56 protein-coding genes (2 of these 56 only partly in view) are annotated in these 55,288 nt (G+C 62.5%); 29 read left to right on the forward strand and 27 right to left on the reverse strand.

What is annotated here, in order from left to right:
- Positions 1–1,216 carry the 5' portion of a transglycosylase SLT domain-containing protein gene (locus KVO92_RS19435; RefSeq protein ID WP_217477145.1) on the reverse strand. Its footprint begins 713 nt before the window's first position, so only the first 1,216 of its 1,929 coding nucleotides appear in the window; it begins with the start codon at positions 1,214–1,216; the stop codon falls past the left edge of the window.
- Positions 1,217–1,476: 260 nt separating this feature from the next.
- Between KVO92_RS19435 and KVO92_RS19440 the strand changes: the two genes are divergently transcribed.
- Positions 1,477–3,387, forward strand: a complete 1,911-nt coding sequence (locus KVO92_RS19440; RefSeq protein ID WP_217477146.1) for an ATP-binding cassette domain-containing protein — start codon at positions 1,477–1,479, stop codon at positions 3,385–3,387.
- Between the two features lie 105 nt (positions 3,388–3,492).
- Positions 3,493–4,185 (forward strand): DUF6901 family protein, encoded by a 693-nt coding sequence (locus KVO92_RS19445; protein ID WP_217477147.1) that lies wholly within the window; start codon positions 3,493–3,495, stop codon positions 4,183–4,185.
- 31 nt (positions 4,186–4,216) lie between these two features.
- Here the strand turns inward: KVO92_RS19445 and KVO92_RS19450 are convergent, their stop codons facing one another.
- Entirely contained in the window at positions 4,217–4,657 is a 441-nt protein-coding gene (locus KVO92_RS19450; RefSeq protein ID WP_217477148.1) for a universal stress protein, read from the reverse strand.
- 214 nt (positions 4,658–4,871) lie between these two features.
- Between KVO92_RS19450 and KVO92_RS19455 the strand changes: the two genes are divergently transcribed.
- From KVO92_RS19455 to KVO92_RS19465, 3 genes are read left to right on the forward strand one after another with little or no spacing between them, the layout of a single operon-like run.
- The gene (locus tag KVO92_RS19455) at positions 4,872–5,339 is read left to right on the forward strand and encodes an MFS transporter (protein WP_217477149.1); all 468 of its coding nucleotides are present in this window, start codon (positions 4,872–4,874) and stop codon (positions 5,337–5,339) included.
- Positions 5,340–5,396: 57 nt separating this feature from the next.
- Complete coding sequence (locus KVO92_RS19460; protein ID WP_217477150.1) at positions 5,397–6,173, forward strand: class II glutamine amidotransferase; 777 nt, start codon at positions 5,397–5,399, stop codon at positions 6,171–6,173.
- Complete coding sequence (locus KVO92_RS19465) at positions 6,173–6,718, forward strand: DUF2937 family protein (protein ID WP_217477151.1); 546 nt, start codon at positions 6,173–6,175, stop codon at positions 6,716–6,718. Before KVO92_RS19460 ends, KVO92_RS19465 begins: the two co-directional genes overlap by 1 nt.
- A gap of 42 nt (positions 6,719–6,760) precedes the next feature.
- Here the strand turns inward: KVO92_RS19465 and KVO92_RS19470 are convergent, their stop codons facing one another.
- The 4 genes from KVO92_RS19470 to KVO92_RS19485 all read right to left on the reverse strand — a co-directional run bounded on the left by KVO92_RS19470 (position 6,761) and on the right by KVO92_RS19485 (position 10,491).
- On the reverse strand, positions 6,761–7,939 hold the full coding sequence (locus tag KVO92_RS19470) for a vWA domain-containing protein (RefSeq protein WP_217477152.1): 1,179 nt from the start codon (positions 7,937–7,939) through the stop codon (positions 6,761–6,763).
- A 47-nt stretch (positions 7,940–7,986) separates the two neighbouring features.
- The gene (locus tag KVO92_RS19475) at positions 7,987–8,385 is read right to left on the reverse strand and encodes a GFA family protein (RefSeq protein ID WP_217477153.1); all 399 of its coding nucleotides are present in this window, start codon (positions 8,383–8,385) and stop codon (positions 7,987–7,989) included.
- Between the two features lie 52 nt (positions 8,386–8,437).
- Positions 8,438–9,283, reverse strand: coding sequence for an AAA family ATPase (locus tag KVO92_RS19480; protein WP_021208613.1), 846 nt, complete (start codon positions 9,281–9,283; stop codon positions 8,438–8,440).
- Positions 9,284–9,420: 137 nt separating this feature from the next.
- The gene (locus KVO92_RS19485; RefSeq protein ID WP_217477154.1) at positions 9,421–10,491 is read right to left on the reverse strand and encodes a DUF748 domain-containing protein; all 1,071 of its coding nucleotides are present in this window, start codon (positions 10,489–10,491) and stop codon (positions 9,421–9,423) included.
- Positions 10,492–10,632: 141 nt separating this feature from the next.
- Between KVO92_RS19485 and cysK the strand changes: the two genes are divergently transcribed.
- Both cysK and KVO92_RS19495 read left to right on the forward strand, forming a co-directional pair.
- A complete protein-coding gene (gene cysK / locus KVO92_RS19490; protein WP_217477155.1) occupies positions 10,633–11,607 on the forward strand; it encodes a cysteine synthase A in 975 nt (324 codons plus the stop codon).
- Between the two features lie 326 nt (positions 11,608–11,933).
- Positions 11,934–12,809: a DMT family transporter gene (locus KVO92_RS19495; protein WP_217477156.1), complete on the forward strand. Its 876-nt coding sequence runs from the start codon at positions 11,934–11,936 to the stop codon at positions 12,807–12,809.
- Here the strand turns inward: KVO92_RS19495 and KVO92_RS19500 are convergent.
- The gene (locus tag KVO92_RS19500; RefSeq protein WP_254621483.1) at positions 12,736–13,719 is read right to left on the reverse strand and encodes a DMT family transporter; all 984 of its coding nucleotides are present in this window, start codon (positions 13,717–13,719) and stop codon (positions 12,736–12,738) included. The genes KVO92_RS19495 and KVO92_RS19500 overlap by 74 nt on opposite strands.
- Before the next feature lie 159 nt (positions 13,720–13,878).
- Between KVO92_RS19500 and aceK the strand changes: the two genes are divergently transcribed.
- Complete coding sequence (aceK, locus tag KVO92_RS19505; RefSeq protein ID WP_217477157.1) at positions 13,879–15,603, forward strand: bifunctional isocitrate dehydrogenase kinase/phosphatase; 1,725 nt, start codon at positions 13,879–13,881, stop codon at positions 15,601–15,603.
- Between the two features lie 160 nt (positions 15,604–15,763).
- Positions 15,764–15,889 (forward strand): PA1414 family protein, encoded by a 126-nt coding sequence (locus tag KVO92_RS22820; RefSeq protein WP_272876521.1) that lies wholly within the window; start codon positions 15,764–15,766, stop codon positions 15,887–15,889.
- Positions 15,890–15,901: 12 nt separating this feature from the next.
- Here KVO92_RS22820 and KVO92_RS19510 read toward each other — a convergent pair whose 3' ends face one another.
- Positions 15,902–16,552 carry a glutathione S-transferase gene (locus KVO92_RS19510; protein WP_217477158.1) on the reverse strand — a complete coding sequence of 217 codons (651 nt, stop codon included), beginning with the start codon at positions 16,550–16,552 and terminating at the stop codon, positions 15,902–15,904.
- A 96-nt stretch (positions 16,553–16,648) separates the two neighbouring features.
- On the opposite strand from KVO92_RS19510, the gene KVO92_RS19515 reads away from it, so the two are divergent.
- Positions 16,649–17,239, forward strand: coding sequence for a tRNA-uridine aminocarboxypropyltransferase (locus KVO92_RS19515; protein WP_217477159.1), 591 nt, complete (start codon positions 16,649–16,651; stop codon positions 17,237–17,239).
- 16 nt (positions 17,240–17,255) lie between these two features.
- On the opposite strand, the gene KVO92_RS19520 is transcribed toward KVO92_RS19515, so the two are convergent.
- Both KVO92_RS19520 and KVO92_RS19525 read right to left on the reverse strand, forming a co-directional pair.
- Entirely contained in the window at positions 17,256–17,657 is a 402-nt protein-coding gene (locus tag KVO92_RS19520) for a YbaN family protein (protein ID WP_217477160.1), read from the reverse strand.
- A gap of 15 nt (positions 17,658–17,672) precedes the next feature.
- A complete protein-coding gene (locus tag KVO92_RS19525) occupies positions 17,673–18,260 on the reverse strand; it encodes a YecA family protein (RefSeq protein ID WP_217477161.1) in 588 nt (195 codons plus the stop codon).
- 231 nt (positions 18,261–18,491) lie between these two features.
- Here KVO92_RS19525 and recQ point away from each other — a divergent pair, with 231 nt between their 5' ends.
- The 3 genes from recQ (at position 18,492) to KVO92_RS19540 (ending at position 23,404) form a co-directional block, all read left to right on the forward strand.
- Positions 18,492–20,615 (forward strand): DNA helicase RecQ, encoded by a 2,124-nt coding sequence (gene recQ / locus KVO92_RS19530; protein ID WP_217477162.1) that lies wholly within the window; start codon positions 18,492–18,494, stop codon positions 20,613–20,615.
- A gap of 164 nt (positions 20,616–20,779) precedes the next feature.
- Complete coding sequence (locus KVO92_RS19535; RefSeq protein WP_217477163.1) at positions 20,780–21,217, forward strand: MarR family transcriptional regulator; 438 nt, start codon at positions 20,780–20,782, stop codon at positions 21,215–21,217.
- 255 nt (positions 21,218–21,472) lie between these two features.
- Positions 21,473–23,404 carry a hypothetical protein gene (locus tag KVO92_RS19540; protein WP_217477164.1) on the forward strand — a complete coding sequence of 644 codons (1,932 nt, stop codon included), beginning with the start codon at positions 21,473–21,475 and terminating at the stop codon, positions 23,402–23,404.
- A 28-nt stretch (positions 23,405–23,432) separates the two neighbouring features.
- On the opposite strand, the gene KVO92_RS19545 is transcribed toward KVO92_RS19540, so the two are convergent.
- Positions 23,433–25,616 (reverse strand): patatin-like phospholipase family protein, encoded by a 2,184-nt coding sequence (locus KVO92_RS19545; protein WP_217477165.1) that lies wholly within the window; start codon positions 25,614–25,616, stop codon positions 23,433–23,435.
- Positions 25,617–25,687: 71 nt separating this feature from the next.
- On the opposite strand from KVO92_RS19545, the gene KVO92_RS19550 reads away from it, so the two are divergent.
- Positions 25,688–25,972 carry a SelT/SelW/SelH family protein gene (locus KVO92_RS19550; protein WP_217477166.1) on the forward strand — a complete coding sequence of 95 codons (285 nt, stop codon included), beginning with the start codon at positions 25,688–25,690 and terminating at the stop codon, positions 25,970–25,972.
- A gap of 48 nt (positions 25,973–26,020) precedes the next feature.
- Here the strand turns inward: KVO92_RS19550 and KVO92_RS19555 are convergent, their stop codons facing one another.
- Entirely contained in the window at positions 26,021–26,977 is a 957-nt protein-coding gene (locus KVO92_RS19555; RefSeq protein ID WP_217477167.1) for a LysR family transcriptional regulator, read from the reverse strand.
- Positions 26,978–27,099: 122 nt separating this feature from the next.
- Here KVO92_RS19555 and araD1 point away from each other — a divergent pair, with 122 nt between their 5' ends.
- The gene (gene araD1, locus KVO92_RS19560; RefSeq protein ID WP_217477168.1) at positions 27,100–28,095 is read left to right on the forward strand and encodes an AraD1 family protein; all 996 of its coding nucleotides are present in this window, start codon (positions 27,100–27,102) and stop codon (positions 28,093–28,095) included.
- A gap of 142 nt (positions 28,096–28,237) precedes the next feature.
- A complete protein-coding gene (locus KVO92_RS19565; RefSeq protein WP_217477169.1) occupies positions 28,238–29,818 on the forward strand; it encodes an aldehyde dehydrogenase (NADP(+)) in 1,581 nt (526 codons plus the stop codon).
- A 92-nt stretch (positions 29,819–29,910) separates the two neighbouring features.
- Here KVO92_RS19565 and KVO92_RS19570 read toward each other — a convergent pair whose 3' ends face one another.
- The gene (locus KVO92_RS19570) at positions 29,911–30,864 is read right to left on the reverse strand and encodes a LysR substrate-binding domain-containing protein (protein ID WP_217477170.1); all 954 of its coding nucleotides are present in this window, start codon (positions 30,862–30,864) and stop codon (positions 29,911–29,913) included.
- Between the two features lie 150 nt (positions 30,865–31,014).
- On the opposite strand from KVO92_RS19570, the gene KVO92_RS19575 reads away from it, so the two are divergent.
- The 4 genes from KVO92_RS19575 (at position 31,015) to KVO92_RS19590 (ending at position 35,780) form a co-directional block, all read left to right on the forward strand.
- Positions 31,015–32,034, forward strand: a complete 1,020-nt coding sequence (locus KVO92_RS19575) for a TRAP transporter substrate-binding protein (RefSeq protein ID WP_217477171.1) — start codon at positions 31,015–31,017, stop codon at positions 32,032–32,034.
- 75 nt (positions 32,035–32,109) lie between these two features.
- On the forward strand, positions 32,110–32,682 hold the full coding sequence (locus tag KVO92_RS19580; protein WP_336512653.1) for a TRAP transporter small permease subunit: 573 nt from the start codon (positions 32,110–32,112) through the stop codon (positions 32,680–32,682).
- Positions 32,679–33,980, forward strand: a complete 1,302-nt coding sequence (locus KVO92_RS19585) for a TRAP transporter large permease (protein WP_217477172.1) — start codon at positions 32,679–32,681, stop codon at positions 33,978–33,980. Before KVO92_RS19580 ends, KVO92_RS19585 begins: the two co-directional genes overlap by 4 nt.
- A gap of 63 nt (positions 33,981–34,043) precedes the next feature.
- On the forward strand, positions 34,044–35,780 hold the full coding sequence (locus KVO92_RS19590) for an IlvD/Edd family dehydratase (RefSeq protein ID WP_217477173.1): 1,737 nt from the start codon (positions 34,044–34,046) through the stop codon (positions 35,778–35,780).
- Positions 35,781–35,828: 48 nt separating this feature from the next.
- Here the strand turns inward: KVO92_RS19590 and KVO92_RS19595 are convergent, their stop codons facing one another.
- The 4 genes from KVO92_RS19595 to KVO92_RS19610 all read right to left on the reverse strand — a co-directional run bounded on the left by KVO92_RS19595 (position 35,829) and on the right by KVO92_RS19610 (position 39,559).
- Positions 35,829–36,719 (reverse strand): DMT family transporter, encoded by an 891-nt coding sequence (locus tag KVO92_RS19595; protein ID WP_217477174.1) that lies wholly within the window; start codon positions 36,717–36,719, stop codon positions 35,829–35,831.
- Between the two features lie 151 nt (positions 36,720–36,870).
- Positions 36,871–37,638 (reverse strand): AraC family transcriptional regulator, encoded by a 768-nt coding sequence (locus tag KVO92_RS19600; protein ID WP_217477175.1) that lies wholly within the window; start codon positions 37,636–37,638, stop codon positions 36,871–36,873.
- A 44-nt stretch (positions 37,639–37,682) separates the two neighbouring features.
- A complete protein-coding gene (locus tag KVO92_RS19605) occupies positions 37,683–39,071 on the reverse strand; it encodes an adenylate/guanylate cyclase domain-containing protein (RefSeq protein ID WP_217477176.1) in 1,389 nt (462 codons plus the stop codon).
- Positions 39,072–39,241: 170 nt separating this feature from the next.
- Positions 39,242–39,559, reverse strand: a complete 318-nt coding sequence (locus tag KVO92_RS19610; RefSeq protein WP_217477177.1) for an Mpo1-like protein — start codon at positions 39,557–39,559, stop codon at positions 39,242–39,244.
- 224 nt (positions 39,560–39,783) lie between these two features.
- Here KVO92_RS19610 and KVO92_RS19615 point away from each other — a divergent pair, with 224 nt between their 5' ends.
- Both KVO92_RS19615 and KVO92_RS19620 read left to right on the forward strand, forming a co-directional pair.
- On the forward strand, positions 39,784–40,704 hold the full coding sequence (locus KVO92_RS19615) for a DUF808 domain-containing protein (protein WP_217477310.1): 921 nt from the start codon (positions 39,784–39,786) through the stop codon (positions 40,702–40,704).
- 88 nt (positions 40,705–40,792) lie between these two features.
- Positions 40,793–41,233, forward strand: coding sequence for a nucleoside deaminase (locus KVO92_RS19620; RefSeq protein WP_217477178.1), 441 nt, complete (start codon positions 40,793–40,795; stop codon positions 41,231–41,233).
- A gap of 6 nt (positions 41,234–41,239) precedes the next feature.
- Here KVO92_RS19620 and KVO92_RS19625 read toward each other — a convergent pair whose 3' ends face one another.
- The gene (locus tag KVO92_RS19625) at positions 41,240–42,691 is read right to left on the reverse strand and encodes a TrkH family potassium uptake protein (protein WP_217477179.1); all 1,452 of its coding nucleotides are present in this window, start codon (positions 42,689–42,691) and stop codon (positions 41,240–41,242) included.
- Between the two features lie 189 nt (positions 42,692–42,880).
- Here KVO92_RS19625 and KVO92_RS19630 point away from each other — a divergent pair, with 189 nt between their 5' ends.
- Both KVO92_RS19630 and KVO92_RS19635 read left to right on the forward strand, forming a co-directional pair.
- Positions 42,881–43,252, forward strand: a complete 372-nt coding sequence (locus KVO92_RS19630; protein ID WP_217477180.1) for a YkgJ family cysteine cluster protein — start codon at positions 42,881–42,883, stop codon at positions 43,250–43,252.
- Positions 43,253–43,339: 87 nt separating this feature from the next.
- Positions 43,340–43,906, forward strand: coding sequence for a nitroreductase family protein (locus KVO92_RS19635; RefSeq protein WP_217477181.1), 567 nt, complete (start codon positions 43,340–43,342; stop codon positions 43,904–43,906).
- Positions 43,907–43,912: 6 nt separating this feature from the next.
- Here KVO92_RS19635 and KVO92_RS19640 read toward each other — a convergent pair whose 3' ends face one another.
- The 6 genes from KVO92_RS19640 to ispZ all read right to left on the reverse strand — a co-directional run bounded on the left by KVO92_RS19640 (position 43,913) and on the right by ispZ (position 47,914).
- Positions 43,913–45,262 (reverse strand): sensor histidine kinase, encoded by a 1,350-nt coding sequence (locus tag KVO92_RS19640; protein WP_217477182.1) that lies wholly within the window; start codon positions 45,260–45,262, stop codon positions 43,913–43,915.
- A gap of 83 nt (positions 45,263–45,345) precedes the next feature.
- A complete protein-coding gene (locus KVO92_RS19645) occupies positions 45,346–45,747 on the reverse strand; it encodes a Spy/CpxP family protein refolding chaperone (RefSeq protein ID WP_217477311.1) in 402 nt (133 codons plus the stop codon).
- Positions 45,748–45,876: 129 nt separating this feature from the next.
- Complete coding sequence (locus tag KVO92_RS19650) at positions 45,877–46,554, reverse strand: response regulator transcription factor (protein ID WP_217477183.1); 678 nt, start codon at positions 46,552–46,554, stop codon at positions 45,877–45,879.
- Between the two features lie 19 nt (positions 46,555–46,573).
- Positions 46,574–46,957, reverse strand: coding sequence for a hypothetical protein (locus tag KVO92_RS19655; RefSeq protein ID WP_217477184.1), 384 nt, complete (start codon positions 46,955–46,957; stop codon positions 46,574–46,576).
- Positions 46,958–47,024: 67 nt separating this feature from the next.
- Complete coding sequence (locus KVO92_RS19660; protein ID WP_217477185.1) at positions 47,025–47,324, reverse strand: YciI family protein; 300 nt, start codon at positions 47,322–47,324, stop codon at positions 47,025–47,027.
- A gap of 8 nt (positions 47,325–47,332) precedes the next feature.
- Positions 47,333–47,914 carry a septation protein IspZ gene (gene ispZ, locus KVO92_RS19665; RefSeq protein WP_217477186.1) on the reverse strand — a complete coding sequence of 194 codons (582 nt, stop codon included), beginning with the start codon at positions 47,912–47,914 and terminating at the stop codon, positions 47,333–47,335.
- A 178-nt stretch (positions 47,915–48,092) separates the two neighbouring features.
- On the opposite strand from ispZ, the gene KVO92_RS19670 reads away from it, so the two are divergent.
- The 5 genes from KVO92_RS19670 to scpB all read left to right on the forward strand — a co-directional run bounded on the left by KVO92_RS19670 (position 48,093) and on the right by scpB (position 52,530).
- Positions 48,093–48,959, forward strand: coding sequence for a PHP domain-containing protein (locus tag KVO92_RS19670; RefSeq protein WP_217477187.1), 867 nt, complete (start codon positions 48,093–48,095; stop codon positions 48,957–48,959).
- A gap of 13 nt (positions 48,960–48,972) precedes the next feature.
- Positions 48,973–49,596: an L-threonylcarbamoyladenylate synthase gene (locus KVO92_RS19675; protein WP_217477188.1), complete on the forward strand. Its 624-nt coding sequence runs from the start codon at positions 48,973–48,975 to the stop codon at positions 49,594–49,596.
- Positions 49,597–49,674: 78 nt separating this feature from the next.
- Positions 49,675–50,850 (forward strand): tryptophan--tRNA ligase, encoded by a 1,176-nt coding sequence (locus KVO92_RS19680; RefSeq protein WP_254621592.1) that lies wholly within the window; start codon positions 49,675–49,677, stop codon positions 50,848–50,850.
- A gap of 57 nt (positions 50,851–50,907) precedes the next feature.
- A complete protein-coding gene (locus KVO92_RS19685; protein WP_254621484.1) occupies positions 50,908–51,726 on the forward strand; it encodes a segregation and condensation protein A in 819 nt (272 codons plus the stop codon).
- 27 nt (positions 51,727–51,753) lie between these two features.
- On the forward strand, positions 51,754–52,530 hold the full coding sequence (gene scpB, locus KVO92_RS19690; protein WP_217477189.1) for an SMC-Scp complex subunit ScpB: 777 nt from the start codon (positions 51,754–51,756) through the stop codon (positions 52,528–52,530).
- 13 nt (positions 52,531–52,543) lie between these two features.
- Here the strand turns inward: scpB and KVO92_RS19695 are convergent, their stop codons facing one another.
- The 3 genes from KVO92_RS19695 to KVO92_RS19705 form a co-directional block, all read right to left on the reverse strand.
- Positions 52,544–53,644 carry a polyamine ABC transporter substrate-binding protein gene (locus KVO92_RS19695; RefSeq protein WP_217477190.1) on the reverse strand — a complete coding sequence of 367 codons (1,101 nt, stop codon included), beginning with the start codon at positions 53,642–53,644 and terminating at the stop codon, positions 52,544–52,546.
- 34 nt (positions 53,645–53,678) lie between these two features.
- Positions 53,679–54,707: a histone deacetylase family protein gene (locus KVO92_RS19700; RefSeq protein ID WP_217477191.1), complete on the reverse strand. Its 1,029-nt coding sequence runs from the start codon at positions 54,705–54,707 to the stop codon at positions 53,679–53,681.
- Between the two features lie 139 nt (positions 54,708–54,846).
- Positions 54,847–55,288: the 3' portion of an AraC family transcriptional regulator gene (locus KVO92_RS19705; protein WP_217477192.1), read on the reverse strand. The gene runs 587 nt beyond the window's last position; 442 of the gene's 1,029 nt are visible here — the last part of the coding sequence; its start codon lies beyond the right edge, outside the window; the stop codon is at positions 54,847–54,849.

The raw sequence follows: 55,288 nt of genomic DNA on the forward strand, positions 1-55,288 counted from the left end.
TGCGCACTTTCTGCACGACTTTGGGGTCGAGCGCGAGTGGCTGATGGTTGAGCTTGTAAGGCGCATGAATACGGTCGGCCGACAGGAAACCGTAGAAGTCGCGCTCGTCGGCCACCGGTTGGTAGAGCAGGGCGGCTTGCTTGTCGTTGGGCTTGGCCAGCTCCAGGCTGCGCGCATTCCAGTAACGCCAGCGACTGGTGCTGGCAAGCGCATCGGGAAACCGCTGCGTCAGCGCGTGGGCGTCATCCCAGCGCCCCAGGCGCAGCAACAGGCGCGCCCGCCATTCGCTGACGGTATCGTCACGCAGCTCGGGGTCGTAGTCGGCCATGACCGCCAACGCCCGCGCATCGAAGCGTTTGGCCAGGGTAAGGCCGATCTGGCGCGCGATGGCAACTTTCTCATCGGTCGAGAAGGACAGGCGCTTGGCGTAGCTGTCGAGCAAGCCAAGGGCTTTCTCCGGATCGGTGCGCGCCAGGCGGCGCAACCCGATCGAGACGATATCGCCCATGGCGGGGGACGCGGGTGCGAAGCGACCCGGCTGTCCGAGCATCTGTGGTTTTTGCGCCACGTCGATCATCAACTCGCCTTGCGCCCTGAGCGTCGGCAAGCTTTTGGCCAGGAAACTGGCGAGGCCATAGTTGCCGCTCTCGACGGCCAACTTGGTGCGTTGCCAACGCAGCGACTCGGTGAGCTGGCCGGCCGCTGCCCAGCGGTCGAACAGCGCATCGCAGGCGTTGTGTTGCGACTTGCCAACCAACCAGAGCCTTTCGGCGGTCTCGTAGGCTTGCTTCGTCTGACCGCTGGCGAACTGGTACTGGCCGAACAGGCAGTCGAGCTCGGTGAAGTTCATCTTGGGATCGTAGTGCGCTACGAACGGCTTCCAATCGCCACGTGCTGCCAATAGGCGTAGCCAGCGCAGCTTCATCCAGCTGGCCTGGGGCAGGTCGCCGTGCTCGGTCAGGAATTTCTCGACCTCGGCATTGCTGGCGGTTTTCAAGCGGGCTGTCAGCTCGTCGTATGCGAGATAAGGCTCAAGTGGATAGTCGCGCAGTTGCGCTGCGTAGCGCCGATAGGGGCCGCTGTCGCCCTTTTCCAGGGCCCGCTTGGCTTCGTCGTAATACTGGCGTTGCTGTTGGAGGCTGGCTGCTTGAGTGGTCTCGATGGTAAAGGCGATGGAAAAAAGACAGAAACAGAGAGTGGAGAGTCGACCGCGCATGAGACTTCCGAAGACGGGGGCATGGGATTGCTGGCCACTAGCTTATCTCGCCGTGTCGAGCAGTTAAACGAGGATTAAGCGCTTGAAACCAACAAAGTGATGGGTTCCGACGAACGCACGTGTAGACCGGTCTAGCCGAATGGCTGCGCGGTGATTCGGTCACCTCGGTGACGCCTCGGCGGCCGGCTTAAGGCGCTCGCCGACGCCCGGCTGAGAGGCGTGTTCTGCTAGACTGCGCGCCCTGTTTTCCGGAGATCGTCATGACCCTGCTCAAGTTGACCAACGTGTCCCTCGCCTATGGCAACAACCCATTGCTCGATGGTGTGTCCTGGCAGATAGCGCGGGGTGAGCGGGTCTGCATCATCGGCCGGAACGGGACCGGTAAGTCGAGCATGCTGAGCGTGGTCAAAGGTAGCCAGCTGCCGGACGACGGCGAGATATGGCGGGCACCCGGTCTGAAAATCGGGGAGTTGCCGCAGGAACTGCCTCTGGCTGACGAGCGCACGGTATTCGACGTGGTCGCCGAAGGCCTGGCCGGAGTCGGTCAGCTGTTGGCCGATTACCATCATCTCAGTCAGAACATCCAGAACGATGCCGACCTGGACAGGTTGATGCACGTCCAGCAGGAGCTTGAGGCGAAGGATGGTTGGCGCCTGCAGCAGTTGGTCGACAGCACGCTGAGTCGCTTGCAATTGCCCGCCGACAAAACCCTGGCTGAGCTCTCCGGCGGCTGGCGGCGACGTGTGCTGTTGGCTCAGGCGCTGGTGTCCGAGCCGGATCTGCTGCTGCTCGACGAGCCGACCAACCACCTGGACATCGGCGCCATCGCCTGGTTGGAAGAGGCGCTGACGGGCTTCAACGGTGCGGTCCTGTTCATCACCCACGATCGTGCATTTCTGCAGAACCTGGCAACGCGGATTCTCGAGCTGGATCGTGGCCACATGATCGACTGGAACGGCGATTACGCCAGTTTCCTGGTACACAAGGAGCAGCAGCTGGCGGCCGAAGAAACCGCCAACGCGCTGTTCGATAAGAAGCTCGCTCAGGAAGAGGTCTGGATCCGCCAAGGTATCAAGGCCCGTCGGACCCGCAACGAAGGCCGGGTGCGTGCGCTCAAGGCGTTGCGCGCCGAGCGCAGTGAGCGCCGCGAGCGTCAGGGCAAGGCCAACATTCAGATCGATGCGGCGGAAAAGTCCGGCAAGCAGGTCATCGTGGTCGAGCATGCGACCTTCGCGCACCCGGGCGGTGAGCCGCTCGTTCGCGACTTCTCGATGGTTTTGCAGCGTGGTGATCGGATCGGCCTGTTGGGTGCCAATGGCACCGGCAAGACGACACTGCTCAAGCTGCTGCTGGGCGATCTGCAGCCTACCAGCGGCACAGTCGAAGCCGGTACCCGTCTGGAAGTGGCGTATTTCGACCAGTTGCGTCACCAGCTGGAGCTGGAGAAGACGGTGATCGACAACGTCGCGGAGGGGCGCGATTTCATCGTCATCGATGGCCAGAGCCGGCACGTGCTGAGCTACCTGGGCGACTTCCTGTTCAGTCCGCAACGCGCGCGTACGCCGGTCAAAGCGCTTTCGGGAGGCGAGCGGGCACGCCTCTTGCTCGCCAAGCTGTTCAGCAAACCGGCGAACCTGCTGGTGCTCGATGAGCCGACCAACGATCTGGACGTGGAAACGCTCGAGTTGCTGGAAGAGGTGCTGCTCGGTTTCGATGGCACGGTATTGATGGTCAGCCACGATCGCGCCTTCCTCGATAACGTGGTGACCAGCACCTTGGTTTTCGAAGGCAATGGGGTGGTGCGTGAATATGTGGGCGGTTACCAGGACTGGCTCCGCCAGGGGGGATCACCCAGGTTGCTCGGCGTAACCGAGTCCAAGGAAACGAAGGAAACGAAAGCCGAGGCGCCAGCGAGCAAACCTGCGGCTGCGGTCACCGAAGCCGCGCCGGCGAAGAAGAAACTCAGCTACAAGGTCCAGCGCGAGCTGGAGGCGCTGCCTGGAAAAATAGACGCAGTCGAAAAAAACATCGCCTCGTTGCAAACCGAAATTGCGCAGCCGACGTTCTATCAGCAGACTGCGGAGCGTACTGGCGAAACGCTAGCTCGCCTCGAGGCACTGCAACAGGAGCTCGACGAATTAGTGGAGCGCTGGGCGGAGCTGGAGGACTGAGCGGAGCGGGGCGCCCGGCGTCGTCAGCTTGACGGGCCCGCTACCTCGTTGGCGGGCCAGCAATCTCATTCAATCCAACATCTGTCAGCATTGGACGGAGCATAGATGGCAATCGATTACCGCATCGTCCTGGATGACGAGCATGAGTTCAGCTACCGGATCGAGTTGGACCGTGTCTACGATGACGCCGCAGCCGCGAAGGCGCCGAAATGGACGCGGCTGGATCATCAGCAGTGCAACAATTGTCCGTTGAGTCGGGATCACTTCAGCCACTGCCCCGCTGCGGTCGACCTGCATCAGGTCATCGAGGATTTTCAGGGGCTGCCGGCGGTGAAGAAAGCGCACGTGCAAGTGCGCACGCCGGAGCGCGAGTACAACAAGCTGGTCGGGTTGGACGAGGGCCTGAGGGCGCTGCTCGGCGTGATCATGGCGACCAGCGCCTGCCCGGTTCTGGGCAAGCTCAAGCCGATGGCGCACCAGCATCTGCCGTTTGCAAGCAATCAGGAATTCGTGCTGCGCGCGGTCTCGCTGTACCTGGCCCGGCAATATTTCAACCTGCGCGAAGGGCGCCATGCAGACTGGGAACTCCGTGGGCTGGTGCGCTCGTTTCAGCAGCTGCAGCTGGTCAACCAGGCGTTCTGGCAGCGTATCCACGATACCTGTCACGGCGATTCCAACTTGAAGGCGTTCCTGACCTTCTTCTCCATGGCGTCGAGCCTGACCTACTCGCTGGAAACCCAGCTGAGGAAAATCCGGCCGCTGGTGATGAGTGCGGGCGAGGGGGCAGAGCTGGCCTGAGCCCCTTGGGCTCAGGCACTCGGCCAGAGACTTATTCGGGTTTCTTCAGCCGCACGGCGAGCACGTCGCAGGGCGCGCCGTGAAGGATGTCGTTGGCGGTGGAACCGAGCAACAACGCCAGGCCGTGACGTCCATGGCTGCCCACCACGACCAGGTCGCAGCCCTGTTCATTGGCCAGGCGATGAACCTCCTGGCGCGGTTGCCCATAGGCCAGGTGGCGTTGTTCTGCGGTCAGGCTGGGATAGCGCTCGGCAAAGCCGTTCATGCGCTCACGGGCCTGATCGAATTGCTGCTGTTGCAGCATCGACAGGTCCATCGGAACATCGCCGCCGAATGCCATGGCCATTGGCTCGATGACGTGCACTAACGCCAATTTCGCGCCAGTTGCGGTAGCCAATGCCTGGGCTCGCGCGACGACCGGGTGACACTCGTCGGTCAGGTCGACGGCGACCAGAATCTGTTGATAGGTCATGATGGCTCTCCTGCTGTATCCATGTGACAAGTATGGCTTCTTGGCACGCTGTGGGGGCTTTCCAGCCTTTTTTGTTTTGCAGCGTTATACGGCGTTACATGCACGATGACCAGCGTGTCATTGCGTCGCGAAGCAGCGGTCGGCAGGCTCGCGGCTGCTATGATGCGCACCAGCAAAGATTGGTAACCACCTGCGCGCTTTACAAGAGACCCTTATGTTCCTATTCGCCAATGATTACCTGCTCGCCTGGACTATCTATGGGATTGCGGCGGTGGGCTGCCTGCTGGTGTGCTTCCGTATGACGCGGCCATTGTGGCGCTGGCTGCGTGAGCCGTTGCGGTTGATCGTAGCCGTGCTTCTGCTGACGCCGACCATCGTCGACCCGACGCGTGAGCTGTTCGCTCCAGCGCTGGCCATCACGGCGCTCGATCTGCTGTTCAAGGTCGGCAACAACGCCTGGCGTGCGGTTGCCGATCTGGCGTTGTATGGGTTGATTGCGTTCGCGCTATACGCCGTGCTGGTGGCGGTACGCTGGCCGATCGAACGTCGACTCAAGCAGCGCCAGTCGGCGGAGCAGCGCGATGAGGATCCACGCACCTTGCGTGAGCGGCTCGAAGAGGACGAGGACGATGATTATCGTCCCGCCGGCCGCTATCAGGCGCGGACCGAACCTCGGCTCTGAGCCTGTCGGGCGACCGGCCATCCAGGCGTGAACGAGACGTAACGGGAGACCCTTCGCATGTGTGAACTGCTCGGCATGAGCGCCAACGTACCGACCGACATCCATTTCAGTTTCACAGGCCTGATGCAGCGCGGTGGCCGTACCGGTCCGCACAAGGATGGTTGGGGCATCGCCTTCTATGAAGGACGCGGTTTACGTCTGTTCCAGGACCCGGTGGCCAGTTGCGAGTCCGAAGTCGCCAAGATGGTGCAGCACTACCTGATCAAGAGCGAGGTAGTGATCGGCCATATCCGTCATGCCAATGTCGGCAAGGTCTCGCTGGTCAACACTCACCCCTTTGTCCGCGAGCTGTGGGGGCAGCATTGGTGTTTCGCCCATAACGGCCAGCTTGCCGATTTCCAGCCTGCTGCCGGCTTCTACCGGCCAGTCGGCGATACCGATAGCGAAGCGGCCTTCTGCGACCTGCTCAACCGCGTGCGCGGCGATTTCCCGGATCGCGTCGCAGCCGAGGACCTGTTGCCGCACCTGCTCGAAGCCTGTGCCGGCTATCGAGGCAAGGGTGTGTTCAATTGCTTGCTGAGCAATGGCGAGTGGTTGTTCAGCTTCTGCACGACCAAGCTGGCGCATATCACGCGCCGCGCTCCCTTCGGGCCTGCCCAATTGAAAGACGCCGAGCTGGCGGTGGACTTCACCTCCGAGACGACGCCGGACGATGTCGTGACCGTCGTGGCCACCGAGCCATTGACTGACAACGAGCAGTGGGACGTTCATCAGCCGGGCGAGTGGACACTCTGGCGGCTGGGCGAGTGCGTCGCGCGCGGACGGACCGAATAATGCTGCGTAGCTATGTGCGCCTGGCCCTGTTTGCCCTTGGCTTGTTGATCGGCGTACAGGTGCCGGGCTTCATCGAGGCGTATGCACGTCACGTCGAAGCGCGTCGGCTCGAGGCGCAACAAGGCCTGGAAGGTTTTCAGGAAACCGCTGGGCGCTTCTTCAAAGGCGATCTCAATGCGCTGGTCGAGCACTATCGGGCCAGCGAGGATCCCGTCATACAGAGCGATGCACGCAGCGTCTCGGCGCTGGTCGAGCGCGTCCGTTTGCTTGAGTGGGAATGGCGGATCATGCAGGGGCCCTGGTACGCGCAAGCCTGGCATGTGTTGCTAGGGGCAGATGGCGATCTCCGGCGCCAGGTCTGGAGCGGCTATCGCTTCCAGGTCCTGTTGGCTCCGGAAGCGATCGCCTGGGGCATAGCCTGCGCGTTGCTGCTGGCGTGGGTCGCCGAATGCCTCTACTTGATGCTGCGCAACCTGCTGTTCCCGCATCGCCGGGCGCGCAGCCGCCGCGTTTCTCGCACCGGCCGCCCGGGCGGTACGCCGTAAAGAGCACTTGAGCGGTTGCCCTTCGAGCGAGCAGTCCGGCGGTTACTTCGCCAGAAACTTCATCCCGTCTTCCAGGCCGCTCAGCGTCAGCGGATACATGCGGTCCTCCACCAGTTCGCGGATGATGCCGGTCGAGGTGGTGTAGCCCCAGGTGTCCTTGGGATAGGGATTGATCCAGATGAGCTTCTTGTATTTTTCCATGAAGCGTTGCATCCAGACGTAACCTGCTTCTTCGTTCCAGTGCTCGACACTGCCGCCGGGCTGGGTCACCTCGTAGGGCGCCATGGCCGCGTCGCCCACGAACACCACTTTGTAATCGGCCCCGTACTTGTGCAGCAGGTCGAGCGTCGAGGTGCGCTCGGAGGTGCGGCGGAAGTTGTTCTTCCAGACCGATTCGTAGATGAAGTTGTGAAAGTAGAAATATTCGAGGTGCTTGAATTCCGTCTTGCAGGCGGAAAAGAGTTCTTCGCACACCTTCACGTGGGCGTCCATCGAGCCGCCGATGTCGAACAGGATCAGCAGCTTCACCGCATTGCGCCGTTCGGGACGCATCTGGATGTTCAGCAAGCCGCCGTCGCGAGCGGTGTGATCGATGGTTCCGTCCAGGTCCAGCTCGTCCTGCGCCCCTTGGCGGGCAAACTTGCGCAGCCGCCGCAAGGCGACCTTGATGTTGCGCGTCCCCAACTCGACCTGATCGTCCAGGTTCTTGTATTCGCGCTGGTCCCAGACCTTGACCGCCTTGCCCTGGCGCTTGCCAGCGTCACCGATGCGGATTCCCTCAGGGTTGTAGCCCCCCGAGCCGAACGGGCTGGTGCCGCCGGTGCCGATCCACTTGTTGCCGCCAGCGTGCTTTTCCTTCTGCTCTTCGAGGCGCTTCTTGAATTCCTCGATCAGTTTGTCCAGCCCGCCGAGCGACTCGATCTTGGCGCGTTCTTCGTCGCTCAGCGAGCGCTCGAACTCCTTGCGCAACCACTCTTCGGGAATCAGCGCCTCGATATGCTGGTCAAGGTTCTCCAGCCCTTTGAAATAGGCGCCGAAGGCCCGATCGAACTTGTCGAAGTGGCGCTCGTCCTTCACCAGAATGGCCCGGGACAGGTAGTAGAACTCGTCCATGTCGGCGAACACGACGTTGTGTTTCAGCGCGTTGATCAGGTCGAGCAGCTCGCGCACCGACACCGGAACCTTGGCGGCGCGCATCTCATTGAACAGGCCAAGCAGCATGGCAGAACCTCGGGAGTGCCGTCGCGGCGGCACCGGTTATAGGTAGGTCAGCGGTCTTCGCTGTGCGTTGGAAGACCGTCGCGGATCTCGTACCAGTCCGCTTTGGAGTCCACGAAGATGTGCTCTTGTGGCGGAACGGGGAGGGGGGAGTCGAGCGTGCCGGCGGCGACGCCCAACTCGTGCTCGCGATTGTCGACGAATTGCAGATTGGCGCCGCAACGAATGCAGAACGTCCGCGTGACATGCTCGGAAGAATGGAAAACGCCTAGCTGGTCCTTGCCCGACAGGAAGTGAAACGCTTCCAGCGGGACGCTCGCATAGCTGGCAAATGCTGCACCGTGTGCCTTGCGACACATCTTGCAGTGGCAATGGGTCAGCTCGTTGATCGGTGCGTCGATGCGATAGCGCACGACGCCACAGAGGCAACTACCGGTATGCGTTTGCATGGCTTTCTCCAGGTCATGTCAGGCGGTCGGCTCCGTCGGGAGCCGCCGACGTTCAGCGACTGGCGCGACGACTCATGAACGCCAGACGTTCAAGCAACTGCACATCCTGCTCGTTCTTCACCAGGGCGCCGGCCAACGGCGGAATGGCGCGGGTCGGATCACGTTCACGCAGCACCGCCTCGCCAATGTTGTCGGCCATCAACAGCTTCAGCCAATCGACGAGCTCGCTGGTGGACGGCTTCTTCTTCAGGCCAGGGACCTTGCGCACGTCAAAGAACACATCGAGCGCTTCGGCGACCAGATCTTTCTTGATGTTTGGATAGTGCACGTCGACGATCTTCTGCAAGGTTTCGCGATCGGGAAACGCGATGTAGTGGAAGAAACAGCGACGCAGGAAGGCGTCGGGCAGTTCCTTCTCGTTGTTGGAGGTGATGATGATGATCGGGCGCTGCTTGGCCTTGATGGTTTCGTTGGTCTCGTAGACGTAGAACTCCATCTTGTCGAGTTCCTGCAGCAGGTCGTTGGGAAACTCGATGTCGGCCTTGTCGATTTCGTCGATCAGCAGGATGACCCGCTGTTCGGATTCGAAGGCCTCCCACAGCTTGCCCTTCTTGATGTAGTTACGTACGTCATGCACGCGGTCGGAATCGAGTTGCGAATCCCGCAGCCGGCTGACCGCGTCGTACTCGTAGAGGCCCTGATGTGCCTTGGTGGTGGACTTGATGTGCCAGGTGATCAGTTTCGCTCCGAAGGACTCGGCCAGCTGCTCGGCGAGCATGGTCTTGCCTGTGCCCGGCTCGCCTTTGACCAGCAGCGGGCGCTCCAGCGTGATGGCCGCGTTAACCGCGAGCTTCAGGTCATCGGTGGCGACGTAGGACTGGGTACCTTCGAACTTCATCGGGATTTCCTTGGATTGGGCCTGGCACGCAGGCGCGTCATGTCTGGTTAGGCGAATGACTATAAGGGATGGGACATGCACTGTGAACGCGAGCGGATCATTCAGTCACTGAATGGGCGCAAGCTCCCCTTCATGTCTCAGTCGTCCTTTTCGCCCATCGACCGTTCGAAACGGGTGGAGAACGCCTCCACGAATGCGTTGCGCAGGACAGCGATAAAGGCCTGGAACGGGCTGACCTCGGTATCCTTCGTGCTTCCGGAGAGCTCGATCCGCGTCGCGAACTGATCTTTGCGCTGGTTCTGCAAGACTTCCTCACCCGCCCCGACCACGGCTTCCCAGATTCCACGAAAGAACCCCTTGTCCTTGTTCTGGACGTCCTGCTCGTAATTGAAGACCTCGACGTTGTGCAGCAGCGGTTTGATATAGCCGGACAGTTGGCTGTCGTTGGCCTCGGCTTCCATCACCAGGTCGCCAGTCCCTCCAGCGAAGTCGAAGTTTCCGTAGGCGTTGCTGAAGTCGTTCAACTTGGTCAGGTCGACATCGGTCACGCGCAGGTTGAGCTCGAAGTCTTCCCAATTGGTATAGGGGTCGAAGCGGGCGGTCGCCTCCATCGGCGCGTGGTTGAGGAATTTCGCGGTGCCTTCGAACGTCGCGACACGACCCTGTGCATCGGCGGTGTTGGTCAGGTTATACAGGCTTGCATTGATCGCGTTGGCGTAGACATGCACCGGCGGGTCTGACTCGAAGTTGCGAAACGACAACTGCCCATCCGTAACGCGCAGTTCGTTGAGGGTGAACGGCACCAGTTCTTCCAGCCGCTCGCGCCAGTCGACGCCTTCGCCGGTCTGCGAGTCATCGGCCCCTTGGCCGTCGACGAAGTTCAGTTGCGGGTGCTCCAGCCGTACTTCACCGACCAGCGCATGGTCCTGCCACAGCGCGCGCCAGCTCAAGCCGATATCGATGGTCGGCGCGCTGAACAGCGGGGCTTTGACTCGCTCGCTCTTCTTCTCGATAAGGACGCCGTCGGCGCGATAGGCGCCTCGCCACCAGGCCAGATCCACGTCATCGACATGACCGCGGTATTCGCCCATGTCCGCCAGCTTGTCGTTCAGGTAGTTGAGAATCAGGTAGGGCAGGGTCAGGTGGGCGACCAACAGGAGCAGGGCGATCGACAGCAATATCCATAGCGGCAGGTAGCGTTTTTTCATGGCATGCCCGGTCTGGTCTGGATTATCTGGAGGGCTTACCTGTGGGTGGACCCTGGCATGCATCGATGAGTTCGGCTGGACGAGCCAGGAGACAGCGCATAGGCTGATCAGTCCAGATTTTCCATTCGCAGGGACACTGTCATGAGCCGCATCTACGCTGACAATGCGCAGGCCATCGGGAACACTCCGTTGGTGATGATCAACCGGCTGGGGCCCAAGGGCGTCAGCATCATGGCCAAGATCGAGGGCCGTAACCCGGCCCACTCAGTCAAATGCCGGATCGGGGCGGCAATGATCTGGGACGCGGAAGAAAGCGGCCGCCTCAAGCCGGGCATGACCATCGTCGAGCCGACGTCCGGGAACACCGGTATCGGCCTGGCTTTCGTCGCGGCGGCGCGCGGCTACAAGTTGATGCTGACGATGCCGGCCTCGATGAGTCTGGAACGACGCAAGGTGCTCAAGGCGCTTGGGGCCGAGCTGGTACTCACCGAGCCGGCCAAGGGTATGAAGGGCGCGATCGAGAAGGCCTCGGAAATCGCCGCCTCGGACCCCGCGCAATACTACCTGCCGCAGCAGTTCGAGAACCCGTCCAACCCGTCGATCCATGAGAAGACCACCGGTCCGGAAATCTGGAATGACACCGAAGGCAATATCGATGTGCTGGTTTCGGGCGTCGGCACGGGTGGGACCATCACCGGTGTGTCGCGGTACATCAAGACCACCAAGGGCAAGAAGATCCTCAGCGTGGCGGTTGAACCGACCAGCTCACCGGTGATTACCCAGACCCTCGCCGGGGAGGAGGTCAAGCCCAGCCCGCACAAGATTCAGGGCATCGGCGCAGGCTTCGTGCCGAAGAACCTCGATCTGTCCATGGTCGATCAGGTCGAGCAGGTCAGCGATGAAGAGGCCAAGGCCATGGCCCTGCGCTTGATGCGAGAGGAAGGCATCCTCTGCGGCATCTCCTGCGGCGCTGCGATGGCGGCGGCGGTACGCCTGGCCGAGCGACCCGAAATGCAGGGCAAGAACATCGTGGTGATCCTGCCCGATTCCGGCGAGCGCTACCTGTCCACCATGCTGTTCGCCGACCTGTTCGGCGAGCAGGAACTGCAGCAATGATCCCGCCGCGCCGATCCTGCCTTGGCGGAATCGGCGCGGTACACCTATAGTCTGTTTTCCCACCGCTTCGAGTTCGGTATGAGCCACGCAACGTGTTGCTGCAGCGCCATCGATCAGGTCCGCCCGTATAGTGCGGCCGGCTCCGTTGCGCCTGCGCTCATGCCGAACACGCCGTTTCACCATCCTGCGAGCCCACCACCGGGCTTTTTCCGGGCTCCGCCACCGCCACCCGCGCTGGCTTGAGTCACGCCGGTTCGCCGGCTCCCCGGTCACTGCGTCTGCCATCCGCTGGCGCAGTTTCGTATGCCTTATTGAAAGGTGGCAGGATGATGTTCTTCTCTCGCAACGCGATGGTCGCCCACGCGACCATCGCTCTGTTCGTGCTGCTCTGGAGTAGCGGCGCAATCGTTTCCAAATTGGGACTGGCATACGCATCACCGTTTGCCTTCCTCTTGGTTCGCTTTCTGATCGCTTTGCTGGCGGTGCTGGCCGTGACGAGGGTGGCTGCGGTATCGCTGCCTGATGGCTGGCGCGCGCGTTGGCTGGCCCTGATTACCGGTGTGGTGTTGCTGGGTAGCTACCAGATTTTCTATCTGCTGGCTTTGGATTTCCACGTGACACCGGGCGTCATGGCCACGCTGCTTGGCGTCCAGCCGATCCTTACGGCCGTGCTGACGGAACGGGCAGCCTTGCGGCCACTGCGGTTGTTCGGCTTGTCGCTGGGGCTGGCTGGGCTGGTGCTGGTGGTCTACCAGAGCGTCGGCGTGGGCGGGTTATCAGGGGCCGGCGTGGGTTGCGCCATACTGGCGCTGTTGAGCATCACCTTGGGTTCGATGCTGCAGAAGCGCGCCCAGGGCGACCCGCTGCGCGCCATGCCGCTGCAGTATCTGGCTGGATTGGCGCTCTGCTCGTTGTTTGCGTTCACTCAGCCTCTGGACCTGCGGCTCGAACCGGGTTTCTGGCTGTCGGTACTCTGGATGGGGGTGGTGATCTCGGTTATGGCCACCTTGCTGCTGTACCGGTTGATCGCGAAGGGGAACCTGGTCAACGTGACCAGTCTGTTCTATCTGGTACCGGCAGTGACCGCCGTGATGGACTATCTGGTCTTCGGCAATCGCCTGCCCGCGCTTAGTCTGGCTGGCATGGGGCTGATCGTGATGGGCCTCTATCTGGTGTTCCGGCCGGTAGCGAATCGCACCTAGCCGCTTCGCATGCAGGCGCCGCCGTTGTGGTCGGCGCCTGCTTCAATACGAGCCATAGCGCTACGGCGATCAACGCACCGCCGTATGCATAGGCCCAGTCCAGCCGCTCGCCGAGAAACAGTACGCCCCATAGCACACCGAACGGCGGAATGATGAAGGTCACCGTGAGGGTGCGAACCGGGCCGATATCCGCAAGCAGGCGGAAGTAGAGGATGTAGGCGAAGGCGGTACAGACGATACCGAGGCCAGCCAGGCTGAGCCAGACGGAACCGCCACCCCAGGAAGCGGGTGGAGCGGTCAGCACGGAAAGCACGAACAGCGGCAGCAGGCACAATACGGCGCCTGCCTGGCTGCCAAACGCGACCAACTCGCTATTCAGCCCACCGTCCTGATTGATCCAGCGGCGGGTCAGGAAGCCGCCGAATCCGTAGCAGGCGGTTGCGCCCAGACAGGCGAGGGCGCCGACCAGCAATTGGGCATCGAAGGCGACGGGGCCGGTGCGGGTCAGCAGCGCCACGCCGCTCAGGCCAAACAGCACGCCGGTCAGTTTAGCTGCGGTCAGCGTCTCGGAAAAAAATAGCGCGCCGATGAGGACACCCATCACTGGGGTGGTCGCGTTGAAAATCGCGGAGTAGCCAGTCGGCAGGAACTGGGCCGCCAGCGCATAGAGTGCGAACGGAACGCCGGAATTGATCATGCCCAGAATCAGGCACAGCTTGAGCTTCCCGCGGAAATCCCAGCGGACCCGCATCATCATCAAGATCGCCAAGAGCCCGACACATGCGAACGACACGCGGAAGAAGGCGGTGGGGAAGGTACCCAGTTCCGGCGCGATGATTCGCATGAAGAGAAAGCTCGCGCCCCAAATGGCGGCGAGGCCAAGCAGACGAACGAGGTCGAGAGGGCGCATGGGAGTCTCCAGGCAGAGAGACAGGGAGTGTTGGCGAGCGTCCGTCAGCTGGCAAGCCGATTCGCGCTTTCAAACCGACCCTCATGCAATCTGCAAGCTTTCCATGAATACCGCCTCTGGCTAAGCTCGAAGCTTTCGCCGCTGCAGAGAGCACTTTCCATGGGGCATGTATCACCCGATGCCGAGATCGCCCAGCAGATTCTGCTGGGTTTCGATGACTATCGCGAACAGTTCCGATTGATCACCGAAGGCGCAAGGGCTCGCTTCGAACAGGCGCAGTGGCAGGACGCGCAGCGCGCCTCGGCCGCCCGGATCAACCTTTACGAGCAGAAGGTCGCTGAAACGGCGGCCAATCTGCGCTCGATATTCGACGCCGACGTCTTGCTGGAGGTGGCGCGTTGGCCCCAGGTGAAAAAAGCCTACATCGAACAGATCAACCCGCGCTTCGATGATGAGCTCTCCGAGACCTGGTACAACTCGATCTTCTGCACGCTGTTCAGCCACGACTGTATCAGCGACGCCACCATGTTCATCCACACGACCCGTCCCGCGAATCGTGCCCACGAGCGAATGGCGCAGATACGCCGATACCGACCCGGCAGCGACCTGCACGGCATGCTTGCGCAGGTTCTGAGCGACTTTGCCTTCGCTGTGCCTTATGCAGACCGCGACGGCGACCTGCAACGGCTCGAGGCGCAACTGCAGATGGCATTGCCCGATTGGGTGCGCAAGGACCCTGAACTCACCGTGGAGCTGTTCTGCTCCGTGCTCTACCGCAACAAGGGCGCCTATCTGGTTGGCAGGATCTTTACCCGCGATGAGCAGTGGCCGCTGGTGATTCCACTGCTGCACCAGGAAGGCACCGGCATCGTTGCCGATGCCCTGATAACCGACGAGGCGGAAGTCTCTATCATTTTTTCGTTCACGCGCTCGTATTTCATGGTCGAGGTACCGATTCCGGCGGATTTCATCGGTTTTCTCAGGCGGATCATGCCGGGCAAGCACATCGCCGAACTCTATACGTCGATCGGCTTCTACAAGCACGGCAAGTCAGAGTTCTACCGTGCGCTGATCAACCATCTGGCCAGTACCGATGACCGCTTCGTCATGGCACCCGGTGTGCGCGGCATGGTCATGAGCGTCTTCACGCTGCCGGGCTTCAACACGGTATTCAAGATAATCAAGGATCGCTTCTCGCACGCCAAGAGCGTCAGCCGGGCGACGGTCATCGAGAAATATCGGTTGGTCAAGAGTGTCGATCGGGTCGGGCGAATGGCCGATACCCAGGAGTTCGCCGATTTCCGCTTCCCAAAGGCCAAGTTCGAACCCGAGTGTCTTGCCGAGCTGTTGGAGGTCGCGCCGTCAACGGTCGAGGTACAGGGCGATACGGTGCTGGTACGCCACTGCTGGACCGAACGGCGGATGACGCCGTTGAACATCTATGTGGAAAACGCCAGCGAACAGCAGGTCAAGGATGCGCTGGACGACTATGGCTTGGCGATCAAGCAACTCGCGGCTGCCAACATCTTCCCTGGCGATATGCTGCTGAAGAATTTCGGTGTCACGCGCCATGGCCGAGTGGTGTTCTACGACTATGACGAGATCTGCTTTCTCACCGAGGTGAACTTCCGATACATCCCCGAGCCCCGTTACCCGGAGGATGAGATGGCCTCCGAACCCTGGTATTCGGTCGGCCCGAACGACGTATTCCCCGAAGAGTTTCCGCGCTTTCTGTTCGCGGATCTGCAGCAGCGACGACTATTCGCCAAGCTGCACGGCGACCTCTATGACGCCAACTACTGGAAGAGCCTGCAGCAAGCCATAGGCGACGGCAAAGTGATCGACGTGTTCCCGTACCGGCGCAAGCTCGACCCCGGCCGATGAACGCTTGGACGTCGTCCGGGTCGCAATTTATAGAGCCGAATGAAGCGCACGGCGCCGAATAATCTGCAACATCTGGCGCAGGCGAGGCGGCACTTCTTGGGTTATGCTGATTGCGAAGCCCATGGCTCCACCGACCCGTAACTAAGCAGGAGGGTTCATCATGAAAGCATGGCTCAGTAATGTGTGCTGGCAGCTGGCAGTGGCGCTTGGCTTCATCGAACCGCCTCGGTTGCAGCCGATCCGGGTCAAGGCAGAGCGAGACGATTCAGCGCGCCGCAGGCGCTGATCGGCATCTCGATCAACGGCCAGGCATCACCGGACCGCCTCGTTCTCGCTCACGTATACGCTGGAGGAACGCGCTCAGGCGCGGCCGGCTGGCATCCAAGCCCGCTCGCGACTGTGCAGCTTCCAGTGGGAAACTCATCTGTATATCGGCAGCGCTGAATTCATCTCCGGCGAACCAGGCGTACTTCCCGAGCTCGCTCTCCAGGTAGTCGAGATGCAGTTTCAGCTGCGGGCCAATGAAAGCTTTATTGGCACCACTGGCGATCGCCTTGGCCACTGGACGCACGAAGAACGGCATCGGACCGTTAGCCACGCGATCGAATACCAGCTTCAATAGCAACGGGGGCATCGCCGAGCCTTCGGCGTAGTGCATCCAATAGCGAAAACGAAGGTGTTCTGGCGAGCCCGTCGGCGGGGCCAGCCGACCGTTGCCGTAGCGTTCGAGCAGGTATTCGAGAATGGCCGCGGACTCTGCCAGCGTCAGGTCGTCATCGGTGATCACTGGGGACTTGCCGAGCGGGTGCACCTTCTTGAGCTCAGCCGGCGCCAGCATGGTTTGCCGGTCGCGGGAATAGCGCTTGATCTCATATGGCAACTCGAGCTCTTCCAACAGCCAGAGCACGCGCTGCGAGCGGGAATGATCCAGATGGTGCAGCGTAAGCATCGAGCGACCCTCTCGTCGTGAATGTCGCGATGAGCTTAGCCCACCGTTGGGTTTCTGCAGATGTGGCAGACTTGCTCGTCTTGTCCGGGAGGATCCATGTCGCGCCCCCTATGTTGCCGATGCCAACGTCCGTCGAGTCATTGCCTGTGCGCTTTGATTCCATCCGTTACCAACGAAACCGCCGTATTGATCCTCCAGCACCCAAGCGAAGCCGGGCATGCGCTGAATACGGCGCGCCTGGCCGCGCTTGGGCTTACCAATGCCGAACTGCGCATTGGCGAGCGGTTCGACGACCTACCCATCGATGACGGTATCGAGAGTTATCTGCTGTTTCCGGGCGAACAGGCCATAGGGCTCGGCGAGCTGGCGCAGGCGACCCGACCGTTGCGATTGATCGTCCCCGACGGCACCTGGCGCAAGGCGCGCAAGCTGCTGCACGTCAATCCGTGGCTGGCGAGCCTGCCGCGCGTGGCGTTGCCGGAAGGGCTGAGCTCCCGCTATCGGCTGCGCAAGGCGCCGATGCCTGGCGCTTTGTCCACGCTCGAGGCGATCGTGACAACGCTGAACCTGCTTGAGGGCAGCAATCGTTTCGATGCGCTGTTAAAGCCATTCGACGCGATGATCGAAGCGCAGATTGCGGCCATGGGGGACGAGGTCTTCCAGCGTAATCATGCTGGCACCCGGTGACGGATGGTGTAATCGGCTAGCGCGGGGGAAGTGTCTTCAGCCGCAGGATATACACCGTGACCAGCGTCGCGCTGGTGAGCATGCCGATGCGTGCCCAGGGCATCGGTACCAGCCAGCAAGACAGCGAAATACTCAGCCACATGGCCACGATCGAGTAGATCTTGCCTTTTAGCGGTACGCCGTTGCCTTCCAGGTAGTCACGAAACCACGGGCCGAGTCTGGGGTGCATGACCAGCCAGTTATAGAAACGGCGTGAACTTCGAACGAAGCATGCAGCGGCAAGCAGCAGGAAAGGGGTCGTGGGCAGAACCGGCAGGAAGATACCGACAACCCCGAGCACAACGCTTAACCAACCAACACCCAGCAGCACGTAACGTACCACCGGGTTGCGATACATCGGGATATCGCGGTGGGCCAAGGCGAAGGTCCGGTGTCAGTGCTTGCGTGGCTTGAGAAGGGCTGGCTTCTCTTCGGGCGCGTGGCAGATCAGGTACAGCGCGGTGAGGATCTCGGGGATCTGCGCGACCATTTCCTCGACCAGGTCCCGATCCGCGGCGATGTCGCTGAATTCCGGTTGCTCGTCGAACAGTCCCGAACCGACCATGATCGGAAGCAGCAGCTCGCTCACCTCTTCTTCGGAGTCTTCGAACCAGACCTCCTCGCGCATGAATACGCCTTCCATGAACCCGATGCACCAGCCACGTAAGTCGGATTCGTCGGGCTCGTCGCCCATTTCCAGCTCGCACGGCAGTTCCATGTCCTCGTCGCTGGCCAGCTGTCGCGCGATATGCGCCTTGAGCTGGACGAGCGTCGCTTCGATGGCGTCGCGCTCGGTGTCGTCGGCGTACTTCGGCGGCTCGGCGAACAGCGCGTCGATCCATTCACGCTCAGGCACAGGCTCCGAACAGATGCACAATGCCGTCAGGTAGCCGTGCGCGGCGATGTAATCGAGCGCCTCTTCATGCAGATCATCTGCATCCAGAAACACTTGCAGGCGGGCGAGTTGCTCGGCGAATGACATCGATGACTACCTTGGATAGAGAACAGAGGTGATTCTAGACGAGCCACCAGCCCCCGGCTACCGCACCGTGGTACTGCCGCGTTCGCTTCCGGCTTTTGGCGTCGTCGTCTTCGACAGAGGAGCTAATCGCGCAGGAGTTCCACACCTGGCCGGTTATCGCCGTGGGGACTGTTCGCCCTGAACGGTACGCCGGTGTGGCGTATACTCGCGCGTCTTGTTTCGGAGACCGGCATGCTCGACCAGGCACAGCGCATTCTTAAAGATGTATTCGGCTACGATGCGTTTCGTGGCAACCAGGGTGCGATCATCCAGCGCGTAGCCGGTGGCGACGACGCGCTGGTGCTGATGCCCACCGGGGGCGGTAAATCGCTCTGCTACCAGGTGCCGGCGTTGTTGCGCGACGGCCTGGCGGTGGTGGTGTCCCCGTTGATCGCCCTGATGGACGATCAGGTCGCCACGCTCGAGGAGCAGGGAGTCGCAGCGGTAGCGCTCAACTCGACCCTGTCGCCTGATCAGCAGCGCGAGATCGCCGAGCGGCTGCGGCGTAACGAAATCAAGATGTTGTATCTCGCGCCCGAGCGGCTGGTCCAGCCGCGCATGCTGGCGTTTCTGCAGCGCCTGGAGATCGGTCTGTTTGCCATCGACGAGGCGCATTGCGTCTCGCAGTGGGGCCACGACTTCCGTCCCGAATACCTCCAGCTGGGTCAACTGGCCGAGTTTTTCCCCCGGGTTCCACGCATCGCGCTGACGGCGACGGCGGACAAACGGACGCGTGAGGAAATCGTCCAGCGGCTGCACCTGGAAAACGCCGAACGATTTCTGTCCAGTTTCGATCGGCCGAACATCTTCTATCGCATCGTGCCCAAGGAGCAGCCGCGCAAGCAGCTGATGGCGTTCCTGGCCGAGCGTCGCGGCGATGCCGGCATCATCTACTGCATGTCGCGCAAGAAGGTTGACGACATCGCAGCGTTCCTCACCGAGCAAGGGTTTCCGGCGCTGCCATACCATGCGGGGCTGCCCAACGACCTGCGGGCGTTCCATCAGAAGCGCTTCCTCAACGAGGAGGGTCTGATCATGGTCGCGACCATCGCGTTCGGGATGGGCATCGATAAGCCCAACGTGCGCTTCGTTGCGCATCTGGATCTGCCCAAGTCGCTGGAAGCCTACTACCAGGAGACCGGCCGCGCCGGTCGGGATGGCTTGCCGGCTGACGCCTGGATGGCGTACGGCTTGCAGGACGTCATCTTCCTCAAGCAGATGCTCAACAATTCCGAGGGTGATGAGCGGCACAAGCGCATCGAGCAACACAAGCTCGACGCCATGCTTTCGCTATGCGAGGAGACCCGCTGCCGCCGCCAGGTACTGCTGGCCTATTTCGACGAACAGATGCCCGAGCCCTGCGGGCATTGCGACAATTGCGTCGATGGCGTGCAGACCTGGGATGCCACCGAACCGGCGCGGCAGGCGTTGTCGGCCATCTACCGCAGCGGTCAACGCTACGGCGTAGGCCACCTGGTCGATATCTTGCTGGGGCGCGACAACGAGAAGATCCGCAGTCTCGGCCATCAGCATCTGTCGGTATTCGGTGTCGGCAAGGCACTGTCGGAAGGGGAATGGCGCTCGCTGTTCCGCCAGTTGGTGGCCCGCGGGCTGGCCGATGTGGATCTGGAGGGGTTCGGTGGGCTACGCCTCAGCGACTCATGCCGCGCGCTGCTGCGCGGCGAGGTGACCCTGGAGCTGCGTCGGGAATTGGCCGCGAAGGCCCCCAAATCGTCAGCCAGCGCCGCGAGCCAACTGGTGCGCAGCGAGGAGCGCGAGACGTGGGAGGCGTTGCGTACCTTACGTCGCAAGCTCGCCGAAGAGCATGGCGTGCCCCCTTATGTGATCTTTCCCGATGCGACGCTGCTGGAGATGCTTCGCAGCCAGCCAGGGTCGCTGAGCGACATGGCCCGTATCAGCGGCGTGGGTGCGCGCAAGCTGGAGCGCTACGGGCAGGCCTTCCTGGAGGTGCTGCAAGGTACGGCAAGTGCGCCCCGATCACCGTCCGATATCCGCCACGAATTGATTACGCTGGCGCGCGCCGGCATGACGCCCGCCCAGATCGCCCGCCAGCTCGACTGCAGCGAAAAGAACGTGTACGCCATGCTCGCCGAAGCCATCGGCCAGCAGCAGCTTAGTTTGGACCAGGCGCTTGACCTGCCGGAGGCATTGCTCGAGGAAATTCAGGAGGCCTTTCTCGACGGCGAGGGCGAGTTGCCGCCTGTGGCAGCCGTTGCCGAGCACTTTGCCGGACGGGTACCTGAAGCCGTGCTGTTCTGTGTACGGGCATCGCTCCAAGCCGAATTCGAGCTTTAAAGGTTCGCTGACACTGCGACGCAATGTCGCTTGGCTTGTACGCCGCCCTGTCTAGCGCGGCGTCCTGCAACACAGCGTAACGTACCCGGGCAAACCCAGCCTTGCCAGCGTTCCGGAGCTGTGATTAGCTCGCTAATTATTAGCATTTCGGAATCGTCATTCCCATGTACCCCGAGCAACATCGATTCGCCATGCAGTTGGCGCAATTGTCGCGTGGCTGGCGCGCCGAGCTGGACCGGCGGCTGGCTGACCTGGGTCTTTCTCAGGCGCGATGGCTGGTCCTGCTGCATCTCGCCCGATTCGATCACGATCCCAGTCAGCGCGAGCTTGCTCAAAGCGTTGCAGTGGAGGGGCCGACGCTGGCGCGATTGCTGGACAGTCTCGAAGCGCAAGGGCTGGTGCATCGCCAGCCCGCCCCAGGCGATCGTCGGGCCAAGCTCATCACCCTGGGCGCGCCGGCACGTCCACTGATCCAGCGAATCGAGGCGATATCCACCCAGGTGCGTGAAGAGCTGTTCGAAGGGATCGACGATGACGACCTGCGGATGTGCCAACAGGTACACGAACGCATCCTGGCCAATCTTGGCCGCGTCAAAAGTTAGCCGCAACGCCCCGGTAGGCTGCGCCACGGCCGAACGTTGCGATTCGCGGCGAGTCGGGCTTTGGGTGCAATCAGAGCGCGTCGTTGCTATTTGACGCTAGGCTAGTATTTGGCGGTGATGGCACAATGCCTTTACGCGCACAGCCGACGAACAGCTTCAATCTTTTCAAGTTCCCGTCGATAACCGCGTCACAGTTCAGTAATCGAACAGTGGGCGGGCGACCAAAGCGCCGCGTGCCACTTGTGGAGATCCGCCATGGCATTAGGTCGTCGAGTCTTGTTAACAGTGGCGTCTGGCTCACTGTTCTATTCGGGCATGGCGCTGGCGTTGGGTATGGGGGACATCACGCTTCACTCCGCGCTGAACCAGCCGTTGGCCGCCGAGATCGATCTGCTTGACGCAGGCAAGCTGTCGAGCGACGAGATTCGCGTTGTGTTGGCCTCGAGCAGTGACTTTGCCCAGGCAGGCATCGACCGACCGGTCTTTCTTCAGGACCTGAGCTTCACTCCGGTCATCGACGGCGATCGCAGTCGCATCCGGGTCGCATCGAGCAAGCCGGTCCGCGAGCCCTATCTGAATTTTCTGGTGGAGATCACGCAGGCCAAGAGCCGTCTGTTGCGCGAGTACACCGTTTTGCTCGACCCGATGCCCATTACGCCTGACACAACCGGCAGCGTCGCCGGCGGTGTTTCTGCAGCCGTGGTGTCGCCTGTGACTACCGAGCCCGCGCGCTTCGTGCCGCCGGCGGAGCTGCCGCAGGCCTCGCAGGGCAAGCGCCATCGAGTCGCGAGCGGCGAGAGTCTCTGGACCATTGCGGGACTCTATGCAGGCGGCACGCGGGCTTCACGGGCGCAGTTCATGCGTGACATCCAGGCATTGAACCCCGACGCCTTCTTCGGTGGAGACGCCGCACGGCTCAAGGCGAACGCTAACCTGCTGTTGCCCGATAGTGCCGAGCGAACCGCACCCGCGGCTGCCGAAGCCGTGTCGGACGGAGTCGATGCGGGGCAGCTTCAGTCAGCGGTCGAATCAGACGCTCAGCCCTTGTCGACGCCAGTCTTGGAACCCGCCGTGGATGAGTTGGCAGCCCTGCGTCGTCAGTTCGCCGAGCAGCTCGCGGCCAGCCGCGAGGAGAACCAGCAGCTCAAGCAACTGCTCATCGACATGCGTCTGGAGTTGAACAACGTCAGTGCACAGCTGGCCGAGCGGGAACACTCGCAAGCATCCGCGTCACCACAGCAGGAGGTGCCGGCGCCGGCCGAGGCACAGAGCGGTCAGCCGGTCGTGGAACCTCCAGCTAGCGCTGCTTCGTCATTCAACTGGCAAGACTGGACATTACCAGGCGGCGGCGCCCTGATTGCCTTGCTGCTCGGCGGCTTGTGGTTTAGCCGTCGCACCAAATCCGAACCCAGCTTTCCCGATGCAGTGATGCCGAAGGCCAGCCCCTCGGCTGGCACCGTGCCCGTGACCGCGGCGGCGCCAGTGGAGATGCCGCGCCAGCCGGCCCAGGCCTCGGTAAGCGAAACCGACGCGCTCGAAGCGGCCGACATCTACCAGTCCTATGGGCGTCGCGACGAGGCGATCGAGGTGCTGGTGCGTGGTATCGAGCGCGCGCCTGAACGACTCGACTATCGGCTGCGCCACCTCGGGCTTCTGGCCGAATCTGGCGACGTCGACGGTTACGTTGCGTCGACGGCCGGCTATCTGGAAACAGGCGGTAGTCAGGTACAGCTGGATCAGCTGTTGGCGTTACATCCCGCGTTGGCGGCAGCGATCGCACCGGTGGAGCCGTCAGCCGAGCACCTGTTCGATCCCGACGTTAGCTTCGTATTGGACGAACCCCTGGTGGCGCTGGCGGTACCGAGCGCGCCTCTGGCCGAGAGCGCAGTCGAGGTTCCGACCACAGATTCGCAACCATGGCTGAGTGACTTCGATGAAGACCTGCTGACCATCGGCGAGCTGCCCAGCTTGCTCGATGACGCGCAGAGCTTCGCGTCGATGCCGTCTGCCGAAGAGCTGCGCCGCCTGGAGCCTAACCCTGAGCACCTGGTTCGCCTCAATCAGGCTGTCGCCTACATCAAGCAGGGCGATATGGAGGCCGCTTGCGCCATCCTCGACAGCCTTGCCATCGAAGGCGACGAGCAGCAGCGCCGGCAGGTCAACGAGTTGCTTGCCAGAATCGCCTGAGGCCAAGTCCGCAGAGTGGGGCGCCCGATCAGAAGCTGCGCCCCAGGTTCATGTATAGCGCCCGCTCGGCTTCGTCATTGAGCCCGTAACTGAAGTTGAGCGGGCCTAGCGGCGTCTCGTATCCGATGAATACGCTGCCGGCGTTGATGTAGCCACTGTCGAACGCGTTGTCGTTGTTCCAGACGCGCCCGCGCTCCAGCGAAGCGCCAACGTACAGCGGAAAATCCAACGGTAGGAACGAGCGGGGTGTCATCCGGCGGAAATAGATTAAACGTCCGAGGCTGACGTTCTGGCCGGAGAGGGCATCCTGCCGAAAGCCCGATAGCTGCCGAGCGCCGCCGAGCAGAAAGCTCGAGGTCACGACGTCGGCATCGTCGAGCGTGCGACCGTAGCGACCGCCGATGACCAGCGAGTCCAGGCCGAAGCTGACGGCCTTGTCCAGCCGCAGCTCCCATTGCCGGTAGCGTTCGTCGGAACCCAGGCTCGGGTCGTACTGGCGCAAGGTAATGCCGATGTCCTCGCCTTCGCGGGGGAAATCGACGTTGTCCACGGTATCGAACGAGTAGCGGAGCTGGTAGTAGCCTTCCTTGAAGGAGTAGTCCGGCAGCGCTTGGTCACCGACCCGTACGTCCGCCTCGCCCCAGGCCTGGCCGACACCAACGCGAAACTCGCCGTTGTTGGCGATCTGCCGACCCAGGTCCAGTCCATAGCCATAACGCTGCAGGCGATAATCGGCGATGGGGTCGTTGTCGATGATCGCCTCGACGTTCTGCGCTTCGGCGAACAGGCTCGGCGCGACGAACCAGCGCGAGCCGGCATCCAGCGGTTGGTAGAACTCGCTGAAGAGTTCCTGGTGATCCCCCAGCTGTAGCCGCGTCAGCCATTCGGCCCCCAGCTCGTTGATACCGTTCTTGCGGAAGCTGGCGCCGATGTTGAACACGCTGCTGCCTCGGAAGTCGTCGGAAAGATTGATGCCCAGGCGCAGATAGTCGGTGCCCGAACGCTTCTCCCGTGTGGTGATGACGAGCGTATTGCCCCCCTCCTTGCCATGTACGACGCGGTATTCGACCTGTTCGAAATAATCCAGCCCGTACAGCGTGCCCATGTCCTTTTGCAGGCCCTGCAGGTCCAGACGTTCGCCGACCTGCTGGCGTATGTACTGGCGGATCACCGCATCGCCGACCTTCGAATTGTTCTCGATGCGCACCGCGGTAATCAGCGGCGCGCGGGGTTCGGCTGAGCGGGCGAGGCTGAGCGCAAGGTTGCCACCGCTTTCCTGCCGCATGCTCTGCAGGCGACCTTCCAGCGCGTTGGCGGCTCGATAACCGGCATCGATCAGCTGCTCCGCCCGGCCGAAATCGGTCGAGCCGAAGCCGGCCAGCATCGGCTGCACCAGCAGGTCTTCGCTGCGCAGTGTGGCCAGCTGCGCCTCGGAATTGCGTCGCGTCATCATGGTGATGGACTGGTTGAGCACGTCGACCACCGTGAGCAGCTGCTCGCGGGGCAGCAGTGGCGTGCCGATATCCACCACGATCAGCCGGTCGACGCCCATCTCGCGGGCGACATCCATCGGGATGTTGTCCACCATGCCGCCATCGACGAGCAGCCGACCGTTGACCTCCACCGGCGCGAATACGGCGGGAATGGACATGCTGGCGCGGATAGCCTGTGGCAGGTGACCGCTACGGAACACGACCTTCTGGTCATTGGCGATATCGGTGGCGACCGCGCGAAACGGAATCGGCAGCTGGTCGAAATCCCGGGTATCGCTGGCGTGTACCAGCAGACGCTCGAGCAGCAACGCCAGGTTCTGGCCCTGGATCACCCCCAGGGGAAGGCCGAGGCTACCGTCGTCGCGGAAACTGAGCTTGCGTTTGACCAGGAAGTCCCGGTCGTCCTGCTTGCGGCGAAAGGGGACGTCCTGGCGCGCCGGATCGTCGGACAACACCTGCTGCCAGTCGAGGCTGTTGGCCAGCTGTTCCAGTTCTTCGACGCTGTAGCCTGCTGCGTAGAGCCCACCGATGACCGCGCCCATGCTGGTGCCGGCGATGGCGTCGATGCGCACGCCGTGTTCTTCCAACGCCTTGAGCACGCCGATATGCGCCAGCCCCCGTGCGGCACCGCCAGAAAGGACCAGGCCGGTGGTGGGTTGAGAATCGGCGAATCCTGTCAGCGGTAGCAGAAGGATCAGCAGCAAGAGTAGGCGGGACATGGCAATACCGACGGGACGACAGCGAAATGGCGGCTATTATAGGCGTCCCGTCAGCCCGCGAGCGCTCTGTCATGCCCGATACCAAACCCGTCATCGTGATTACCTACTGCACGCAATGCCAGTGGCTGCTGCGCGCGGCCTGGCTGGCGCAGGAGCTGCTGTCGACGTTCGGCGAGGATCTGGGCACGGTCGCGCTGGCGCCGGCCAGTGGGGGCACCTTTCACATCAGCTGTAACGGCAAGCAGATCTGGGAGCGCAAACGCGACGGTGGTTTTCCCGAAGCCAAGGAGCTGAAGCAGCGGGTTCGCGACGAGATCGATCCGCAGCGGGATCTCGGGCATAACGACAAGCGTTAACGGCTCAAACGCGACGGCACACAAGAGGGCGTCGCATTGGGACTGGTGTCAGCCCTCGCGCGGCGCGGCCGAGGCCGGCGGGTCGTTCTCTGCCCGCAGTTCCTCGAGCAACAGCCGCGCCGCCGGCGACAGGCTGCCGCCGTGCCGGACGATGACGCCGTAGGGCTCACTGCGTGAGCGCAGTTCTAGCGGCAGGCGCCGGAGCATGCCGAATCCTTCACTGAAGCGGGCGACCGACAGCGGCATCACCGCGACCAGCTCGGGGTCTTCCTGCAACAGGCTGAGGGTGGTGAAGGTGGACGCGGTTTCGACCGGATAGCGCGGAAACTCGAGGCTGGCTTCGCTGAACTCGCGCTCGAGCAACTGGCGCATCGGCATGTTCGCCGGGTAGATGACCCAGCGATAACCGTTCAAATCAGCCAGGCTCAACCGCTCCGCACCGGCCAGCGGGTGTTGGGGATGGGCGACTACGGCCAGCTGCTCCTCGTGCAGGGTCAGGCAGTCGTAGGCATCCGGACGCCGGCTGACGCTGCTCCGACAGATCGCAAGGTCCAGACGACCCTCATCGATCAGCCCGAGCAGGCGCGCACTGGTGTCTTCAACGATTTCCACCGACAGCTCCGGCTGCTTGCGCCGCAGGCGACCCAGCACGCGCATCAACAGGGGCACGGCACCCATGATCACGCCTACCGATAGCCGCCCGCCGTGGCCCTGCAGAATGCCGACCATTTCCTCGCGCAGGTGCGCCAGATCGCTATGAATCAGCCGTGCATAGCGGATCACGCAACGGCCCAGATCGTTGGGTTGCAGCCCTTGGCTGCTGCGGGTGAACAGCTCGGCGGCGAAGGTCGCTTCGATTTCGTGCAACGCCTTGGTCGCACCGGGCTGGCTGATCGCTACCTGTTCGGCGGCGCGGTGCAGCGAGCCTTGTTCATCAAGCGCGATGAGAAGACGCAGCTGTTTGAGCCGCAGGCGAGAAACGATGGAGGGCAGGGCAGCGATCATGGGGATGACGGGAAGTTATCACTCAATCAGAAGCTTTCATTAGGCACCACCTGCGGTGCTTTTTAAAGTGATCGCAGCAGCTGCCTGCACGTGCGGGCCTTCAAGACGAAAGAGGACGTCTCATGCGGTTGATTCAATTCGAGAACGAACAGGGCCAGCGCCAGGTCGGCGTGGTGGGCGATGAGCGCATCGCTGTGGTGCGTGGGATGAGCAGCACCCGCGAGCTGGCGCTGGCCGCCATCCGCAATGGCAACAGCCTGGCTGCCCAGATCGACGCCCAGGGCTACGATGCAGGTCCGGCGTATCGGCAGCTGCTGGAAACGGGCCGGGTGTTGCCGCCGCTGGATCATCAAGACCCGGCGCACTGCCTGGTCAGTGGTACTGGCCTGACACATCTGGGCAGCGCTTCGACACGAGACAAAATGCATCAGCAGGTCGAGCAGGCCGAGGAAAAGCTGACCGACACGATGCAGATGTTCCGTTGGGGTATGCAAGGTGGAAAGCCAAAACCGGGGACTGTCGGAGCGCAGCCCGAGTGGTTCTACAAGGGGGACGGCAGCGTCGTGGTTCGTCCCGGAGCGGATTTTCCCGCCCCCGACTTTTCCGAGGACTTCGGCGAAGAGCCTGAGCTGACTGGTCTTTATGTGATCGGTGACGACGGCCAGCCATACCGGCTCGGTTTCGCGCTTGGCAACGAATTCTCCGATCATGTGACCGAACGCAAGAACTACCTGTACCTGGCTCACTCCAAACTGAGGTTTTGCTCCTTCGGCCCGGAACTGCGGGTCGGCGAGCTGCCGGCGAACCTGTCAGGCGTCAGCCGCATCCGCCGCAACGGAGCGGTGCTCTGGGAGAAGGAGTTTCTCTCTGGCGAGGAGAACATGTGCCATAGCCTGGAGAATCTTGAATACCATCATTTCAAGTACACGCAGTTCCTGCGTCCTGGCGATGTACACGTGCATTTCTTCGGCACGGCTACGCTGTCGTTCGCCGACGGGATCAGGGCGCAGCCGGGCGACCAGTTCGAGATCAGTCTCGATGCCTTCGGTGAGCCCCTGCGCAATGGCATCGCCGTCCGCCAGGCCGGCATCAAGGCCGGCGGTGTAAAGGCGCTCTGAGTTAGGCGCTGGGCAACCGTGCTGTCATACGTGGCGAACAGCTGAGCGAGTCGTTGAGACCGGCAGTTACGGCCACGGGCCGCCGGCCATTCTCCGCACGTCATGCGGAGCCCCTGAACCACCAGGTAGAGGAGATATTTCCATGTCCGCCATTATTGGCCACAACTACATTGCCGGCGCGCGCAGCGCCGCTGGCACCCGCAAGCTACAGAGCCATGACGCCACCAGCGGCGCGGCGCTGCCCTTCGAATTCATTCAGGCAACCGAAGAGGAAGTGAACGCTGCCGCTGAAGCCGCTGCGACGGCCTACCCAACCTACCGTGCGCTCTCCGCTGAACGGCGCGCCGAATTTCTCGACGCCATCGCCGACGAGCTCGACGCGCTCGGTGACGACTTCGTCGCGCTGGTCTGCCAGGAAACCGCGCTGCCGGCCGGGCGCATCCAGGGCGAGCGCGGACGTACCAGCGGGCAGATGCGACTGTTCGCCAAGGTGCTGCGGCGTGGTGATTTCTACGGTGCACGTATCGATCGCGCACTGCCGGAGCGCAAACCGTTGCCGCGTCCCGATCTGCGCCAATGCCGCATGGGCCTGGGCCCGGTCGCGGTATTCGGCGCCAGCAATTTTCCGCTGGCATTTTCCACGGCTGGCGGCGACACCGCCTCGGCGCTGGCCGCCGGCTGCCCGGTAGTCTTCAAGGCCCACAGCGGACACATGGCCACGGCCGAGCTGGTTGCCGATGCGATACTGCGCGCCGCCGAGAAAACCGGCATGCCCAAGGGCGTGTTCAACATGATCTACGGCGGCGGTGTTGGCGAGTGGCTGGTCAAGCACCCGGCAATCCAGGCGGTCGGCTTCACCGGCTCGCTGCGCGGCGGACGTGCGCTGTGCGACATGGCGGCCGCACGTCCACAGCCGATCCCGGTATTTGCCGAGATGTCCAGCATCAACCCGGTGCTGGTGTTGCCCGAAGCGCTGAAAGCGCGCGGAGATGCCATCGCCAACGAGCTGGCGGCGTCCGTGGTGCTGGGTTGTGGCCAGTTCTGCACCAATCCCGGCATGGTGATCGGCATTCGTTCGGCGGAATTTTCGTCGTTCCTTGAGCGGCTCACCGGCTTCATGTCCGAACAGCCGGCACAGACGATGCTCAATGCCGGTACGCTGGCGAGCTATGCCAAGGGTCTGGAGCATTTGCAGGCGCATCCGGGCATGACCCATCTGGCTGGCGCCGCGCAGGAGGGCAACCAGGCGCGGCCGCAGTTGTTCAAGGCGGATGCGCAACTGCTGATCGATGGGGATGAGTTGCTGCAGGAAGAGGTCTTCGGGCCCACGACCATCGTCGTCGAGGTTACCGACAAGGCGGAGTTGCTGCGAGCACTGCACGGCTTGCGTGGCCAGCTCACCGCGACCTTGATCGCAGACGAGGCAGATCTGGACGCCTTCGCCGATTTCACCGCACTGCTGGAGCAAAAGGCCGGGCGCTTGCTGCTCAATGGCTATCCGACTGGCGTCGAGGTGTGCGATTCGATGGTGCATGGCGGGCCGTACCCGGCCACCTCCGATCCGCGCGGCACCTCGGTCGGTACGTTGGCGATCGACCGCTTCCTGCGGCCGGTGTGCTATCAGAACTTCCCGGACTCGTTACTGCCCGATGCGCTGAAAAATGCCAACCCGCTGGGTATCAACCGCCTCGTGGATGGCGAAACGACCCGTAATGCGATCTAACTCAACGTGATGGCCGGTGTGCTGGCCATCAGCCGAACGACGATCTGGAGCGCCATGTCGATGGCGCTCCAGTGTGTCTTTACCGGGCGGGGTCAAGCCAGCGTTGTCTCGGCGACTTCGCGTAGCAGTTCCAGCACGTTGCGTGCGGCCGGGGAGAGCAGGCGCTGATCCTTGGTGATGATGCCGAAATCCATCAGGCCCTGATTCAGGTCGGTGTCGATGCTGGCGTCGACTTCGATCTCAGCGAGCATTCCATAACGCGCGTAGTGCGCCAGCACGTCGCGTGGCAGAACGGTCAGCATGTCGTTCTTCTCCACCAGTGTGGTAACCATCAGCAGGTTCTCGGCGTTGACCACCTTGGAGGGTGGGCGCATGCCGACACGCTGGAACAAGGCATCGAACTCCTGACGCAACACACTCCCTGCCGGCGGCAATACCCAGTCGGCGGCGTTCAGCTCGGCGCGGGTCATCGGCCCCTGGATGAGTCCCGCACGGGCGCAGATCCGTAGCGGTTCCTTGGCCAGTGGTTCGAAACGCAGATCATGCTGCTGGCTCCCGGCGAAGAAGCGCGCCACCAGAAAGTCCAGTTCGCCATCGTCGAGGATCGCCATCAGGTCACGGCTCGAGCCAGTCCGAATGCTCAGCTCCAGGTTCGGGAAGCGCTGCTTGGCGCGGCCAACCACTTCCGGCAGCAGGTCGGCACACGGTGTGAGGATGGTGCCGATCCGCACGTGTCCTTGCTGGCCCTGGCGCAGCGCGTCCACTTCGCTGTAGACGTTGTCCAGTGTGCTCTGCAAGCGCCTGGCGTGGCGGATCATGGTCTCGCCGTAAAGGGTCGGGACCACGCCTCGCGCATGACGCTCGAAAAGCGCGACGCCAAGCCCGTCTTCCAGCTCCTTCAACAGCTTCGAGATCGCCGGTTGGGAAATGCCCAGGCCTTCGGCGGCTCGGTTGAGGTTGCCGGTGTCGCCTAGGGCCACGAGTAGAGGGATGTGGCGGTTCTTCAGGCGAGCCCGCACGAACCAGTTGCTGTTGATCGGCTTCATGTCAGGTATACCCGTTTATGCATCGGTCTGGCGAGATTTTGTATTTGTTGATGATGGCTGCGCTCTTTACTCTTTTCAACAGCGGACAGGCACCAGAAGCACTGTCACCGCGGCCATAGATGCCGAATAACAATAAGTGGAGAGGCAACCATGCAACCGATTACCCCCCGTGCCGGTCTTGTCCTTGCGGCGAGCCTGATTCTTGGCTCCGGCAGCGCCGCTGCTGCCCAGGACTGGAAATTCCAGATCAACGTCAATGCCGGTGACGACGAGTACCGCATCGCGCAGCAATGGGCGAAAAGCGTCGGCGAGAAAACCAACGGCGAGATCAACATCGAAGTCCTGCCCACCGGCACCATCGTTGGCAACAACGAGACGCTGGACGCGGTTGGCGCCGGCATCATCCAGGGTCATATCACCGATCCCGGTTATTTCTCGGGCAAGAACCCCGCGTTCGCGGTGTACGGCAATATGGTCGGCGCCTGGAGCGGCCCGGCGCCGTTTCTCGACTACATGCGTAATGCTGGCGGGGAGGCGGGCTACAACCGCCTGGTCGAGCCCTATAACGTCCATCTCATCCGTGCCGGAGCCGTCGGGGCAGAATCGCTGATCAGCAAGCGCAAGATCGAAACCCTCGATGACCTCAAGGGCCTGAAAGTGCGCGCCCCTGAAGGCATGGTTTCGAACATCTTCAAGCTGGTCGGCGCGGCGCCCGTGAACCTGCCGACCTCGGAGGTCTACACCGGCCTGGAGAAAGGCGTGATCGACGCGGCCGATTACACGGTGTTCTCCACCAACTATCAGCAGGGCTACCACAAGTACGCGCCGTTCGCGGTCTATCCCGGCTTCCACTCGATGCCGATGAAGGACATTTCGGTGAACAAGGCGCTGTGGGACGACCTGACACCCGAACAGCAGAAGATCCTCGAAGACTCCGTCGATGCCTTCACCGAGCAGCTGGTCAGCGACCTGCAGAAAAAAGACGACGAGCAGGTCGCAGCGGCCAAGCAGAAAGGCGACGTGACCCTGACTTCGCTCACCGAGGACGAGCTGAAGAAGTTCCGCCAGTCCGCGCGAGACGAATGGGCGCGCTGGCGTGAGCGCAGTCCCCAGGCCCAGGAGGCGGTGGACTCCATCCAGGCCTATTTGCAGGACAAAGGCATGCTCTGAGCCGCGCAATGCGGCTTCCATCTTCGATGAGCAACGGCTTTCCGGCCACGGCCGGACAGCCCGAGGAGTTTCGCTGTGAAAAAAAACCTACCTTCCTCTGACGATCATCTGGACGTCTGCGCACCTGAGCCGGGGCACGGCCTGCTTGATCGCGGCATTCGACGTGGTGGCCAGGCGATCGCCTGGCTGGTTTTCCTCGCCATGCTGGTCAGTGTGTTCGAAGTGATCATGCGCTACGGCTTCAATTCGCCCACCGAGTGGGCGCACGAAACCACCACCTTTCTGGTTGCTGCCATCTTCGCGCTGGGCGGACCCTATGCGTTGGCGACCAACCGCCACATCCAGATCCGCATCCTGCTCGACCGCCTTTCGCCGCGTAAGCGCAGCTGGCTGGAGCTGCTGAACCTGGTGCTGGGCATCCTGTTCTGCCTGGCCATCGGTTATGCCGCCTGGGTGCTGGCCTACAATGCGACGCATGCGCCCGATGGCACTTGGCGGCTTGAGACCTCGGGGTCGTCCTGGAACCAGCCGCTGCCGGCGTTCACCAAGATCATCATCCTGGTCTCCATCGCGCTGATGTGCGTGCAGCAGGTGGTACGGCTCGCGACTCACCGACGCGCGCGTCTCGATACGGATGCCACGAAATGAGTATCGAGATCGCAACCTACCTGATGATCTTCGCGATCTTTGCGCTGCTGGTGCTGGGCCTGCCGCTGGCCTTCGTCACTGGTCTGGTCGCCGCTGGCTTCACCTTCGGCTGGTTCGGTCCGGTGGCGGTGCCGCTGGTGGCCAGCCGCATGTTCGGCTTCATCACCGAATATTCGCTGGTGGCGGTGCCAATGTTCGTCTTCATGGCGGGCTTGCTGGACCGATCCGGGCTGGCGCGCGACCTGTTCAACTCCATGCGTTTCTTCGCCGGCCGGCTGCCGGGCGGGGTCGCGGTACAGACCATCGTCGTGGCGTTCTTTCTCGCCGCCATCTCCGGAATCATCGGCGGTGAAATCGTCCTGCTCGGCGTGCTCGCCTTGCCGCAGATGCTGCGCCTGGGCTACGACAAGCGCATCGCCATCGGCGTGGTCTGTGCCGGTGGGTCCTTGGGCACCATGGTGCCGCCCTCGATCGTGTTGATCATCTACGGCCTGATCGCCAGCGTCTCCATCGCCGATCTGTTCAAGGCGGCGATCATTCCTGCCGCGCTGCTGATGGGCAGCTACATGCTCTATGTGGTGGTGATGTGCATGCGTTACCCGCACATGGGCGGTGCGCACCTGGAGAAAGACACCAGCGTGCCGCGCTTGACCCTGGGCGAAGCCTTCAAGGGCATGTTCTTTCCGATTGCCATCGCCGGGCTGGTGCTGGGGAGCATCTATGGCGGCATCGCGTCGGTCACCGAGGCGGCCGCCATGGGCGCGCTGGGCGTACTGCTGGCCGTGCTGGTACGCGGCGAGTTCAGCATCAAGCTGCTCCAGGAAAGCCTGACCCAGACCCTGGAAACCTGCGGGATGATCGTCTGGATCGGCATCGGCGCGGCCTGTCTGGTCGGCGTCTACAACCTCATGGGCGGCAACCGCTTCGTCTCATCGGCCATTACCGGGCTGGAGGTTGCGCCCTTCGTCATCGTGCTGGTGATGATGCTGATCTTTCTCTTGCTGGGCATGTTCCTCGACTGGATCGGCATCGCCATGCTCTGCCTGCCGATCTTCGTGCCCATCGTCGTCGCCCTCGGCTACGACCCGGTGTGGTTCGGCATCCTTTTCGCGGTGAGCATGCAGGTGTCCTACATCTCGCCTCCGTTCGGCCCGGCGGCCTTCTATCTCAAGAGTGTGGCGCCACCCGATATCACCCTGACCGACATCTTCCGCGCGATGGTGCCCTTCATCGTCATCCAGATCGCGGTACTCGGCCTGCTGCTGTATTTCCCGGCCATCTCGACGTGGCTGCTTTGACCCAACTCACAAACGATCAACCGGCAGTCCCGTACGGCCTGTCGCTGGAGAGGTGCATGCAACATGACTGACAAACGCCCCCTGCGCTCCGCTCAATGGTTTGGCACCACTGACAAGAACGGTTTCATGTACCGCAGCTGGATGAAGAACCAGGGCATTCCGGATCATGAATTCCAAGGCAAGCCGATCGTCGGCATCTGCAATACCTGGTCGGAGCTGACCCCCTGCAACGCGCACTTTCGTAAGATCGCCGAGCACGTGAAGAAGGGCGTGCTGGAAGCCGGCGGCTACCCGGTCGAGTTCCCGGTGTTCTCCAATGGTGAGTCGAACCTGCGACCGACCGCCATGCTGACGCGCAACCTGGCCAGCATGGATGTCGAGGAATCGATTCGCGGCAATCCGGTAGACGCCGTGGTCCTGCTGGTCGGCTGTGACAAGACCACACCGGCGCTGCTGATGGGCGCGGCGAGCTGCGACGTGCCCGCCATCGTCGTCACCGGTGGGCCGATGCTCAACGGCAAGCACAAGGGCCGCGATATCGGTGCGGGCACCATCGTCTGGCAGATGCACGAGCAGTACAAGGCGGGGCAGATCGACCTCAACGAGTTTCTCTCCGCCGAGGCCGGCATGTCGCGCTCCGCTGGCACCTGCAACACCATGGGTACGGCTTCGACCATGGCGTGCATGGCCGAGGCGCTGGGGACTTCATTGCCGCACAACGCGGCGATTCCGGCGGTCGATTCGCGTCGCTATGTGCTGGCGCACCTGTCCGGTATGCGCATCGTCGAGATGGTTCACGAAGACCTGCGCTTGTCCAAGGTGCTGACCAAGCAAGCCTTCGAAAACGCCATCCGAGTCAACGCGGCCATCGGCGGCTCGACCAATGCCGTGATCCATCTCAAGGCCATCGCCGGGCGGATTGGCGTCGAGCTCGAGCTGGATGACTGGACGCGTATTGGCCGGGGCATGCCGACCATTGTCGACCTGCAGCCATCGGGGCGCTTCCTGATGGAAGAGTTCTACTACGCGGGCGGGCTGCCGGCGGTGATCCGCCGGCTCGGCGAGAACAATCTCCTGCCAAACCCTGATGCGCTGACCGTCAACGGCAAGTCGCTTTGGGACAACTGCGCCCAGGCCCCGATTTACGGCGAGGATGAGGTCATTCGTGCGCTGGACAATCCGCTGCGCCAGGACGGCGGCATCTGTGTGTTGCGTGGCAATCTGGCGCCCAGCGGCGCGGTGTTGAAACCCTCGGCAGCAACGCCGGAACTGATGAAGCACCGCGGGCGAGCAGTGGTGTTCGAAGACTTCGATGATTACAAGGCGCGCATTGCCGACCCCGATCTGGACGTTGACGAAACCTGCGTACTGGTCATGAAGAACTGTGGCCCGAAGGGTTATCCGGGCATGGCCGAGGTCGGCAACATGGGCCTGCCGCCCAAGGTGCTGGCCAAGGGCATCACCGACATGGTGCGGATCTCCGATGCCCGTATGAGCGGTACCGCCTACGGCACCGTGGTGCTGCATGTGGCGCCGGAAGCGGCGGCAGGCGGGCCGCTGGCCGTGGTACGCAACGGCGATTTCATCGAGTTGGACTGCTACGAGGGTCGCTTGCATCTGGACATACCGGCAGCCGAGCTGCAAGAGCGGTTGGCCGCCTGGCAAGCCCCGCAGGGCCTGCTGTGGGACGGGGGCTATCGGCGGTTGTTCGTCGAGCATGTGATGCAGGCTGACGAGGGCTGCGACTTCGACTTCCTGGTGGGTTGCCGAGGCGCCGAGGTGCCGCGCCATTCGCACTGAGCCCGATTGGCCGCCGCCATGGCGGCCAGCGTCATGGCTCGCTCGCCGCTACGGCGCTTTGCCTAGCGGCGAGACGGCGGTCGTTTCGGTCGCGGTTTTCAACCGGCTGGTGATGACCGACGCAAGAATGATCAAGGCGCCGCCGACCAACATGCGAGCGGTGGGTTGTTCATCGAACAACCACCAGGCAAAGGCGATGCCGTAGACCGGCTCCAGCGCGAAGATCACCGCGGTGGTGCGTGCCTTCAACACCTTCAGGCTCGCCACGAACAGGCTGTGTGCCAGGCCTGTACAGAGCACGCCGAGCAGTGCCAACCACAGCCAGTCCATCGCCGGGACGGCCGGCAGCGACGACCATGAGAAGGGTAGGAAGCACAGCAGGACGGTACCGTTCTGCCAGAGCGCGGCCTGCACCGGGTCGACGCCGCGAGTGACCGCTCGGTTGAGCAACGACAGTACGGCGAACAGGAACCCCGAGAGAATGCCGTAGACCAGACCCAAGGTGCTTTGGCTAGCAAGGTCGAACTGCGGGGTGACCAGCAGCAGCCCGAGGCAGACCAGCGCAACCATGCCGAATTCCACCGGCCGGGTGCGCTCGCGAAACAGCATGCCTTCGAGCAGTACGGTGAAGGCGGGGAAACTGGCGAACCCCAGCGTGGCAATGCCGACGCCGGCCACCTTTACCGCCAGGAAGAAGGTCAGCCAGTGGGCGCCGAGCAGTAGCCCGCCGAGCAGCAGGCCAACGCGCTGACGCAAGCTCGCGCGCGCGCGGGTACTGCGTAGCAGCTGACCGGCCACGATCAGCGCCGCCACAGCGAAGCCGGCTCGGCCGAGGGCGATGATCAAGGGTGTGCTGGTCGCCAGTTTGCCGAAAATGCCTGACAACCCGAACATCAGCGCACCGAAGTGAATCGCCAGCAAGGCGTTGCGATGGGTCATGCTCTGGCTTCCGGTGCGGCTCGGTGGCGTCGAGCGCGGACAGCCGATAGATCGATTGGAAACATAGGAGCCTCACGACGAGATGCCTCGTGGCATCGATGATTGCGGTGAGTGCCCATGCTACGGAGCGTGAAGCGATCAGTCTGTCGCGTCACTCTCGCGGTTTGTCGTGCGCCTCGCGTCGGACCCCGCGCGGCGTGGTCCCGAATTCACGGGCAAGGGCGGCGGTGAAGGCGCTTTGTGACGCATAGCCGACACGCGCCGCGATCTCACCGACCGTCAGCTGGGTGCTCAACAGCAGCGCCCGGCCCTGATGCAGGCGCCGCAGCCGAATGAATTCCTGAGGGGTTTGCCCTGTTTCACTGGCGAATCGGGCGTGGAAACGCCCTACGGAGAGGCCTGCCAGTCGTGCCAGATCCCGCACTTCGAGCGGGTGCGCCAGATGCCGGTCGACGTGGTCGCGAAGCGCGGCCAGCGGCAGCGGGCGATGCCAGTCTGCCGGCTCGCAGCCGCTGGCAAGGCTGGCCAAAAGCAGGGCGGCGCCTTGTTCGTTGATGATCGGATCATTGATCGGGCTGGCGGCGAGCCAGCCGACCAGCTGGCTTTGCATGGGATTCAGATGCAACGCCGCGCTTTGCTCCAGCAAGTGCTGAGCGGAGTCGACGTGATGGCCGAGGCGCTGCTGCAACCAGTCGCCGTCCGGAACATCCAGCACCAGACACATGCTCCCGTCAGGGCTGCCGCAGGCGTGGCGCGCATCGCTGGGCACGACGGCGAGGAATTGCTGCTGGATACGACTGCCCCGGCCCTCGATTTCGAAGTCCAGGCGCCCGCGCAAACCGAACACCAGCTGCGTGTGGTGATGGCTGTGGATGATCTGGTCGTGGTTGTAATGACGCAGGGACAGGATGGGCGACATGGTGTTCTCGGGCTGTATGCGGACGGCGGCCAGAGCCAAGGGTATTACATGATGACCTTGTCGCGCAGTTTGTCGGCAGCCTGGTTGAGCGCCTGGATGACGCGTTCCTTGTCGAAGTTCTGCACACCGTTGGTGTCCAGGTACATGGAGAAGCCTGGCAGCTCGTGCTCGACGAAGCTGCTGGTCGCGCCGAGATCGCGGCGAAAATCCACGACCTGGTAGATCTGCACCGGCCGGGAGAAGCCCTTGACCGTGATCTGGCCATTGTCACGGCACATGATGACGTCTTTGACCAGCGAATAGGTTTCGTGGGAAATCAGAATCTCGCCGGCCTCGGCGGAGCTTTCCAGGCGGCTGGCCAGATTCACTTCGCGACCGATGATTGTGTAGTCCATGCGGGTATCGGCGCCGAAGTTCCCGACCGTGCAGTAGCCGGTGTTGATGCCCATGCGGATTTCCATCGGTTTGGTGATGCCCTGGGCGCGCCATTGCTGACGCAGCACCTTCATGTGCTTGCGCATGGCGATGGCCATGGACACCGCCGCGACGGCATCCTTCTTGGCGCCCTGGCTCGCGGGGTCGCCGAAGAACACCATCACGCAGTCACCGACGAACTTGTCGATGGTGCCACCGTATTTGAGGGTGATCTTCGACATTTCGTTGAGGTAGTTGTTGAGCAGATCGGTAAGGGCTTCGGCTTCCAGTTCTTCGGAGAGCTCGGTGAAGCCCTTGATGTCGGAGAAGAATACGGTGAGTTTCTTGCGCTGGGTTTCCAACCGGACGCTGCGCTTGCCGGAGAAGATCGACTCCCACACCTGGGGTGACAGGTATTTGGCGAGGTTGCGGGCCAGACGTGCGGCTTTGGCTTGCTCGGCTTCGATTTCACGGCGCGCTTGCGCCAGTCGTTCGCCCTGCTGATGCACGTAGTAGGCCGTGATGCAGACGTACAGCGTGCTGAACAGGATGCTGACGGCGGCCACCAGCGGAGGGGTCGAGAGATCGAAACGCAGCGGTACCAGCAGGCTGGTCAGCCCCATGCCGCCGGCAACCAGCAGCGCCGTCATCAACAGGTGGCGCAAACTGCCGATGACCAGCGCGCTGAAGCCGAGCGTCAGCAGGAACATCAGGCTGGGCACCAGATTCCAGCCGAGCAGCACGATGCCGGCGCCTGCGTTCAGGGCGTCGAGAGAGAGCAGGATTTGCGACGTTCGTTCCGGGTGCTCCCGCTTGAAGCGATAGCTCAGGTGGTAGGCGAAGTGCGGATAGAGCAGGGTGTAGGGCACCATCCACAACAGATCGAGCGCGAACTCCTGCGTGTAGACACCGGCGGCAAGTGTGGCGGCACAGCTCAGATAGGCTAGAACCCGGGCGTAGTATTCGCGCAGTGGGCGAGTCGCGAGCCCGTTTCGCCGTTCACCGGTCACGGTTGGCATGGTGATTAACAGTCCCTGAAAGATTCCACCGCTCTAGGATGCACATTCGAGCCGAGCGCGCATTGTGCGGTGCTGGCCGGTGATCATAACCAAGTCACCGCCAATGCGCCAAACCACCCATCTCAATCCGTGACCAGGCGCGTTAAACGGTTGAATAACGGGCGTTTTGGTTAAAAACGGATCTTGCCAGTGAGCATGTCCTTGAGCATCACCCAGTCGCCCAGGAAGCTGTACAGCGGATACTGAAAGGTCGCCGGGCGGTTTTTTTCAAAAATGAAATGTCCGACCCAGGCGAACCCGTATCCGGCCAGCGGCACGGCGAGCAGCCAGAGCCATTGCTGGGTGACCAACGCGTAACCAAGTATGGCCAGCACCAGCAGGCTACCGATGTAGTGCAGACGACGGCAGACGGGGTTGCTGTGTTCGGCCAGATAGAACGGGTAGAAATCAGCGAATTTCGTAAAGCGTTCGGCGGCGTGTGTGCTCATGTTGCACCTCTTGTTGTGACGAGCTTGCAGTCTAGGTCCATCGGCTGCTTCTGGCCATGTGGTCAACGCGACCGCTGGACCAGCGCCTCGCCGATGGGCGATCCGTTTCGGCGCGGGGGTGCTGGAACTTGTGCTGCGGCTTGGCGCCTTAATGTTCAACTGCGCGAAACGGTGGCATGCTTTTGCCGCTTTGCCTTCCCTCCCTATTGTTAGGACGCCCGACTTTGGCCAGTAGCCTGCTCGCCCTGATTGATGACATCGCGACCGTTCTGGATGACGTCTCCGTCATGACCAAAGTCGCCGCGAAGAAAACCGCAGGTGTACTTGGCGACGATCTGGCGCTCAACGCACAACAGGTCACCGGCGTAAAGGCTGACCGTGAGCTGCCGGTTGTATGGGCGGTTGCCAAGGGCTCACTGCGGAACAAGCTGATCCTGGTGCCGGCCGCGTTGTTGATCAGTGCGTTCGTTCCCAGGGCCGTCACGCCGCTGCTGATGCTCGGTGGTGCTTTTCTCTGCTTCGAGGGCTTCGAGAAGCTCGCCCACCGTTTCATGCATCGTGATGAGGACGCTCATGCCCGGCAGCTCGATGCCTTGTCCGATCCGGCCGTTGATATGGTGGCGTTCGAGCGGGACAAGATCAGCGGCGCGGTGCGCACCGATTTCATCCTGTCGGCCGAAATCATCGCCATTACGCTGGGCACGGTGGCCACGGCGTCGTTCGTCGAGCAGCTCGTGGTGCTTGCTGGAATCGCCCTCATCATGACGATCGGCGTGTATGGCGTGGTGGCCGGCATCGTCAAACTGGATGACGCCGGTCTGGCCCTGAGCAAGAGCGCCAATGCCGCAGGGCAGCGGATCGGACGCGGTATCCTGGTCGTCGCCCCGTGGCTGATGAAATCCCTGTCGGTGGTGGGCACCGCTGCCATGTTCATGGTGGGCGGCGGCATCCTGACTCACGGGATCAAGGCTATTCACCAGCTCATCGAGAGCAGCGCCGAGCACACGCTAGCGCTGCCTTACTTCGGCTCGGTACTGGCCGGGCTGGTGCCGACGGTGCTCGACGCCGCTTTCGGCATTCTTGCCGGCGGGCTGGTCTTCGCAGCCGTTACGCTCGGCGCTCGGTTGTTCAAACGCAACGGCTAGGCAGCACAGCTGGCCGGTTTTCCCGCAGCGATACGCGAATCTGGCAGATCGGTGCGGGCACCCAGAGGGTCATCACAGGAGGCAGACGGTGGACGCATTCATGCAGGCGGCAATCGATGAGGCGAACAAAGGGCTGGCCGAAGGCGGCATCCCGATCGGCTCGGTCATCGTTCATCAAGGGCGAATCATCGGCCGAGGCCATAATCGGCGGGTGCAGCAAGGTAGCGCTGTGCTGCACGGGGAGATGGACGCCTTCGAGAATGCCGGCCGGCAACCCGCGAGCGTCTATGCCGACTCGGTGCTCTACACCACTCTGTCACCCTGTTCGATGTGCAGCGGCGCCATACTTCTCTACGGCATCCCCAAGGTCGTGATCGGCGAGAACCAGACCTTCATGGGCGAGGAACAACTGCTGCGTGATCGCGGGGTGGAGATCGACGTGCTGCAGGACACGACCTGCATCGAGCTGATGCGCGGTTTCATCGCGCAGCGCCCCGAGCTGTGGAACGAAGACATCGGCGAAGTCTAACGTCGCTCAGTGGCGCCAGAACGAAGGCGTCAGCATGACCAGCACGGTGATGATTTCCAGGCGACCGAGCAGCATGCCGAGCGACAGCAGCCACTTGGCCGAGTCCGGCAAGGTCGAGAAATTGCCCGCTGGCCCGATGATGGGACCCAAGCCCGGGCCAACGTTGCACACGGCGGTCGCTGCCGCGGTCAGTGCCGTCAGCATGTCCAGCCCCAGAAGTGCGAGCGCGAGGGCCAGCGCGCCGATGGTAATGGTGAAAAAGAACGAGAATGTCAGGATCGACCGAACGATTTCTTCGTCGAGCGCATGGCGGTTGTACTGTTGCTTGATGACCGCGCGAGGGTGTACCAGCTGCGCCAGGTTGGCACGCAGCAACGAGTAGGCCACCTGGAAGCGAAAGATCTTCAGGCCGCCTGAGGTCGAGCCGGAGCAGCCACCGATGAAGGTCAGGTAGAAGAACGCCAGTACCGCAAACTCTCCCCACTGGGTGTAATCGCCCAGCGCGAAGCCGGTCGTGGTGACCACCGAGACCACGTTCAGCGACACGATGCGCAGCGCATCGAGGAAGCCGTAATCGGAGTTGAGCGTCAGCCAGATGGCGAATGCGATGCACATTGCAAACAGCATCGCGATAAAGCCTTGCACCTGTTGGTCGTGGAACAGCGCGTAGCGATTTCCCCGTACCGTGGACACCATCAGAATGAATGGCAATCCGCCCAGCAACATGAAGACCACCGCCGTCCAGTGCGCAGCGGGCGAGAACTTGCCCATGGAGCTGTCCGTGGTGGAGTAGCCGCCAGTGGAAATGGTGGTCATGGCGTGGTTGATGGCCTCGAAGGGCGTCATGCCGCTGAGCCAGTAGCAGATACCGCAGAGCAAGGTGAGGGCGAGGTAAACGAGCAGGATCGATTTGGCCATCACGTGCGAGCGAGGCATCGCCTTTTGCGACCAGTCCGACGACTCGGTCTGGAACAGGCGCATCCCACCGATGCGCAGCAACGGCAGAATCGCAACCGCCATCCCGATAAAGCCGATGCCACCGAGCCACTGGAGCATCGATCGCCACATCAGCAGCCCCGGCGATGCCGTGTCCAGGCCCGATAGAACGGTCGATCCGGTGGTGGTGATCCCCGACATGGTCTCGAAGAACGCATTGGTGTAGCTGATGTGGTGAATCAACATCATCGGCAGCGCGGCGAAGCAGCAGACCACTACCCAGCTGACCGTGGTCAGGAAATACATGTCGCGCGGACGCAACTGAGCCAGCTCGGGGCGGCCCGGAGCAACCAGCGCGATGCCGGAGCTGAAGGTGATCAGGCTGGCCCAGAGAAACGCCTGGAGGTCGTCGGTGCGATCGAATGCGAACAGCGTGATCATGGGAATGACCATGCTGACAGCGAGAGTGATCAGGAAGATGCCGAGTATGAAACCGATAATGCGCAGCGTCGGCAAGGCCATTTTTGATTGATGCTCGGCTCGAAAAATGAGGTCGCCATTCTACCCCTGTGACGGCGGCAGTAAACCGGCGATCGGCCTGACGAAAAATCTTTCGCGACGGACCGGTCGGGCTCTTCCCAAGTTCGCCGCGATGAATAGAATAGCCGCCCGGTGCCGGCCCTTTGCCGGTTTCTCGGTATTCATCTCCCCATGTCGATCGACAATCCCTGCCTCACGTGCGGCGCTTGCTGCGCGTACTTTCGTGTGTCTTTTTTCTGGGGCGAATGCGCCTCCTCCGGCGGCACCGTTCCGGATGCCGCGACCGTTCAGGTCAGCCCTTTTCATGTCGCGATGCTGGGGACCGAATCCAAGCCTGCACGTTGCGTTGCGCTGATGGGGGACGTCGGCTGCGGGGTGCGCTGCACGATGTACGAACAGCGCTCGAGCTCCTGCCGCGAGTTCGAGGCGTCCTGGGCCGATGGTCAGCACAACGCGCGCTGCGATGCGGCACGTGCGGCCCATGGCTTGCCTCCGCTGACGCCGCCGCTGGAGCCGCAGGTCTCGCCCGATCGGGTGGCCTGACGCCTAGCAGCCTGGATACAGCGTCATTGATTGCCAAACGAACGCGCCGGCGTCCTAGAATGTCGGATTCGTTTTTGGAGGTTGTCGATGGATGCTCTCGAACTGTTGCTAAACCGCGTCTCCGTCACACGGCTCGTGGATCCCGCACCGACCGCTGCCCAGCTGGACGTGCTGCTTCGCGCCGCGTTGCGCGCGCCGGATCATGGCCAGCTTCGGCCCTGGCGTTTCCTGACCGTCGAAGGCGACGCGCGGGGACGCCTGGGAGAGGTGTTTGCCGAGGCGCTTCGCCTACGTGAGCCTGACGTAACCGAAGAGGCCTTGGCCAAGCCGCGCAAGATGCCGCTGCGGGCGCCGATGGTACTGATCGTGATCGCCCAGGTATTGCCGCATCCGAAGATCCCGGCTTCCGAACAGGTGCTTGCGGTTGCCTGCGCAGCGCACGGCATATTGCTGGCGGCACATGCGCAGGGGCTCGGGGCTGTCTGGCGAACCGGCGACTATGCCTATGATCGGCACGTGGCGCAGCGGTTGGGCTTGGCCGACAACGAGCAAGTGGTGGGTTTCATCTACCTCGGGACCCCGGAAGGCGACTTGCGCACACCGCCAGCGTTGAATCCTCGCTCATACGTCACGCGCTGGGACGGCAGCCAGTAGCGGCGGTCACTCCAGGCGAGGGAGGGCGATACGGGTCGGGATCAGCGGCAGTTTCAAGCAGGCAACGAAGCCGCCCGCCGGGTGATTGCTCAGCAGCAGTTCGCCGCCGTGCCGTTCGGCGGCGCGACGGGCGATGGCCAGCCCCAATCCGTGGCCGGCCGTGGTTTGCCCGGGCGCACGGAAGAAGGGTTCGCTCAGGCGCGCAAGATGCTCGTCATCGACGCCCGGTCCGTGGTCGCGGATGCTCAGGAGCAACCAATCGCCATCCTTTCGGGCGCCAAGCTCGATCGGTTCGCCCTCGGGGTTGAAGCGCAAGGCGTTGCGCAGCAGGTTGTCCAGTGCCCGCTCCAGCATGTCCGGCCAGCCGCGCAGTGCGATATCGGCGTCCATTCGGGTTTCGATGCGCTGGGAGGGCGCGACGATACGTGCGTTCTCCTCCAACTGGTCGAACATCGCCGGCAGGTCCACGGTCGCGGCAGCGCCGGGGTCGGCATCCAGACGCGCCAGTTGCAAGATCTCGCTGATCAGCGCTTCCAGGCGATCACACTCCTTGGCCAGACGCGGCCAGATGACTTCACGTTCCGTTGGGGTGGCCCGCTCGGCCAGCGCGAGGGCGATACGGAGGCGCGCCAGTGGCGAGCGCAGCTCGTGAGAAACGTCGCGCAACAGCTGCCTCTGGCTGTTGATCAGGCTTTGCAGCCGCGCACCCATACGGTTGAAATCCCGAGCCAGGACGCCGAGCTCGTCGCGTCGGTTGGCCAGGCGCGCCAGTGAGTTCTGCTGGTACGTGGTCTGCCCCAGGTCGTGGACGGCACCGCGGAGGCGATCAAGGGGGCGAGTGATGGACAAGGTGAGCAGCAAACTGAAGCCGGTCAGCACGACCAGCGCGATCCCGATCGCGCTCAACGGCCAGAACAGGCTGCCGCGATGCCACGCTTGCAGTTCGGAGTTGGGGATACGGTAGATGAACAGATAGGTCTCGCCCGAGACGGGGCTGGTGTAGTCGGTCGTCAGCCGGCGCCAGGGCAAGCCTTCGTCACGATTCTGCTGACGTGCCTCGAAGGCCGCGGCGCGCGCCGGAAAGGTACCGCGAATGGCGGGTTGGCCGTTCTCGGCAAGAACCTGCACATCAATGTGGAAGCGGCGACGGTGCTGTTCGAGCAGAAATTGCGCAGCGATGGGGCCGTGGCGCTCGTAGACCTGGGTCCAGATTTCCGCCAGATTCCGCACTCCGGGGTGGCGATTGATGATCCAGCTGTCCTGATTCAGTGCGTGCCCGAGCAGCACGGCGAGGCCCGCTACCAGTGCGATGGCAAGCCAGAATGTCGCCAGAATGCGCCAGAACAGTGATCGCACCGGTCAGCTCTCCAAGGCAAAGCCCGAACGGCGCTGCATCCTGCAGCGCGGGTCGGGCGGGGTGATGTACAAGGGTTTGGCGATCAGTTCTGCTGGTCGCGCTCGGCTTTCCATTGCTGGAACTCGGCACGTTCGGCTCGCTTGGCTTCCATTTTCTTATACATCTCGTCGAACTGCTTCTGTTGTTCAGGCTTGAGCAGGTCACGCATCTGCTTGTGGGTTTTTGCCTGGCTACTGGCTAGCTCATCTTGCATCGCTTTGCGCTCGGCTTTGGGCAGTTTGTCCAGGTAGCGCTGGGTGATTTCGCGATGGGCCTGCATTTGCTCGCCCATCAGCTTGCGCATCTGGCTTTGCTGCTCCTTGGTCAGGTCGAGCTGCTCGAATGGCGTATGCCCGCCATGGTGCCGTTGGCCGTCACCGGGCATGGCCATGGCGACGGCGGGAAGGGTAGCGGCAAACAGCAGGGCGATCAGTGTCTTGCGCATCATGGTTTCTCCTGTGCATGAGGGCCGATCCCAGAAGGCCTGACGGTTCTGGCGTTGATCGGATGAGCACAGTCTATGGCGGGCAAGGTCAAGCGCGGTCAGTGCAGGGTAAAGGCTGGGTAAAGGCGCTCAGGATGCGTAGAGGTACCCGCGGCTGCGGAGTGCGACGATGCGAGGGCGGCCGTCGGGATGCGGGCCGAGCTTGCGCCGCAGGTTGCTGACGTGCATGTCGAGGCTGCGGTCGTACAGGGTCAGCTTGCGTCCCAGGGCCAGCTGCGCCAGGGCTTGCTTGTCGAGCGGTTCGCCGGGCTGGCTGAGCAACGCTTCCAGGATGCGTCCCTCGGACAATGTCAGGGTCACTTCGTGCTCGCCGACGCTGGCGACACCGCGCGCCGGGCTGTAGCACAGATCGCCCAGTTCCAGCTGGGTCGGTGCGCTCGCCGGTTGGCTGCGTCGTAGCACCGCGCGCAGCCGGGCGGTGAGTTCGCGCGGATCGCATGGCTTGGCCAGATAGTCATCGGCGCCCAGCTCCAGGCCAAGGATGCGATCCAGCGGCTCGCCGCGGCCTGAAAGCATCAACACGGGCAGGTCGGGATGTTCACTGCGTAGCTGCTTGAGCAACTCGAGGCCACTGCCATCGGGCAGCATTACATCGAGCACCACCGCCGCCGGTTGGTGCTCGGCCAATGCGGCGCGTGCGCTGCGTCCGTCATGGCAGGCGTGGGCGACGAATCCTTCCTGCGCCAGCCAGCTCACCAGCAGCTCGCAAAGTTCTTCATCGTCGTCGATCAGTAGCAGTTCGCTCATGCTCTCGCTCGTACTTGTCTTAATTCAGCCATTGCCGACGCCGGCGACCCCGCGTGGTCAGCACGCCGAGCAGAAACCCAAGCACGCCAACGCCTCCGCCCACGGCGAACCACTGTTGCTGGTCGTTCAGCAGGGGCGGCTGGACCTTCGGTTGCCCCTGTTGCAGCTGCATGCGCAGCCGATGGTTCTCCTGGCGCAGATGCGACAACTGGGCCCGCTCGGCATCGGTGACCGCCGTCTCGAGGCGGCCGCTCGGCGCGTCGCGTTGCGCCTCTTCTTCGAGCAGGGGTTGCTTCAGTTCGTCCTGTTGTTCGAGGGGTGGGGCGATCGACTCTTCGTTGGCTTGCGCGGATGCCAGAGCAAGACTCAGGACAAGCATCAGGAACAGCGAACCTTGGCGCATCGGAACTCCTTTTTCCTCACGGCCGCCGAGCGGCGGCCTGACCATAGCTGTAGCGTTGGCGATTGATTCAGGGAAACACTCGCTTGAAGGGTTTGACCACCACCTCGCCGTAGACGCCGGCGGCTTTGTATGGGTCGGCCGCGGCCCAGGCTTCGGCGGCTTGCAGGGAGTCGAACTCCGCGACCACCAGGCTGCCGCTAAAGCCGGCTTCGCCTGGGTCGTTGCTGTCGATCGCTGGATGTGGGCCGGCCAGCACCATGCGGCCTTCAGTTTTCAGCTGCTCAAGACGCGCCAGGTGGGCCGGACGGGCGGCCAGGCGGTTCTGCAGCGAGCCGGGTACGTCGGTAGCGATGATGGCGTAAAGCATGTTGCCTCCTAGGATTGTTCAGGTGCAGGGCGCACGTGACGGGCGAGGTAAACCGCCTGGCCCGCCATGAAAAGCAGTGTCAGGCCGAGGCTGCCGAAGACCTTGAAGTCGACCCAGATGGACGGGTAGACGAAGGCCACGAACAGGTTGGCGAAACCACAGACGAGAAAGAACAGGATCCACGCCACGTTCAGTTGCGCCCATTGCTTGGGCTCCAACTGCACGGCATGGCCGATCATGCGTTGGACAAGCGGCTTATCGCCGATGAAATGGCTGCCGAAAAACGCCAGCGCGAATATCCAGTTCAGCACCGGCGCCTTCCATTTGAGAATGGTCTCGCTGTGCAGGGCCAGCGTCAGCCCGCCGAACAGCAGGCAAGCGCCCAAGGTCAGCCATTGGCTTTTTTCCAGGCGACGCTGGTGGATGAACAGTCCCGCATAGACGATCACCGAGCTGACGATGAGCACAGCGGTGGCATTGAAGACACCTCCGACAGTGACGCTCAGGTCGGCCACTTCGAAGGTTCTTGGCTCGAGTTTGTAGGTCACGAAGAACAGCAGCAGCGGGATGAAGTCGATTATTTGTTTCACGAGAGAGAGCCAGAAGCGGTGAGTGGCCGGCATAATAACAAACCGTGCTCTTGGCAGAATGCCATACGCCGGTGAATTCGGGGACGTGGCGCAAGCTTTGACGAGGTGAATGACGGCACGAGTGCTGACCCTGAGGGTCACAACCGTAAGTCGCCAACCTCCTGGAGAATAGGTCGGAATGATTGTTGATCTGCATTGCCACAGCACGGCTTCCGATGGCGTCTTGGCGCCCGAAGCGCTGGTCGAGCGGGCACATGCGCGGGGTATCGAGATGCTGGCGTTGACCGACCACGACACGCTGGAAGGTCTCGATGCCGCTCGTGCCAAGGCAGATTCGTTGGGTATCCGGCTGATCAACGGCATCGAACTGTCCTGCGTCTGGAGCGGCGCCACCGTGCATATCCTGGGCTATGCCTTCCGTCCGGATGCGGCGCCTCTGCAGGCGGCCATCGAGGCACTGCGCGACGGCCGCTGGCTGCGTGCCGAATTGATTGCCCAGCGTCTGGCGGCGAAAGGGATGCCGGGCGCACTGGAAGGCGCGCGCGCTATCCAGCAGGAGCTGGGCGATAGTGGCAACGCCCCGGCGCGGCCACATTTCGCGGAATTCCTGGTGCGTGCCGGACATGTACGTGACCGTGCCGAAGCGTTTCGCAAGTGGCTTGGCTCGGGCAAGCTCGGCGACGTGAAGCAGCATTGGCCGAGTCTCGAGCAAACCGTGACGACGTTGCGCAGCGCCGGCGCCTGGATCAGCCTGGCGCACCCTTGGCAATATGACCTCACGCGCAGCAAACGGCGCCGCCTGGTCACCGAATTCGCCGAGGCGGGTGGGCACGCGTTGGAAGTGGTCAATGGTATGCAGCCGCTGGAGCAGGTTGGCGGTCTGTCGATTCTGACGCGCGAGTTCGGCTTGATGGCCAGCGTCGGAAGCGATTTCCACGCGCCCGGTGACTGGTCTGAGCTGGGGATGTACCGGAGCTTGCCAGAAGATTTGCAGCCTGTATGGAGGCATTTCGATCATGAACCATGCGAGTCTGTTGCCCGCTGAACAGGGAGTTTCCATGAGCCAGTTCTTTCAGATACATCCCGACAATCCCCAAGCCAGGCTGATCAAGCAAGCCGTGGAGATCATTCGCGACGGTGGTGTCGTGGTCTATCCCACCGACTCGTCCTATGCGATCGGCTGCTCGATGGGTAACAAGTCGGGTATTGAGCGGATCCGTCGCCTGCGCCAGCTGGATGACAAGCACAACTTCACCTTGGTCTGCCGCGACCTGTCGCAGCTCGGGCTGTTCGCCAAGGTCGACACCGCTGCGTTCCGTCTGCTCAAGACGACCCTGCCGGGGCCTTACACCATCATTCTCAGCGCGACCCGCGAAGTCCCACGCATGCTGTTGCACCCCAAACGCCGTACCATCGGCCTGCGCGTACCGGCGCAACCCATCGCGCAGGCGCTGTTGGCCGAATTGGGCGAGCCCTTGATGAGCGTGAGCCTGATTCTTCCGGGCGAGTCCGAGCCCATGAGCGACCCCTACGAGATCCGTCAGACGCTCGAACATCAGGTAGACCTGATCATTGACGGCGGTTACGGTGGCGTCGAAGCGTCCACGGTCATCAGCCTGGTGGATGGCGAGCCGGAAATCGTGCGGGTGGGCTGCGGTGATCCGGCGGCGTTCACCGGCTGACCGGATTCGCCCTGTCAAGAACCAACAAAGGAAACCCTTTTGAGCTCCATGGATTCGCAGCGACGTGTGGTCTCCGGCATGCGGCCTAACGGCCGTCTTCACCTGGGCCACTATCACGGCGTACTGAAGAACTGGATCAGATTGCAGCACGAATACCAGTGCTTCTTCTGCATTGTCGACTGGCACGCGCTGACGACCGATCATGCGGCAGGCAGCGACATCGCGCGTAATGTCCAGGACATGGCGATCGACTGGCTGGCGGCGGGCATCAGCCCCAGCTCGGCGACCTTGTTCATCCAGTCCCAGGTGCCCGAGCACGCCGAGCTTCACCTGCTGCTGTCGATGGTCTGCCCTTTGGCCTGGCTGGAGCGGGTGCCTTCGTACAAGGAGATGCAACTCGACGCGCAGCACAAGGACCTCGGCACCTACGGGTTTCTCGGCTACCCGTTGCTCCAGGCAGCCGACATCCTGGCTTATCGCGCCGGCGTGGTGCCGGTTGGCGCCGATCAGTTGCCGCATATCGAGTTCGCGCGCGACGTGGCACGGCGCTTCAATCACCTCTACGGGAGTGAAGAGGATTTCGAGGCGAAGGCCGAGGCGGCAATCCGCAAACTCGGTCGAAAAAGCTCCAAGCTTTATGCCAGCCTGCGCAAAAGCTACCAGGAGCAGGGCGATCTCGAGGCGCTGAATACTGCGCGAGCACTGCTCAAGGATCAGCAGACCATCACTCTGGGCGATCAGGAGCGCTTGTTCGGCTACCTGGAGGGTGGCGGCAGGCTGTTGCTTCCCGAGCCACAGGCTCTGCTAAGCGACTCGCCCAAAGTGTCTGGCCTGGATGGCGGCAAGATGGCCAAATCCGCCAGCAATTCCATCTTCCTGCGCGATACGCCGGCGGAAATCGAGGACAAGATCAAGCGCATGCCGACCGATCCGGCGCGCGTCCATCGTCACGATTCCGGTGAGCCGACCCGTTGTCCGGCTTGGCAGATGCATCTGGCGCACTCGGGCGATGAGGTCTGTCAGTGGGCCGAACAGGGCTGCCGCAGTGCAGGCATCGGTTGTCTGGAATGCAAGGCGCCGCTGATAGAAGCGATCAAGCTCGAGCTGGCGCCTCTCCAGGAGCGCGCATCGGACTATGAGCAGAACCCGGACCTGGTGCGTAGCATCCTGGCCGAAGGTGCCGAGCAGGCGCGTGACGAAGCCCGCGAAACCCTGGTCGTGGTGCGGCAGGCCATGGGCCTGAACTACCGCTAGCGCTCGGCCCGCGGTCTTGCGTAGTCAATTGAACCCCTGTCGTTCCATGGAGAAAGCATGCAGCAACCCCAGACCGAGGCGGTAATCGATCCGCCGGGTGAGCAGCTGCGGCTGGCACTGGTCTACGGCGAGGCCTTCAACAACCTGCCGCAGGATCTCTACATCCCGCCGGACGCGCTCGAGGTGTTTCTCGAGGCATTCGAAGGGCCGCTGGATTTGCTGCTGTACCTGATCCGCAAGCAGAACATCGACATCCTCGATATTCCCGTCGCCGAGATAACCCGTCAGTACATGGGCTATGTCGAGCTGATGAAGGCCGTGCGGCTCGAGCTGGCCGCTGAATACCTGGTGATGGCCGCCATGCTGGCCGAGATCAAGTCGCGCATGCTGTTGCCGCGTTCGGCCGAGGTGGAAGAGGAAGAACTCGACCCCCGTGCCGAATTGATACGCCGGTTGCAGGAGTACGAGCGCTTCAAGGCGGCCTCGGAAGATCTCGATCAATTGCCGCGGGTCGGTCGCGATCTGCACGTGCCCAGAATCGATGCGCCCGATGCGCGGGCACGCAAGCTGCTGCCAGAGGTGAGCCTCGAGGAGTTGCTCATTTTCATGGCCGAGGTGCTCCGTCGTGCCGACATGTTCGAGAGCCACCAGGTGACGCGGGAAACCTTGTCGACGCGTGAGCGCATGAGCGACGTGCTGGAGCGGCTCAAGGGTGGTGCCTTCGTCGCGTTCGCCACGCTGTTCACGGTCGAAGAGGGCAGGCTCGGGGTCGTGGTGACGTTCATGGCGGTGCTGGAGCTGATCAAGGAATCGCTGGTCGAGCTGGTGCAGAACGAACCCTTTGGCCCTATTCACGTGCGTGCTCGGGTGGAGTGATGGTCGGTATGGTGGAGGTAGTCAGCGTTGAATCTTTCCGAGCCTAAAGACCTCGCCTCGCTGCTCGAGGCGCTTTTGTTGGCTTCGGGCAAGCCGATGACCATCGAGCGGATGGCCGAGCTGTTCGACGAGGCCGAGCGCCCGACGCCAGCACTGCTGCGAAAGGCGCTGGAGGTGCTCGAAAAGGGGTGCAAAGGTCGCGCCTTCGAGCTCAAACAGGTCGCCAGCGGCTACCGTTTGCAGGTGCGCGAGCGCTTTTCGCCCTGGGTGGGACGCCTCTGGGAGGAACGCCCGCAGCGCTACTCGCGTGCCTTGCTGGAGACGCTGGTGCTGATTGCCTACCGCCAGCCGATCACCCGCGGCGAAATCGAGGACATCCGTGGCGTCGCGGTCAACAGCCAGATCGTCAAGACGCTGCTCGAGCGCGAGTGGATCAGGGTCGTCGGTCATCGCGACGTACCAGGCCGCCCGGCCATGTTCGCCACCACCAGGCAGTTTCTCGATCACTTCAACCTGAAAAGTCTCGACGAGCTACCGCCTCTGGCCGTGCTGCGGGAAATGGAGCCGGAGCCGTTGCCGGTCGACGCCGAGGATGCGCCTGTCCCGGCCGCGTTGCAGGCTCGTGCCGATGCCGAGCTGGAAACCGAGGTGCCGCGCGAACAGACCAGTTTCCGGAGCCTGCTGGCCGAGCTGGACGGCATGGAACAAGGGCTCAAGGTCGACTTCGATGATCTCGTCGACCAGGCAGACGAGCCCCCGGAGGCACCGGACGCCACCGCATCGTCCGATACCTCGTCACGTTAGTTCGGCGTCGTCGTTACACCCCGTTCTTGACCTTGCTCCAGGCTCGGGTGCGGGCGCGCTCGGCCTTTCTCGGCAATGGTTCGAGCGTGTAGAGCGTGTTCATCGCTTCATCGGTCGGGTAGAGGTTCGGGTTGTTACGAATCGATTCCTCGACCAGGGGCGTGGCGTCCTTGTTGGGGTTGGGGTAACCGACGAAATCCGAAATGGGGGCAATCACCTGCGGTTGGAGCAGGAAGTTGATGAACGCATGGGCTTCATCCACATTCTTGGCGTCCTTCGGAATCGCCATCAGGTCGAACCAGATCGGCGCGCCTTCCTTGGGCAGGCGCATGTCCACGGTCACCCCATTGTTGGCCTGCCTGGCGTTGTTCGCCGCCTGATGGAAGCTGCCCGAGTAGCCGATGGCTGCGCAGATCTCGCCATTGGCGATGTCGCTCATGTACTTGGAGCTATGGAAGTAACGCACATGGGGGCGGACCTTGGTCAACAGCGCCTCGGCCTTGTCGTAATCGTCCGGGTCGTGGCTATTGGGCGGCAGGCCCAGGTAGTCCAGGACGATGGGCATGATTTCGGACGGTGAGTCGAGCATGGCCACACCGCAGCCGGCCAGCTTGCTGACGTACTCTTCCTTGAACAGCAGATCCCAACTGTTCACCGGCGCGTCCTCGCCGAGCGCTGCCTTGACCTTCTCGACGTTGAAGCCGATCAGCACGGTGCCGTACATGTACGGAACGCTGTGCGCGTTGCCCGGATCGTTGGCCTCGATCAGCTTCATCAGGTTCGGGTTCAGGTGTTCCCAGTTCGGCAGTTTGCTGCGGTCGAGCGTCTGGAAGACCCCAGCCTCGACCTGCTTGGCCAGGAACACGTTGGAGGGAACGACCAGGTCATAGCCTGAATTGCCGGCCAGGAGCTTGGCCTCCAGCGCTTCGTTGGTATCGAAAATATCGTAGGTCAGCTTGATGCCGGAGTCTTGCTTGAAGGCTTCCAGGGTTTGCGGCGTGATGTAGTCGAACCAGTTGTAAACCTTCAACTCGCGTTCGGCGGCCTGGGCTTGTGAGCCCAGCAGAGCGGCCCCGCAACAGGCTGCCGTGATCCATTGGCGATAGCGATTCATGATTCTCTCCTTCAGCGGATGCGTGTTGAGGGGGTTAGCCCTGCTCGAAGCCTTCGAGCACGTTGACGGCATTGATGCCAATTTCTGCGACGGCGTAGCCACCTTCCATGACGAACAGCGTCGGGCGACCCAGCCCGGCGATGGCCTGTCCGATGCGCAGGTAGTCAGGGCTGTCGAGCCTGAAACGCGAGATGGGGTCGTCCTTGTAGGTGTCGACCCCAAGCGAAACCACCAACGCATCGGGTGCGAAGCGGGCAATCGCACGGCAAGCGGTATCCAGGGCCGCACCCCAGGCGTCCCAGCCACTGGCGGCGGCAAGCGGCAGGTTGAGGTTGAATCCCTCGCCGGCACCCGCTCCGGTCTCATCGGCATAGCCCAGGAAATGTGGATAGTCGAACGATGGGCTGGCGTGGATGTTGGCGACCAGTACATCGCTGCGCTCGTAGAAAATCGATTGCGTGCCGTTGCCGTGGTGGTAATCCACGTCGAGGATCGCCACGCGTGCGGCGCCCTGGTCCACGAACGCCTGGGCAGCGATGGCGGCGTTGTTCAGGTAGCAGTAACCGCCCATCACATCCGCGCTGGCGTGATGGCCCGGTGGACGGCAGAGCGCGAACGCACCGTGCGCGCCATTGGCGACCGCTTGCTGGCCGGTCAGTGCCAGTTGGGCGGCGGTATAGATGGCTTGCCAGGTGCCTGCGGTGATGCCCGCGAAGCCGTCGAAGCTGTGGTAGCCGAGCTGTCCGTAGAGGTCGTCCGGGCGTTTGGCGCGCAGATGCCGGGCCGGAAACACACCGGGCGACAGGTCGGCGCTGTTGCCTTCCGCGGCCCAGCGATCCCAGGCGGTCTTGAGAAAATCGAGGTATTCGGTGGTGTGAACGCGCGCCACCGGTGCCAGTCCGAAGTCGGCGCTGGGCCGCACCTCGCCGAGCCCCCGTTCGCGCACCCGGGACAGCACGTGGTCGGCACGGGCCGGCATTTCGAAGCAAGGTTTCGGTTCGCCTGCGACCATTTCGCCCTGCAAGTGATGCAGGCGATGGTCGTCGCTGTAGAACGTGAGCATATTGTTATTTTCTCCTGGCGGCTCCTGTCCTCATTGTTCGTATCCCAATTGGCGGCTGAGAACGATCGAAGCGGCCAAGAGGGGATCGAAGTGGCCAATATCTGCGAGAGGGCCCCGATGGCCGGGCGAGCCGCTGGGGTCAAATGGCGGGAGTGCGCAGCGTGTGGGGCAGGGTGCCGCGCTCGGCGCGGAAGCGGCTGGGCGCGAGTCCGCTCCAGCGCTGGAAGGCGTGACGGAAGCTGGCGGTCTCGCTGAAGCCCATCGTTTCGGCGATGGCGTTGATGCTCAGCGAGCCTTCTTCCAACAGGGCGCGTGCGCGCTCATAGCGCAGCTCGTCGAGCAGCCGCTGATAGCCCGTGCCGGCTTCCTGCAGGTGACGTCTCAGGGTGCGTGAGGAGCAGTGGAGCTGGCGCGCCAGGCCATACAACCCGGGAGGTTCGCATAACTGCCCGGCCAGCATTTCACGGCACCGCTCGACGATCCCCTGGCGATTGATGAATTCGTTATTCAGACGTTGACACAGCTCACGCATGTCCCGCGTAGTGACCCGATCAGCCAGGGGAAGGGGTAGCTCCATGTCC

It is taken from the genome of Stutzerimonas stutzeri (assembly GCF_019090095.1).
Taxonomy (GTDB): domain Bacteria; phylum Pseudomonadota; class Gammaproteobacteria; order Pseudomonadales; family Pseudomonadaceae; genus Stutzerimonas; species Stutzerimonas stutzeri_AN.

Coding starts and splice junctions, on each gene's coding strand:
- KVO92_RS19440 (WP_217477146.1), top strand. CDS start 1,477: ATGACCCTGCTCAAGTTGACCAACGTGTCCCTCGCCTATGGCAACAAC.
- KVO92_RS19445 (WP_217477147.1), top strand. CDS start 3,493: ATGGCAATCGATTACCGCATCGTCCTGGATGACGAGCATGAGTTCAGC.
- KVO92_RS19450 (WP_217477148.1), bottom strand. CDS start 4,657: ATGACCTATCAACAGATTCTGGTCGCCGTCGACCTGACCGACGAGTGT.
- KVO92_RS19455 (WP_217477149.1), top strand. CDS start 4,872: ATGTTCCTATTCGCCAATGATTACCTGCTCGCCTGGACTATCTATGGG.
- KVO92_RS19460 (WP_217477150.1), top strand. CDS start 5,397: ATGTGTGAACTGCTCGGCATGAGCGCCAACGTACCGACCGACATCCAT.
- KVO92_RS19465 (WP_217477151.1), top strand. CDS start 6,173: ATGCTGCGTAGCTATGTGCGCCTGGCCCTGTTTGCCCTTGGCTTGTTG.
- KVO92_RS19470 (WP_217477152.1), bottom strand. CDS start 7,939: ATGCTGCTTGGCCTGTTCAATGAGATGCGCGCCGCCAAGGTTCCGGTG.
- KVO92_RS19475 (WP_217477153.1), bottom strand. CDS start 8,385: ATGCAAACGCATACCGGTAGTTGCCTCTGTGGCGTCGTGCGCTATCGC.
- KVO92_RS19480 (WP_021208613.1), bottom strand. CDS start 9,283: ATGAAGTTCGAAGGTACCCAGTCCTACGTCGCCACCGATGACCTGAAG.
- KVO92_RS19485 (WP_217477154.1), bottom strand. CDS start 10,491: ATGAAAAAACGCTACCTGCCGCTATGGATATTGCTGTCGATCGCCCTG.
- cysK (WP_217477155.1), top strand. CDS start 10,633: ATGAGCCGCATCTACGCTGACAATGCGCAGGCCATCGGGAACACTCCG.
- KVO92_RS19495 (WP_217477156.1), top strand. CDS start 11,934: ATGATGTTCTTCTCTCGCAACGCGATGGTCGCCCACGCGACCATCGCT.
- KVO92_RS19500 (WP_254621483.1), bottom strand. CDS start 13,719: ATGCGCCCTCTCGACCTCGTTCGTCTGCTTGGCCTCGCCGCCATTTGG.
- aceK (WP_217477157.1), top strand. CDS start 13,879: ATGGGGCATGTATCACCCGATGCCGAGATCGCCCAGCAGATTCTGCTG.
- KVO92_RS22820 (WP_272876521.1), top strand. CDS start 15,764: ATGAAAGCATGGCTCAGTAATGTGTGCTGGCAGCTGGCAGTGGCGCTT.
- KVO92_RS19510 (WP_217477158.1), bottom strand. CDS start 16,552: ATGCTTACGCTGCACCATCTGGATCATTCCCGCTCGCAGCGCGTGCTC.
- KVO92_RS19515 (WP_217477159.1), top strand. CDS start 16,649: ATGTCGCGCCCCCTATGTTGCCGATGCCAACGTCCGTCGAGTCATTGC.
- KVO92_RS19525 (WP_217477161.1), bottom strand. CDS start 18,260: ATGTCATTCGCCGAGCAACTCGCCCGCCTGCAAGTGTTTCTGGATGCA.
- recQ (WP_217477162.1), top strand. CDS start 18,492: ATGCTCGACCAGGCACAGCGCATTCTTAAAGATGTATTCGGCTACGAT.
- KVO92_RS19535 (WP_217477163.1), top strand. CDS start 20,780: ATGTACCCCGAGCAACATCGATTCGCCATGCAGTTGGCGCAATTGTCG.
- KVO92_RS19540 (WP_217477164.1), top strand. CDS start 21,473: ATGGCATTAGGTCGTCGAGTCTTGTTAACAGTGGCGTCTGGCTCACTG.
- KVO92_RS19545 (WP_217477165.1), bottom strand. CDS start 25,616: ATGTCCCGCCTACTCTTGCTGCTGATCCTTCTGCTACCGCTGACAGGA.
- KVO92_RS19550 (WP_217477166.1), top strand. CDS start 25,688: ATGCCCGATACCAAACCCGTCATCGTGATTACCTACTGCACGCAATGC.
- KVO92_RS19555 (WP_217477167.1), bottom strand. CDS start 26,977: ATGATCGCTGCCCTGCCCTCCATCGTTTCTCGCCTGCGGCTCAAACAG.
- araD1 (WP_217477168.1), top strand. CDS start 27,100: ATGCGGTTGATTCAATTCGAGAACGAACAGGGCCAGCGCCAGGTCGGC.
- KVO92_RS19565 (WP_217477169.1), top strand. CDS start 28,238: ATGTCCGCCATTATTGGCCACAACTACATTGCCGGCGCGCGCAGCGCC.
- KVO92_RS19570 (WP_217477170.1), bottom strand. CDS start 30,864: ATGAAGCCGATCAACAGCAACTGGTTCGTGCGGGCTCGCCTGAAGAAC.
- KVO92_RS19575 (WP_217477171.1), top strand. CDS start 31,015: ATGCAACCGATTACCCCCCGTGCCGGTCTTGTCCTTGCGGCGAGCCTG.
- KVO92_RS19585 (WP_217477172.1), top strand. CDS start 32,679: ATGAGTATCGAGATCGCAACCTACCTGATGATCTTCGCGATCTTTGCG.
- KVO92_RS19590 (WP_217477173.1), top strand. CDS start 34,044: ATGACTGACAAACGCCCCCTGCGCTCCGCTCAATGGTTTGGCACCACT.
- KVO92_RS19595 (WP_217477174.1), bottom strand. CDS start 36,719: ATGACCCATCGCAACGCCTTGCTGGCGATTCACTTCGGTGCGCTGATG.
- KVO92_RS19600 (WP_217477175.1), bottom strand. CDS start 37,638: ATGTCGCCCATCCTGTCCCTGCGTCATTACAACCACGACCAGATCATC.
- KVO92_RS19605 (WP_217477176.1), bottom strand. CDS start 39,071: ATGCCAACCGTGACCGGTGAACGGCGAAACGGGCTCGCGACTCGCCCA.
- KVO92_RS19610 (WP_217477177.1), bottom strand. CDS start 39,559: ATGAGCACACACGCCGCCGAACGCTTTACGAAATTCGCTGATTTCTAC.
- KVO92_RS19625 (WP_217477179.1), bottom strand. CDS start 42,691: ATGGCCTTGCCGACGCTGCGCATTATCGGTTTCATACTCGGCATCTTC.
- KVO92_RS19630 (WP_217477180.1), top strand. CDS start 42,881: ATGTCGATCGACAATCCCTGCCTCACGTGCGGCGCTTGCTGCGCGTAC.
- KVO92_RS19635 (WP_217477181.1), top strand. CDS start 43,340: ATGGATGCTCTCGAACTGTTGCTAAACCGCGTCTCCGTCACACGGCTC.
- KVO92_RS19645 (WP_217477311.1), bottom strand. CDS start 45,747: ATGCGCAAGACACTGATCGCCCTGCTGTTTGCCGCTACCCTTCCCGCC.
- KVO92_RS19650 (WP_217477183.1), bottom strand. CDS start 46,554: ATGAGCGAACTGCTACTGATCGACGACGATGAAGAACTTTGCGAGCTG.
- KVO92_RS19655 (WP_217477184.1), bottom strand. CDS start 46,957: ATGCGCCAAGGTTCGCTGTTCCTGATGCTTGTCCTGAGTCTTGCTCTG.
- KVO92_RS19660 (WP_217477185.1), bottom strand. CDS start 47,324: ATGCTTTACGCCATCATCGCTACCGACGTACCCGGCTCGCTGCAGAAC.
- KVO92_RS19670 (WP_217477187.1), top strand. CDS start 48,093: ATGATTGTTGATCTGCATTGCCACAGCACGGCTTCCGATGGCGTCTTG.
- KVO92_RS19675 (WP_217477188.1), top strand. CDS start 48,973: ATGAGCCAGTTCTTTCAGATACATCCCGACAATCCCCAAGCCAGGCTG.
- KVO92_RS19680 (WP_254621592.1), top strand. CDS start 49,675: ATGCGGCCTAACGGCCGTCTTCACCTGGGCCACTATCACGGCGTACTG.
- KVO92_RS19685 (WP_254621484.1), top strand. CDS start 50,908: ATGCAGCAACCCCAGACCGAGGCGGTAATCGATCCGCCGGGTGAGCAG.
- KVO92_RS19695 (WP_217477190.1), bottom strand. CDS start 53,644: ATGAATCGCTATCGCCAATGGATCACGGCAGCCTGTTGCGGGGCCGCT.
- KVO92_RS19700 (WP_217477191.1), bottom strand. CDS start 54,707: ATGCTCACGTTCTACAGCGACGACCATCGCCTGCATCACTTGCAGGGC.